This window comes from Kitasatospora aureofaciens (assembly GCF_019192735.1).
Classification (GTDB): domain Bacteria; phylum Actinomycetota; class Actinomycetes; order Streptomycetales; family Streptomycetaceae; genus Kitasatospora; species Kitasatospora aureofaciens_A.
In genome coordinates this window covers 110,514-165,567 of the sequence record NZ_JAHTKP010000012.1, presented here as the reverse complement: position 1 = coordinate 165,567, position 55,054 = coordinate 110,514, and the positions used below count along the sequence as shown (strand labels likewise).

Annotated in this window: 53 protein-coding genes, 4 tRNA genes and 3 pseudogenes (2 of these 60 only partly in view); 34 read left to right on the top strand and 26 right to left on the bottom strand. The window is 71.8% G+C overall.

What is annotated here, in order from left to right; all coding sequences use genetic code 11:
• Positions 1 to 104 carry the 5' portion of a hypothetical protein gene (locus KV557_RS15625; protein WP_256177439.1) on the bottom strand. Its footprint begins 415 nt before the window's first position, so only the first 104 of its 519 coding nucleotides appear in the window; its start codon is at positions 102 to 104; its stop codon lies off the left edge, out of view.
• Between the two features lie 349 nt (positions 105 to 453).
• Here KV557_RS15625 and KV557_RS42615 point away from each other — a divergent pair, with 349 nt between their 5' ends.
• Positions 454 to 2,085: a tetratricopeptide repeat protein gene (locus tag KV557_RS42615; protein WP_256177438.1), complete on the top strand. Its 1,632-nt coding sequence runs from the start codon at positions 454 to 456 to the stop codon at positions 2,083 to 2,085.
• 81 nt (positions 2,086 to 2,166) lie between these two features.
• On the opposite strand, the gene KV557_RS15615 is transcribed toward KV557_RS42615, so the two are convergent.
• The gene (locus tag KV557_RS15615) at positions 2,167 to 2,823 is read right to left on the bottom strand and encodes a histidine phosphatase family protein (RefSeq protein ID WP_218200521.1); all 657 of its coding nucleotides are present in this window, start codon (positions 2,821 to 2,823) and stop codon (positions 2,167 to 2,169) included.
• 227 nt (positions 2,824 to 3,050) lie between these two features.
• On the opposite strand from KV557_RS15615, the gene KV557_RS15610 reads away from it, so the two are divergent.
• From KV557_RS15610 to KV557_RS15600, 3 genes are all read left to right on the top strand, one after another.
• Positions 3,051 to 4,244, top strand: a complete 1,194-nt coding sequence (locus tag KV557_RS15610) for a hypothetical protein (protein ID WP_218200520.1) — start codon at positions 3,051 to 3,053, stop codon at positions 4,242 to 4,244.
• Positions 4,245 to 4,317: 73 nt separating this feature from the next.
• Positions 4,318 to 5,922, top strand: a complete 1,605-nt coding sequence (locus tag KV557_RS15605; protein WP_218200518.1) for a hypothetical protein — start codon at positions 4,318 to 4,320, stop codon at positions 5,920 to 5,922.
• A gap of 8 nt (positions 5,923 to 5,930) precedes the next feature.
• Entirely contained in the window at positions 5,931 to 7,283 is a 1,353-nt protein-coding gene (locus KV557_RS15600; RefSeq protein ID WP_218200516.1) for an AAA domain-containing protein, read from the top strand.
• 34 nt (positions 7,284 to 7,317) lie between these two features.
• Here the strand turns inward: KV557_RS15600 and KV557_RS15595 are convergent, their stop codons facing one another.
• The gene (locus KV557_RS15595) at positions 7,318 to 7,632 is read right to left on the bottom strand and encodes a hypothetical protein (protein ID WP_218200514.1); all 315 of its coding nucleotides are present in this window, start codon (positions 7,630 to 7,632) and stop codon (positions 7,318 to 7,320) included.
• A gap of 268 nt (positions 7,633 to 7,900) precedes the next feature.
• Here KV557_RS15595 and KV557_RS15590 point away from each other — a divergent pair, with 268 nt between their 5' ends.
• From KV557_RS15590 to KV557_RS15580, 3 genes are all read left to right on the top strand, one after another.
• On the top strand, positions 7,901 to 8,275 hold the full coding sequence (locus tag KV557_RS15590) for a hypothetical protein (protein ID WP_256177437.1): 375 nt from the start codon (positions 7,901 to 7,903) through the stop codon (positions 8,273 to 8,275).
• Positions 8,276 to 8,430: 155 nt separating this feature from the next.
• On the top strand, positions 8,431 to 8,988 hold the full coding sequence (locus KV557_RS15585; RefSeq protein ID WP_308129918.1) for a bifunctional DNA primase/polymerase: 558 nt from the start codon (positions 8,431 to 8,433) through the stop codon (positions 8,986 to 8,988).
• A 68-nt stretch (positions 8,989 to 9,056) separates the two neighbouring features.
• Positions 9,057 to 9,130 (top strand) — tRNA-Lys (locus tag KV557_RS15580).
• A 165-nt stretch (positions 9,131 to 9,295) separates the two neighbouring features.
• Here the strand turns inward: KV557_RS15580 and pgi are convergent.
• Positions 9,296 to 10,957: a glucose-6-phosphate isomerase gene (pgi, locus tag KV557_RS15575; RefSeq protein ID WP_218200511.1), complete on the bottom strand. Its 1,662-nt coding sequence runs from the start codon at positions 10,955 to 10,957 to the stop codon at positions 9,296 to 9,298.
• Positions 10,958 to 11,235: 278 nt separating this feature from the next.
• The gene (locus tag KV557_RS15570) at positions 11,236 to 12,819 is read right to left on the bottom strand and encodes a Na+/H+ antiporter (protein ID WP_308129917.1); all 1,584 of its coding nucleotides are present in this window, start codon (positions 12,817 to 12,819) and stop codon (positions 11,236 to 11,238) included.
• 163 nt (positions 12,820 to 12,982) lie between these two features.
• Between KV557_RS15570 and KV557_RS15565 the strand changes: the two genes are divergently transcribed.
• The 5 genes from KV557_RS15565 (at position 12,983) to KV557_RS15545 (ending at position 19,276) form a co-directional block, all read left to right on the top strand.
• The gene (locus tag KV557_RS15565; protein ID WP_218200507.1) at positions 12,983 to 13,891 is read left to right on the top strand and encodes an NADP-dependent oxidoreductase; all 909 of its coding nucleotides are present in this window, start codon (positions 12,983 to 12,985) and stop codon (positions 13,889 to 13,891) included.
• 107 nt (positions 13,892 to 13,998) lie between these two features.
• Positions 13,999 to 14,072, top strand: a tRNA-Lys gene (locus KV557_RS15560).
• Between the two features lie 153 nt (positions 14,073 to 14,225).
• A complete protein-coding gene (locus tag KV557_RS15555) occupies positions 14,226 to 15,212 on the top strand; it encodes a GlxA family transcriptional regulator (protein ID WP_218200505.1) in 987 nt (328 codons plus the stop codon).
• The gene (locus tag KV557_RS15550; protein ID WP_218200503.1) at positions 15,212 to 15,844 is read left to right on the top strand and encodes a DJ-1/PfpI family protein; all 633 of its coding nucleotides are present in this window, start codon (positions 15,212 to 15,214) and stop codon (positions 15,842 to 15,844) included. The genes KV557_RS15555 and KV557_RS15550 overlap by 1 nt, the downstream gene beginning before the upstream one ends.
• Before the next feature lie 213 nt (positions 15,845 to 16,057).
• Complete coding sequence (locus KV557_RS15545) at positions 16,058 to 19,276, top strand: S41 family peptidase (RefSeq protein WP_308129916.1); 3,219 nt, start codon at positions 16,058 to 16,060, stop codon at positions 19,274 to 19,276.
• 47 nt (positions 19,277 to 19,323) lie between these two features.
• Here KV557_RS15545 and KV557_RS15540 read toward each other — a convergent pair whose 3' ends face one another.
• Positions 19,324 to 19,590 (bottom strand): hypothetical protein, encoded by a 267-nt coding sequence (locus KV557_RS15540; protein WP_218200501.1) that lies wholly within the window; start codon positions 19,588 to 19,590, stop codon positions 19,324 to 19,326.
• A gap of 172 nt (positions 19,591 to 19,762) precedes the next feature.
• On the opposite strand from KV557_RS15540, the gene KV557_RS15535 reads away from it, so the two are divergent.
• Together KV557_RS15535 and KV557_RS15530 are read left to right on the top strand one after the other, a co-directional pair.
• Positions 19,763 to 20,116: a hypothetical protein gene (locus tag KV557_RS15535; RefSeq protein WP_218200498.1), complete on the top strand. Its 354-nt coding sequence runs from the start codon at positions 19,763 to 19,765 to the stop codon at positions 20,114 to 20,116.
• A 2-nt stretch (positions 20,117 to 20,118) separates the two neighbouring features.
• A complete protein-coding gene (locus tag KV557_RS15530) occupies positions 20,119 to 20,568 on the top strand; it encodes a phosphoribosyl-dephospho-CoA transferase MdcG domain-containing protein (protein ID WP_218200496.1) in 450 nt (149 codons plus the stop codon).
• Positions 20,569 to 20,951: 383 nt separating this feature from the next.
• Here the strand turns inward: KV557_RS15530 and KV557_RS15525 are convergent, their stop codons facing one another.
• The 3 genes from KV557_RS15525 to KV557_RS15515 are packed head-to-tail and all read right to left on the bottom strand — an operon-like array spanning position 20,952 to position 21,654.
• Entirely contained in the window at positions 20,952 to 21,164 is a 213-nt protein-coding gene (locus tag KV557_RS15525; protein ID WP_218200494.1) for a hypothetical protein, read from the bottom strand.
• The gene (locus KV557_RS15520) at positions 21,161 to 21,397 is read right to left on the bottom strand and encodes a hypothetical protein (protein WP_218200492.1); all 237 of its coding nucleotides are present in this window, start codon (positions 21,395 to 21,397) and stop codon (positions 21,161 to 21,163) included. The genes KV557_RS15525 and KV557_RS15520 overlap by 4 nt, the downstream gene beginning before the upstream one ends.
• Positions 21,394 to 21,654 (bottom strand): hypothetical protein, encoded by a 261-nt coding sequence (locus KV557_RS15515; protein ID WP_218200490.1) that lies wholly within the window; start codon positions 21,652 to 21,654, stop codon positions 21,394 to 21,396. Before KV557_RS15515 ends, KV557_RS15520 begins: the two co-directional genes overlap by 4 nt.
• A 109-nt stretch (positions 21,655 to 21,763) precedes the next feature.
• On the opposite strand from KV557_RS15515, the gene KV557_RS15510 reads away from it, so the two are divergent.
• The gene (locus tag KV557_RS15510; protein ID WP_218200488.1) at positions 21,764 to 22,597 is read left to right on the top strand and encodes a helix-turn-helix domain-containing protein; all 834 of its coding nucleotides are present in this window, start codon (positions 21,764 to 21,766) and stop codon (positions 22,595 to 22,597) included.
• Positions 22,590 to 22,793, top strand: coding sequence for a DUF397 domain-containing protein (locus tag KV557_RS15505; RefSeq protein WP_218200487.1), 204 nt, complete (start codon positions 22,590 to 22,592; stop codon positions 22,791 to 22,793). Before KV557_RS15510 ends, KV557_RS15505 begins: the two co-directional genes overlap by 8 nt.
• A gap of 62 nt (positions 22,794 to 22,855) precedes the next feature.
• Here the strand turns inward: KV557_RS15505 and tgmC are convergent, their stop codons facing one another.
• From tgmC to KV557_RS15465, 8 genes and pseudogenes are all read right to left on the bottom strand, one after another.
• The gene (gene tgmC / locus KV557_RS15500; RefSeq protein ID WP_308129915.1) at positions 22,856 to 23,974 is read right to left on the bottom strand and encodes an ATP-grasp peptide maturase system methyltransferase; all 1,119 of its coding nucleotides are present in this window, start codon (positions 23,972 to 23,974) and stop codon (positions 22,856 to 22,858) included.
• Positions 23,971 to 24,924: an ATP-grasp ribosomal peptide maturase gene (tgmB, locus tag KV557_RS15495; RefSeq protein ID WP_218200485.1), complete on the bottom strand. Its 954-nt coding sequence runs from the start codon at positions 24,922 to 24,924 to the stop codon at positions 23,971 to 23,973. Before tgmB ends, tgmC begins: the two co-directional genes overlap by 4 nt.
• 11 nt (positions 24,925 to 24,935) lie before the next feature.
• Positions 24,936 to 25,199 (bottom strand): putative ATP-grasp-modified RiPP, encoded by a 264-nt coding sequence (tgmA, locus tag KV557_RS15490; RefSeq protein WP_256177436.1) that lies wholly within the window; start codon positions 25,197 to 25,199, stop codon positions 24,936 to 24,938.
• A 191-nt stretch (positions 25,200 to 25,390) separates the two neighbouring features.
• Positions 25,391 to 26,239 carry a helix-turn-helix domain-containing protein gene (locus KV557_RS15485; RefSeq protein WP_218200482.1) on the bottom strand — a complete coding sequence of 283 codons (849 nt, stop codon included), beginning with the start codon at positions 26,237 to 26,239 and terminating at the stop codon, positions 25,391 to 25,393.
• Positions 26,240 to 26,270: 31 nt separating this feature from the next.
• Complete coding sequence (locus KV557_RS15480; RefSeq protein WP_218200480.1) at positions 26,271 to 26,804, bottom strand: DUF6879 family protein; 534 nt, start codon at positions 26,802 to 26,804, stop codon at positions 26,271 to 26,273.
• Positions 26,776 to 27,018 (bottom strand): hypothetical protein, encoded by a 243-nt coding sequence (locus KV557_RS15475; RefSeq protein ID WP_374106631.1) that lies wholly within the window; start codon positions 27,016 to 27,018, stop codon positions 26,776 to 26,778. The genes KV557_RS15480 and KV557_RS15475 overlap by 29 nt, the downstream gene beginning before the upstream one ends.
• A gap of 214 nt (positions 27,019 to 27,232) precedes the next feature.
• Positions 27,233 to 28,555: pseudogene (locus KV557_RS15470) on the bottom strand (alkaline phosphatase family protein); the annotation flags it as partial.
• Between the two features lie 335 nt (positions 28,556 to 28,890).
• A complete protein-coding gene (locus KV557_RS15465) occupies positions 28,891 to 29,619 on the bottom strand; it encodes a GntR family transcriptional regulator (protein ID WP_218200479.1) in 729 nt (242 codons plus the stop codon).
• 795 nt (positions 29,620 to 30,414) lie between these two features.
• Between KV557_RS15465 and KV557_RS15460 the strand changes: the two genes are divergently transcribed.
• Complete coding sequence (locus tag KV557_RS15460; protein WP_218200477.1) at positions 30,415 to 30,918, top strand: NUDIX domain-containing protein; 504 nt, start codon at positions 30,415 to 30,417, stop codon at positions 30,916 to 30,918.
• A 798-nt stretch (positions 30,919 to 31,716) separates the two neighbouring features.
• A complete protein-coding gene (locus KV557_RS15455) occupies positions 31,717 to 31,875 on the top strand; it encodes a hypothetical protein (protein WP_218200475.1) in 159 nt (52 codons plus the stop codon).
• Between the two features lie 249 nt (positions 31,876 to 32,124).
• Here KV557_RS15455 and KV557_RS15450 read toward each other — a convergent pair whose 3' ends face one another.
• Positions 32,125 to 32,412 carry a winged helix-turn-helix domain-containing protein gene (locus KV557_RS15450; protein WP_256177435.1) on the bottom strand — a complete coding sequence of 96 codons (288 nt, stop codon included), beginning with the start codon at positions 32,410 to 32,412 and terminating at the stop codon, positions 32,125 to 32,127.
• A 157-nt stretch (positions 32,413 to 32,569) separates the two neighbouring features.
• Between KV557_RS15450 and KV557_RS15445 the strand changes: the two genes are divergently transcribed.
• From KV557_RS15445 to KV557_RS15435, 3 genes are all read left to right on the top strand, one after another.
• Positions 32,570 to 32,971 carry a hypothetical protein gene (locus KV557_RS15445; protein ID WP_218200472.1) on the top strand — a complete coding sequence of 134 codons (402 nt, stop codon included), beginning with the start codon at positions 32,570 to 32,572 and terminating at the stop codon, positions 32,969 to 32,971.
• Between the two features lie 92 nt (positions 32,972 to 33,063).
• Positions 33,064 to 33,213, top strand: coding sequence for a hypothetical protein (locus KV557_RS15440; protein WP_218200471.1), 150 nt, complete (start codon positions 33,064 to 33,066; stop codon positions 33,211 to 33,213).
• Positions 33,214 to 33,342: 129 nt separating this feature from the next.
• Positions 33,343 to 33,654 (top strand): hypothetical protein, encoded by a 312-nt coding sequence (locus tag KV557_RS15435; RefSeq protein ID WP_218200470.1) that lies wholly within the window; start codon positions 33,343 to 33,345, stop codon positions 33,652 to 33,654.
• Positions 33,655 to 33,817: 163 nt separating this feature from the next.
• Here the strand turns inward: KV557_RS15435 and KV557_RS15430 are convergent, their stop codons facing one another.
• Positions 33,818 to 34,573 (bottom strand): GntR family transcriptional regulator, encoded by a 756-nt coding sequence (locus KV557_RS15430; RefSeq protein WP_218200469.1) that lies wholly within the window; start codon positions 34,571 to 34,573, stop codon positions 33,818 to 33,820.
• 226 nt (positions 34,574 to 34,799) lie between these two features.
• Here KV557_RS15430 and KV557_RS15425 point away from each other — a divergent pair, with 226 nt between their 5' ends.
• The 6 genes from KV557_RS15425 (at position 34,800) to KV557_RS15400 (ending at position 39,078) form a co-directional block, all read left to right on the top strand.
• On the top strand, positions 34,800 to 35,168 hold the full coding sequence (locus KV557_RS15425) for an SCO3933 family regulatory protein (protein WP_308129914.1): 369 nt from the start codon (positions 34,800 to 34,802) through the stop codon (positions 35,166 to 35,168).
• A complete protein-coding gene (locus KV557_RS15420; RefSeq protein ID WP_218200468.1) occupies positions 35,165 to 35,413 on the top strand; it encodes a hypothetical protein in 249 nt (82 codons plus the stop codon). The genes KV557_RS15425 and KV557_RS15420 overlap by 4 nt, the downstream gene beginning before the upstream one ends.
• Positions 35,414 to 35,480: 67 nt before the next feature.
• A complete protein-coding gene (locus KV557_RS15415; RefSeq protein ID WP_218200467.1) occupies positions 35,481 to 35,951 on the top strand; it encodes an RDD family protein in 471 nt (156 codons plus the stop codon).
• 59 nt (positions 35,952 to 36,010) lie between these two features.
• A complete protein-coding gene (locus KV557_RS15410) occupies positions 36,011 to 37,285 on the top strand; it encodes an FtsK/SpoIIIE domain-containing protein (protein ID WP_218200466.1) in 1,275 nt (424 codons plus the stop codon).
• Entirely contained in the window at positions 37,282 to 37,479 is a 198-nt protein-coding gene (locus KV557_RS15405) for a hypothetical protein (RefSeq protein ID WP_218200465.1), read from the top strand. The genes KV557_RS15410 and KV557_RS15405 overlap by 4 nt, the downstream gene beginning before the upstream one ends.
• Before the next feature lie 216 nt (positions 37,480 to 37,695).
• On the top strand, positions 37,696 to 39,078 hold the full coding sequence (locus KV557_RS15400) for a replication initiator (protein ID WP_308129913.1): 1,383 nt from the start codon (positions 37,696 to 37,698) through the stop codon (positions 39,076 to 39,078).
• Positions 39,079 to 39,281: 203 nt separating this feature from the next.
• Here the strand turns inward: KV557_RS15400 and KV557_RS15395 are convergent, their stop codons facing one another.
• From KV557_RS15395 to snpA, 4 genes and pseudogenes are all read right to left on the bottom strand, one after another.
• Positions 39,282 to 40,907, bottom strand: a complete 1,626-nt coding sequence (locus KV557_RS15395) for a recombinase family protein (RefSeq protein ID WP_218200464.1) — start codon at positions 40,905 to 40,907, stop codon at positions 39,282 to 39,284.
• A gap of 23 nt (positions 40,908 to 40,930) precedes the next feature.
• A pseudogene (locus KV557_RS15390) lies at positions 40,931 to 41,704 on the bottom strand (alkaline phosphatase family protein); the annotation flags it as partial.
• Between the two features lie 208 nt (positions 41,705 to 41,912).
• Positions 41,913 to 42,719: a pentapeptide repeat-containing protein gene (locus KV557_RS15385; protein ID WP_308129912.1), complete on the bottom strand. Its 807-nt coding sequence runs from the start codon at positions 42,717 to 42,719 to the stop codon at positions 41,913 to 41,915.
• Between the two features lie 173 nt (positions 42,720 to 42,892).
• Positions 42,893 to 43,537: a snapalysin gene (gene snpA / locus KV557_RS15380; RefSeq protein WP_218200463.1), complete on the bottom strand. Its 645-nt coding sequence runs from the start codon at positions 43,535 to 43,537 to the stop codon at positions 42,893 to 42,895.
• Positions 43,538 to 43,647: 110 nt separating this feature from the next.
• On the opposite strand from snpA, the pseudogene KV557_RS15375 reads away from it, so the two are divergent.
• Positions 43,648 to 44,586: pseudogene (locus tag KV557_RS15375) on the top strand (LysR family transcriptional regulator); the annotation flags it as partial.
• Positions 44,587 to 44,735: 149 nt separating this feature from the next.
• On the opposite strand, the gene KV557_RS15370 reads toward KV557_RS15375, so the two are convergent.
• Both KV557_RS15370 and KV557_RS15365 read right to left on the bottom strand, forming a co-directional pair.
• Positions 44,736 to 45,926: a low temperature requirement protein A gene (locus KV557_RS15370; protein WP_218200462.1), complete on the bottom strand. Its 1,191-nt coding sequence runs from the start codon at positions 45,924 to 45,926 to the stop codon at positions 44,736 to 44,738.
• A gap of 473 nt (positions 45,927 to 46,399) precedes the next feature.
• Complete coding sequence (locus tag KV557_RS15365) at positions 46,400 to 48,103, bottom strand: ABC transporter family substrate-binding protein (protein ID WP_218200461.1); 1,704 nt, start codon at positions 48,101 to 48,103, stop codon at positions 46,400 to 46,402.
• Between the two features lie 384 nt (positions 48,104 to 48,487).
• Between KV557_RS15365 and KV557_RS15360 the strand changes: the two genes are divergently transcribed.
• From KV557_RS15360 to KV557_RS15345, 4 genes are all read left to right on the top strand, one after another.
• A complete protein-coding gene (locus KV557_RS15360) occupies positions 48,488 to 49,468 on the top strand; it encodes an ABC transporter permease (RefSeq protein ID WP_218200460.1) in 981 nt (326 codons plus the stop codon).
• Positions 49,469 to 49,484: 16 nt separating this feature from the next.
• Positions 49,485 to 50,414: an ABC transporter permease gene (locus KV557_RS15355; RefSeq protein WP_218200459.1), complete on the top strand. Its 930-nt coding sequence runs from the start codon at positions 49,485 to 49,487 to the stop codon at positions 50,412 to 50,414.
• Positions 50,411 to 52,456, top strand: a complete 2,046-nt coding sequence (locus KV557_RS15350; protein ID WP_218200458.1) for an ABC transporter ATP-binding protein — start codon at positions 50,411 to 50,413, stop codon at positions 52,454 to 52,456. Before KV557_RS15355 ends, KV557_RS15350 begins: the two co-directional genes overlap by 4 nt.
• A 105-nt stretch (positions 52,457 to 52,561) precedes the next feature.
• Positions 52,562 to 52,635: transfer RNA gene (locus KV557_RS15345), tRNA-Lys, on the top strand.
• Between the two features lie 85 nt (positions 52,636 to 52,720).
• Here the strand turns inward: KV557_RS15345 and KV557_RS15340 are convergent.
• On the bottom strand, positions 52,721 to 53,602 hold the full coding sequence (locus KV557_RS15340; protein WP_218200457.1) for an alpha/beta fold hydrolase: 882 nt from the start codon (positions 53,600 to 53,602) through the stop codon (positions 52,721 to 52,723).
• Between the two features lie 225 nt (positions 53,603 to 53,827).
• Between KV557_RS15340 and KV557_RS15335 the strand changes: the two genes are divergently transcribed.
• Both KV557_RS15335 and KV557_RS15330 read left to right on the top strand, forming a co-directional pair.
• Positions 53,828 to 53,901 (top strand) — tRNA-Lys (locus tag KV557_RS15335).
• A 225-nt stretch (positions 53,902 to 54,126) separates the two neighbouring features.
• A protein-coding gene (locus KV557_RS15330; protein ID WP_218200456.1) for a transglycosylase domain-containing protein crosses the window boundary here: on the top strand, positions 54,127 to 55,054 show its 5' portion. 1,481 nt of this gene lie beyond the right edge of the window; the window shows 928 of its 2,409 coding nt (coding positions 1-928); the start codon lies at positions 54,127 to 54,129; the stop codon falls past the right edge of the window.

The window sequence follows — 55,054 nt, the reverse complement described above, 5'->3', positions numbered from 1 at the left end:
CGGCCGGGGATCCGGTTGTCCGCCGGGTCGGGGAGCAGGGCGGGGACGGCGCCGGCGAGCACACCTCCGACGACCTGTCGGTACTGCGGGAGTCCGGTGGCCATCGCGGGCCCTCCTGTCACCTCGTCGGTTCGGAAGCCGGGCCGCCCTGGCCGCCTGGACCGCCCGGGAGGTGGGGGCCGCCGGGCGGGCGGCGGGGCCGGGGCGGCGACCCGGGCTTCCACGTATCAGGACAACGCGGTACCCGCACCTCAGGCCACGGGGCGCCTTACAGCAAGGCATGGCATTTCATGGCGGATCTCCGCAACAACGCCCGGTTTGTACCGAATTGACCACACATCGGCCGCGAACTCGCTGTGTCCGGCCGGTGACGCCGGGTACTGTCGGTGGCGGGCCGCGGTGATCCATCCGGAGTACCTCGGGCACCACCCCCGCACCACCACGGAGCGCACCATGGCAGCCACCCCACCGGCCGAGCCGACCCGCCCGTCACCCAACACCGTGATGCGCGCACTGCGCGGCGACCGCTCACCCGGCGAGTTCGCCATGGCCGTGCGCCGGGCCGCCCGCGAGATCGGGGAACACGTGTCCTGCGACGCCCGGTACGTCGGGCGGGTCGAGTCCGGTGAGATCCGCTGCCCCAACTACGCCTACGAGCGGGTGTTCCGGCACATGTGGCCGGGCCGTTCGCTCCTCGACCTCGGCTTCTCCCCCAGGACCTCTGTCCGCCGCCGCTCGGCGGACAGCGGCGGGGGCGCCGCGACACCCCCGCTCCACCCACCGTTCCCGACCCTGCCCGCCCCGCGCTCACCCTTCTCCACCCAACTCCCGTACGCTGCCTCGCCGTACGCGGATCCGCCCGCACCCGACGGCCCCTCGTGGCCGAGCGCCGTGGCGGTGCCCCGGGGGCCCGCCGGATCGCAATATCTCGACGAGGAGAACGACGACGTGCGTCGCCGTACGTTCCTGGCCGGCGGCTCCGCCGCCCTGGCCACCGTGATCGGCATCGACCGGCCCGCCGGAGCCGCCACCGGCTCCGGCCCGGGCCGCGGAGCCGCCACCGCCATGCCGATCACCGCCCGACCGGCCCTCGGCGCCGGCGGATTCGCCACCGCCCCGGGCCTGTTCGACCCGGTCGGCGCCTTCGTGCCCGGCCGGCGCGGCCCGGTGCCGCCGCTGCGCAAGGTCGGCACCGCCGAGGTGCTGGGCGTCGAACAGGCCGTCCGGGACATCCGGCTGGCCGACGACGTGCACGGCGGCGACACCCTGTTCGAACTGGCCGGGCGGTCGCTGAGAACCGCGTACGTGCTGCTCAACGAGGGCGACTACAACGCCGAGACGGAGCGCCGGCTCCAGGCCGGGGCCGGTGAACTCGCCATCTCGGTCGGCTGGTTGGCACACGACTCGAACCGGCTCGCGGACGCCCGCTCGCTCTACGCCGAGGCGCTCGCCACCGCCCGGATGGCCGGCGACTCCGCCTTGGAGGCGCACGTCTTCAGCAACAGCGCGTTCCTCGCCCGGGACGCCGGCCGCCCCCGCGAGGCGCTGCGCGCCGCGCAGGCCGGGCAGGTCGCCGCCCGGCAGCTGGACTCCGACCGGCTGCTCGCCCTGCTCGCCATGCGCGAGGCCGGCGGCTGGGCCGTGCTCCAGGATCGCGCCGCCTGCGAACGCGCGCTCGCCCGGGCGTACACGCTGTTCGACCGCGGCCCCTCCGAGGCCGACCCGGAGTGGATGTCCTTCTTCGGCGAGGCCGAGATCGCCGGGCTCCAGTCCCAGTGCTGGTCCGCCCTCGGCGACTGGGACCGGGCCAGCGACCAGGCCCGGCTGGCCATAACGCTCCAGGAGCCGCACTTCGTCCGCAACCGGGTGCTCTACACCGCCGAACTGGCCCACAACCGGCTCGGCCAGGGGGACTTGGCGGGCGCGGCGCACCACGGCTCGGCCGCCGTGGCGCTGTTCGGCGAGGTCCGCTCCGCCCGGATCCGGAGCATGCTGGCGGACACCGCCGAACGGCTGCGGCCGCACACCGCGGTGCCCGAGGTCGGCGGGTTCCTGGCCGCGTACGACCTGGCCTCCGCCGCCTGAGCAGCTCCACATGACGCAGCGTCAGTGGCCGGTGGGCCGCGTCAGTGGCCGGTGGGCCGCGTCAGTGGCCGGTGGGCCGCGTCAGTGGCCGGTGGTCAGGCCCTCCAGGTGGCCGAGGTCGTTCCAGACCTCCACGGCGGGCGCGCCGTACTCCCAGGACAGGACACACAGCGCGGCCGTGCCGAGCTTGAAGCGCTGGGCGTACTCGGGCGGCAGGCCGAGCCAGCGGGCGGTCAGGATGCGCAGCAGGTGTCCGTGCGCGAAGAGGATCACGTCCCGGTCGGCGCAGTGCATGACGGTGGTGTCCGGCTCCGGGACGCCGTGCTCGTCGTTGAGATCGGCGAGGAAGGCGTCCACCCGGGCGGCCACCTCGGAGAGCTTCTCGCCGCCGGGCACGCCGTCGCGCCAGATCAGCCAACCGGGCTGGTCGGTGGCCCGGATGTCCGCGCCGGTCCGGCCCTCGTACTGGCCGTAGTCCCACTCCATGAGCTCGGGGCGCTCCACGGCGCGGTCGCCGAAGCCGGCCAGGGCGCAGGTCTCCTTGGCGCGGCCGAGCGGGCTGGTGTAGACGAGCGCGTCCGGCAGCCCGTTCCAGGGGGCCTTGGCCAGCCGCGCGCCGAGGGCCCGGGCCATCGCGCGGCCCTCCTCGGTGAGCGGGATGTCGGTGCGGCCGGTGTGGCGGCCGGTGGCGGACCACTCGGTCTCGCCGTGGCGGACCAGCACGATTCGGGCGGGCATGGGGGCTCCTTGCAGCGGGGCGGTGGCAGTGGTCGGTCTCACCCTTGAGCACCGGGCTCCATGATCCCTCACCCGGACGGCGGGCACGATCGCGGGCCGGGCAGGAGCAGGAAGGCCGCGGGAGCGGGCCGGGAACGCGCCGGACGGGAGCGGGAAGGCCGGACGGGAGCGGGAAAACGCCGGGCCGCGCCGGATTGTCGGACCCGGATGCGACACTGGGCCGCACCATGAACGTCTCGACGAACGCCCCGTCCCGCGGGCACTCTGAGCCGCTCTCCCAGCGGCTCGCCGAGCTGCGCGGTCCGGCGCCACAGCGCAGTCTGAACGCCCGGTCCCTCGCCGCGCTGGCCGCCAATCCCGGCTGTCACCGCCGCGCCGTGCTCGACGCGGCGGGGGTGGACAAGTCCGCGCTGGCGTCCCGGCTCGGCCGCCCGGCACCGTTCGGGCAGTCCCCGTTCGCGATCGCCCGCGGCGTGATCTTCGAGTCCCGGCTGAAGGCGGACGACTACGCGGCGCTGCTGGAACCGCTCCGCCGCCATCTCGGCCTCCCGGCGGACGGCGGCGCCCCGCTGGTCGTGCCGGACCTGCTGCGCCGCTCCGGCTCCGCCGTCCGGGCCGACCGGACGGCCGAGGCGCTGGCCGCGGCCGCCGCCGACCCGGACGCCTGGACGCTGCTGGACCACCCGCTGCTGCGGCTCGACGTGGCCGGCAGCACCGCCTATCTGGAGCCGGACGCCGTCGTGGTGCACGGCGGGCGGTGCACCGTGGTCGAGATCAAGTCCTTCCCGGTGCTGGACGGCAGCGCGGACCCGGCCAAGGTCGGCGCCGCCGCCCGGCAGGCCGCCGTGTACGTGCTGGCGCTCCAGCACGCGGCCGCCGCCCGCGCCGGCGAGGCGCTCGCGCCGGACCCGTACACCGAGCAGCGGCTGACGGGCAGCCCCCGGCTGAGCGTGCTGCTGGTCTGCCCGAAGGACTTCAGCAACCGGCCGACCGCGGTCGCCGTCGACGTCCGCCGCGAGCTGGCCACCACCCGCCGCCAGCTCAGCCGGATGACCGGCATCGGCCGGCTGCTGGACGCGCTGCCGCCCGGCACCGGCTTCGACCTGGCGGTGGACGAGGACGGCGGTCCGGCCCGCTCCGCCGACGAGCTGGCCACGGCGGTGGAGGCGGTGCCCGCCGCGTACAGCCCGGACTGCCTGTCGACCTGCGAGCTGGGCTTCCACTGCCGGGCGCAGGCGCGCTGCGGCGACCGGGTCGAGCAGCTGGGCCGGGGCGTGCGCGGCGAGCTGGGCAGCATCCGGACGGTGACGGAGGCGCTGGCCGCCGCCACCGCCACGGGCAGCGGCACGGACGAGGCGGCGGAGCGGCTCGCGTACGCGGCTGCGCTGCGCGCCGAAGCACTCGGGGCTGCCGTCCGATGAGCGAGCGGAGCGAGCTCATCATCGAGAGCTGCGTATGGGCGAATGCCCCTGCCGAGCGCAGCGAGGCGGGCGCATGAGCCTCCTTACGACCCTCGCCCGCCTGGAAGCCGTCCGCAGCGGGCGGGCCGAGCCGCTGGCCACCGTCCGGCACCGGCACCTCTCCGACCGCCCGATGGTCGTGGTCCCGCTGACCGCAGCCGGTGAGGCGGGCGCGCCGCTGGCCGTGCTGCTCGGCACCGACCGGGACGCCCCCCGGCTGCACCTGGTGCCGCAGCCGCTCAACCGCACGCTGCGCTTCGACTACCTGGCCGAGCTGGCCGCCGACCTGCTGCCCTACCTGGAGTTCTTCGGCGCCGACGTCGAGCAGATCGAGGGCTCCGAGAAGGACCCGGAGACCGGCGAGAAGACCCAGGTCTTCCGCGAGCTGTGCGCCGACGCGCCGCAGCTGATCGTGCCGAACAGCGCGGGTGTGCACCACCTCGCCCTGATCGGCCGCTCCACCCGGTTCCGCCGTACCGTCGAGGACGACGAGCCGGGGCCGTACCCGGCGCCGGTGCGGGTGCCGCTGCTCGGCCGCTGGCTCACCCACCTCACCGACCGGGCCCAGGTGCCCGGCTCCAGCCTGCTGCTCCCGATGACCGGCCTGCTGGCCCGGCACTGGGCGACCGGCCAGAGCCACCTGGAGGACCAGCACCTGGCCGCCCGGCTGGCCTGGCACTTCCCGCCGGACGGTCTGGCCGGCGCCGAGGCCGCCGAGCGCGCCGAGTCCACCCGGGACGAGCGGGGGCAGCTGCTGCACCCGCCGGCCGGCCCGGCCACCGATCCGCGCTTCGACGAGGTCGTCCTCGGCCCGGCGATCGCCCGCTACGACGCCGCCACCTCGGCGCTGGCTCACAGCACCGAGCAGCGGGACGACTCGGGCGCCGCGCGCGCCCGCGAGGCCGTCCGGGAGGCGATCGAGCAGCTGCGCGGAGTGCTGACCGCCGTCCTACTGCCCACCTGGCACGACGTGTGGCGGGGCATCGACCTGCTGCGCACGCTGCCGCCGGCCGGGCACCTGGAGGAGCGCTGGACCGGCGACCGCTGGTCGTACACCGGCCACCGGGACCGGCTGGCGGCCGGCGAGCCGCCGCAGCCCCGGCAGGACGACGCGGTGACGGCCGCCCGCAAGCTGGCCCAGCGCGAGCGCGAGCAGGCCCGGCTGGACGTCCAGGAGGCGCTGGACGATCCGCTGGCGATGGCCGAACACCGGCTGGCGGGCGAGGCGTTCGCGGGCGTGGTGACCGAGGTGGTGCCGGACTACGACACCACCGGCCGGTCCCCCAAGCCGCGTCCGCTGGTCACCCTCCGCACCGACGACCGCCCGCACGCCGACCTCGGGCGGGAGGCGCACCGCGTCCACGGCCCGTCCACGCAGAAGGCCGAGATCGTCGCGGTCGACCCGGCCGAGGGCAGCATCACGCTGCGGATCCTCTCCGGCATGGGCCGCAAGAAGGAGCCCGAGCCGGGCAGCCTGCCCGAGCCCGGCGAGCTTGTCACGTTCACCCTGTTCGAGCTGACGGTCCGCCAGTCCGCGCCGCTGCCCGAGCCGGACGACACCCCGTGGACGCACGGCGGCCCGCCCGGCGCCGCGCCCGGACCCGTCCCGTCCACCTCAGCCTTCGACGAGTGGGAGTGAGCCGCCGGATGAGCACCGAGGAGGCCCCGGGCGCGGCCGCCGACGCCGCAGTGGCCCGGATCCTGGCGGCCACCGTCCACCCGCAGGCCGGCGCCCCGCGCGGCGTGGTGGTGGACTCGCCGCCCGGCGCCGGGAAGTCGACGCTCGTGGTGCGCGCCGCCCGGGAGCTGGTCACGGCCGGCGAGCGGCTGATGATCGTCGCCCAGACCAACGGCCAGGTGGACGACCTGGTCGGCCGACTCGCCGAGAAGGCGCCGGAGTTGACGATCGGACGGCTGCACGCCGCGGACTCCCGTCCCGGCCCGGAGGTGCTGCGGCACGCCAACGTCACGCCCTCCGACAAGGTCGCAGACCTGGTCGAGCACGACGTGGTGATCTCCACCTCCGCCAAGTGGCAGTGGGTGCGGGCCGAGGCGCCGTGGCGGCACGCGATCGTCGACGAGGCGTACCAGATGCGCTCGGACGCGCTGCTCGCGGCGGCCCGGCTGTTCGAACGGGCGCTGTTCGTCGGCGATCCGGGCCAGCTGGACCCGTTCACCGTGGTCGGCACCGAGCAGTGGGCGGGCCTGTCCTACGACCCGTCGAGCAGCGCCGTGGTCACCATGCTGGCGCACAACCCGCAGATCGAGCCGCACCGGCTGCCGGTCTCCTGGCGGCTGCCGGCCAGCGCGGCGCCGCTGATCTCGGACGCGTTCTACCCGTACACGCCGTTCCGCGCCGGCACCGGCCCGGACGACCGCCGACTCACCGCCGCCGTCCGGCCGGACGGATCCGCGCTGGACGCGGCGATCGACCGGGCCGCCGAGCACGGCTGGGCGCTGCTGGAGCTGCCCGCCCGGCACACCGTGCGGACCGACCCGCAGGCGGTGACGGCCGTCGCGGCCACCGTCCGCCGACTGCTGGAACGCGGGCTGACCGCCCACTCCGAGCAGGGCGAGGCGCCGCTCACCGCGGACCGGATCGCGGTCGGCACCGCCCACCGGGACCAGGCGGCGGCCGTCCGTGCGGCCCTGCTCAAGGCGGGCGTCCCGGTGGACGGCGCGGCCGGCCCGGCGGTCACCGTGGACACCGCCAACCGGCTGCAGGGCCGCGAGTACGACGTCACCGTGGTCCTTCACCCGCTCTCCGGGCGGCCCGACGCCACCGCCTTCCACCTGGAGACGGGCCGACTCTGCGTGCTCGCCTCCCGCCACCGGCACGCGTGCATCGTGGTGGCCCGGGCCGGGATCGCCGAGCTGCTGGACGAGCATCCGTCCACCGAGCCGGTGCAGTTGGGCGTCTCGGTCAAGTTCCCGGACGGCTGGGAGGCGAACCACCAGGTGCTGCACCACCTGACCGGGCACCGGGTGCGGCTGCGGTGACAGGCGCGGATCAGTCCTCGGTCCAGTCCTCGGTTCAGTCCTCGGTCTCGCAGAGGGCGTAGGCCGTGACGACGCCGTGTTCGGCGCGGGCCGACCAGGTGCCGGGGTCGCTCGGGACCGGGGCGTTGACCAGGACGGTGTCGCCCGGGGCGGCCGGGGCGAAGCTGTAGCCGCCGCCGGTCAGGTGGCTGTGGGCGGGGCAGGTCGCCGTCGACCAGCCGGCGGGGGCGCTCTTCGCTCCGGTCACCACGACGGTCGTCTCGGCGGCGACGGCCGCCGTCGCCGCTGCCAGGACAAGAGGCAGGGCGAGGGGCAGGGCGAGGACGGGCAGGGCCTTCCGTGCACGCATGGTTCTCCTTGGGTTGCCGACCGTGGCCGGTAAGTACGCGAACACCCGGAACAACGCCGCAGGCCCGGCCGCGATGACACCACGACGCCGGGACCACCCGAAGGAGTCCGGGGTGCGCCGGGGGCGCACGCGGGGGAATAGCGCCCGCACGCGCACCGTTCCGTCATCGGCCGCCGCCGCGCGACAATGGACGACGGCCCCGACCGGGCGGCGCGTCCCGGAGCAACCCGCCGTCCGCCCCTCATCGAGCACCCGGAGGTGTCGTTCCATGCCCGACTCCCACGCGATGGCGTCCGATCCCGGCGGTCCGTCCGCGCCCGCCCGGCGGCGGCGTCCGGCACAGCTGCTGTTCGAGCCGCAGTCGGCCGAGCCGGAGGCGGAACGCTTCTTCGACCTGGAGTCGATCGACGACCCGGCGGAGCTGCTGCGCCGCTCGACCGAGCTGGCGCTGGCCTTCCGCGCCGCCGCCGAGCGGGCCACGGACTTCCAGGCGGTCGCCGCCGCGCAGCTGGCGGACCCGCGCCGGTTCGACGCGCTGTCGGACGCCGAGATCGCGGAGCGGGCGGACTGGACCCCCGACTACGCCGCCAAGATGATCGAGTACGGCCGCGGCCTGCTCCAGCCGCGCCGCCACGAGGACTGAGCGCAGGGGGACTGAGCACGCGCGGGCCAAGCAGACCGTCGGGAACGCGCCGCTGGCATATGCGCGGCGGGAAGGGTACGCCGTTCCCCGCCGCCCTGTCCGGCAAACGGCGCTTTCCGCCCGGTCGGGCGCGCGCACCGCGCACGCTGCTGTGCGTGGACATCTGGACGCATCAGTCGGTGGAGTACGTCACGGTGGCCGGGGAGGCCTGGCTGGCCTCGGCGAGCGAGTACCCGCGCAGCATGCGCGCGCTGTGGGAGTCCCGTCCGTGGGCGCCCTCGGTGCTGCCCTGCGGGCGGGCGTTCGACGTGATCAGCATGCCGTCCCTGTTCGGCCGCCGGGTGCTGGACGAGCTGTGGGCCTCCGGGCCGGGCTGCGGGCCGGTCGCGGTCTACCGGGGGCGGACCCTGCTGTTCGTCCAGCCGGGCGCGGCGGCCCGGCTGCGCCGGCTGCTGGCCTGGGAGGAGTGGGCCCGGGACGTGCCGCCGCTGCTGTGCCACGGCAAGGGCGACGCGGTGACGGTGCCGCCGGTGCAGCGGATGGTGAACGGCCCGGACTCCCCCGGCCTGGGCGCGGGCCGGTGGATCGTCGCGCCGGAGGACCGGGAGCCGTGGCTGCCGGGCGCGTCGGTGGTGCTGTGGGCGTGCGTCCGGGCGGTGCGGGAGCCGGCCGCGGCGGGTTCCGCCGGGGCGGCGACCGTGACCGGCGGGTGAACTCCGCACGACCGGTATTCGATTTTGGCCCGGGCCGGGGCCGCTGCTAGAGTTTTCTCTGTCAGCAGGCGCCGCTAGCTCAGTTGGTTAGAGCAGCTGACTCTTAATCAGCGGGTCCGGGGTTCGAGTCCCTGGCGGCGCACAGACAGCCGAGAGGCCCCTTGCGAAAGCGAGGGGCCTCTCGGCATTTCCGGACGCACGATCGTCCAAAAACCGGGGCGGATCACACAAAGCGGGCGGATCGCACAAAGAAACCGGGCCGCCCGCCGGAAAGGCGGACGGCCCCGGTTCCGGTGGCTCAGCCGGCTCAGCGCCCGCGCAGCGCGCGGTAGCGGGCGACCAGCTCGGCGGTGGAGCTGTCCAGTTGCTCGGCGCCCTCGCCGGTGAGCAGCACCGGCTCGATCCGCTTGGCGAGCACCTTGCCCAGCTCGACGCCCCACTGGTCGAAGGAGTCGATGTTCCAGATCGCGCCCTGGACGAACACCTTGTGCTCGTACAGCGCGACCAGCTGGCCGAGCACGGAGGGGGTCAGCCGGCCGGCCAGGATGGTGGTGGTCGGGTGGTTGCCCTTGAAGGTCTTGTGCGGGACGAGCTCGGCCGGCACGCCCTCGGCCGCGACCTCCTCCGCCGTCTTGCCGAAGGCCAGCGCCTGGGTCTGGGCGAAGAAGTTGGCCAGCAGCAGGTCGTGCTGGGCGACCAGACCGGGCAGCAGGTCGGCGACGGGCTCGGCGAAGCCGATGAAGTCGGCCGGGATCACCTTGGTGCCCTGGTGCAGCAGCTGGTAGTAGGCGTGCTGGCCGTTGGTGCCGGGGGTGCCCCAGACCACCGGGCCGGTCTGCCAGTTCACCGGGTTGCCGTCGCGGTCCACCGACTTGCCGTTGGACTCCATGTCGAGCTGCTGGAGGTAGGCGGTGAACTTGGACAGGTAGTGCGAGTAGGGCAGCACGGCGTGCGCCTGGGCGTCGAAGAACGCGCCGTACCAGACGCCCAGCAGGCCGAGCAGCAGCGGGACGTTCTGCTCCGGCGGGGCGGTGCGGAAGTGCTCGTCGACCAGGTGGAAGCCGTCGAGCATCTCGCGGAACGCGTCCGGGCCGATGGCGATCATCAGCGAGAGGCCGATCGCCGAGTCGTAGGAGTAGCGGCCGCCGACCCAGTCCCAGAACTCGAACATGTTGGCCGTGTCGATGCCGAAGTCCTGCACGCCGTGGGCGTTGGTGGACAGCGCGACGAAGTGCTTGGCCACCGCCTCGGTGCCGGCGCCCAGACCGGTGAGCAGCCAGTCGCGGGCGGAGACCGCGTTGGTGATGGTCTCGATGGTGGTGAAGGTCTTCGAGGCGACGATGAACAGCGTCTCGGCCGGGTCGAGGTCGCGGACCGCCTCGTGCAGGTCGGCGCCGTCCACGTTGGAGACGAAGCGGACGTCGAGGTCGCGCTTGGCGAAGGAGCGGAGCACCTCGTAGGCCATGGCGGGGCCGAGGTCGGAGCCGCCGATGCCGATGTTGACGACGGTGCGGATCGGCTTGCCGGTGTGGCCGCGCCACTCGCCGCCGCGGACCCGGTCGGCGAAGGCGGCCATCTTGTCGAGGACCGCGTGCACGCCGGGCACCACGTTCTCGCCGTCGACCTCGACGACGGCTCCGCGCGGGGCGCGCAGCGCGGTGTGCAGGACGGCGCGGTGCTCGGTGTTGTTGATCTTCTCGCCGCGGAACATCGCGTCCCGCAGCCCGGCGACGCCGGTGGCGGCGGCGAGCTCGCGCAGCAGCTCCAGCGTCTCGTCGGTGACCAGGTGCTTGGCGTAGTCCACGTGCAGGTCGCCGACCTGGAGGGTGTAGCGGCGGCCTCGCTCCGGGTCGGCGGCGAACAGCTCGCGCAGGTGCGTGTCGCCCAGCTCGGCCCGGTGCTTGCCGAGGGCGGCCCACTGCGGGGTGCGGTCGAGCGGGGTGCGGGCGTCGGCGCGGGTCTCCGCCATCGGTATTCCTCGATTCATCTGGGTGCAGATACCGGCAGGGCCAGGCGGTGAGGGTTTCGCGAGGTCGTCCGGGTACTGGTGGTGCGCCGACTCCGTTGCCGGCCCGCCCGGAGTCAGCCTATGCAACGTCGGAGCACCCCGCGCACATTCCGTTCGGTCACGTCCGGGGTGCGGTGAACGTCAGGTGTACGGACGCCGCGTCACGTCCGGTCGGAGTCACGTCCGGTCGGGTCACGTCCGGTCGGGTCAGTTCCGCTCGGAGTCACTCCCGGTCGGAGTCACGTCCGGTCCGAGCGCAGGTCGAGCCCGCGCAGCACCTGGTCGACGAGTTCCGGGTCGGCGCCGGCCTCGCTGCGGGCCGTCAGCATCTCGCGCCGAGAGGCGGCGATCATCTCCTGCTCGACCTCCCGGGCGGCCCGCCACTGGGAGAGGCGCAACTTGGCCTCGGCGGCCTCCTCCTCGGCGTACTTCTCGGGGCAGAGCCGGGCCAGCCGGTCGTGCTGACGGTCCCGCAGCCGGTCGGCGACCTCGGCGGGCAGCCGGTCCTGCTTCTCCAGTTCGCCGAGCCGGGTGAGCCCGGCCTTGGCGGCGCGCCACCACAGCTGACGGACGGCCTGCTCGTGCTTGTCCTGGTCGAGGTCGAGCTGGAAGCGCTTGGCCAGCCAGGGCAGGGTGAGGCCCTGGACGAGCAGGGTGAACAGCACCACGCTGAAGGCGATGAAGACCAGCCGGCCGCGCTCGGGGAAGTCCTGGCCGGAGTGGACGGTGAGCGGGATGGCCAGGGCGAGGGCGACGGTGGCGACCCCGCGCATGCCGGACCACCAGAGCACCGCGCTCTCCCGCCAGCTGATCGGGGTGTCCTCGTCGTCCCCCGCGCGCAGCCGCTTCGACAGCCAGCCGGCCGGGAGCAGCCAGATCAGCCGGACCACGACGACGACCGCGATCACCATGGCGGCGTCGCCGAGGAAGCCGGTCCAGCCGCGGCCGGCCTCCTTGAGCACGGTGGCGAGTTCGAGGCCGATCAGGCCGAAGGCGACGCCGGTGATGAGGATCTCGACGACCTCCCAGAAGGCGTTGCCGACCAGCCGGTAGGAGACGGCGTCCGCGTCGGCGGCCCGCTCGGCGAGGTAGAGCGCGCAGACCACGACGGCGAGTACGCCGGAGCCGTGGATCTCCTCGGCGATGGCGTAGGCGGCGAACGGCACCAGGAGGTTGAGTGCGACCTGCTGGGTCGGGTCCTCCAGGCGCTCGGCGAGCTTGGCGTTGAGCCAGCCGAGGGCGACGCCGACGACGACGGCGAGCACCGCGGAGAGGACGAAGCGCAGGATGGCATGGCCGGCCGAGAAGTCGCCGCTGACCACCGCGTCGATGGCCAGCGAGTAGATGACGATCGCGGTGACGTCGTTGAACAGGCCTTCGCTCTCCAGGATCGCCACCAGCCGGCGGGGCAGGCCGACACTGCCGGCCACCGCGACGGCCGCGACCGGGTCGGGCGGGGAGACCAGCGCGCCGAGGGCGACGGCGGCGGCGAGCGGCAGGGCGGGCAGCAGCCAGTGCACCGTGCCGGCCACGGCGACGGTGGTGACCACGACCAGGGCGACGGCGAGCAGCAGGATCGAGCGGACGTTGGCCTTGAAGTAGCGCACCGAGGAGCGCCGGGCGACGGCGAAGATCAGCGGCGGCAGGACCAGCGGCAGGATCAGCTCGGGCTCGATGGAGATGTCCGGGATCTGCGGGACGAGCGCCATGACGATGCCGAGCAGGGTCATCAGGACCGGCTGCGGGACGCCGGTTCGCCGGGCGAGCGGCAAGGTGACCACGGAGGCGAGCAGCACCAGGAAGAGCAGGGGCAGCTGGCCCACGGGGAGGTTCCTCTCGACGACGGACGGCTGAGCGCCGCCCAGGATAAATCTGACAATGCGCCCATCTATGGCAACACGTCGGGTGGGGCTTGACCTCAAGCGCGCTTCAGGTCCGATGATCGGGAAGCACCACCCGCACGGTCGATCGAGAGGCAGGAACACCATGAAGGCAGTCACCGTCCCCGAGCCCGGCGGACCCGAGGTCCTGCGGGTCGCCGAGGTGCCCACTCCGGCGGCCGGGCCGGGCGAGGTGCGGGTGCGGGTGTACGCGGCCGGGGTGCAGCCGGTGGACCTGGCCATCCGGGAGGGCTTCCGGCCGCCGGGGGCCGTGATCGGGTCGCCGCTCGTCCTCGGCAACGAGTTCGCCGGCGTGGTCGACCAGCTCGGGCCGGGCAGCTACGGCTGGGAGGTCGGCGACGAGGTGCTCGGCTTCCAGGTGCTGAACAGCCAGGCGGAGTTCGTCACCGTGGACACCTCCCACCTGGTCGCCAAGCCGGCCGGAATGCCCTGGGAGCAGGCGGGGTCGCTCTCCGCCTCCGGCCAGACCGCACACATGGCGCTCGGCCTGCTCAAGGTCGGCAAGGGCGACACCGTGCTGGTGCACGGCGCCTCCGGCGGGGTCGGCACGGTGGCCGTCCAGCTCGCCCGGGCCTGGGGAGCGACGGTGATCGGCACCGCGAGCGAGCGCAACCACGCGTACCTGCGCGAGCTGGGCGCGATCCCGGTCGCGTACGGCGAGGGCCTGGTGGAGCGGGTCCGGGCGGTGGCGCCGCAGGGTGTGGACGCCGCGCTCGACGCCGCCGGGCGGGGCGCGCTGGAGGCCTCGGTCGAGCTGGTCGCGGACAAGGACCGGATCGGGACGATCGTCGACTACGCGACCGCCGAGCGGCTCGGGCTGCGGCAGCTGCGCGCGGAGCGGACGGCGGCCCGGCTGGCCGAGCTGGTCGAGCTGTGGGAGACGGGCGGGCTGCGGCTGGAGGTGGCCGAGACCTTCCCGCTGGAGCGCGCCGCCGACGCCCACCGGATGGTGGCCACCGGGCACGTCCGGGGAAAGGTCGTCCTGACCCCGTGACGCTGCGCGGGGCAGGGCCGTCCCGGCCTCATAACGCTCCGCGCATGGCCGTCCGGGCCGATTGTGTGTTTCGGCTGCTGACCAGGTAATGTTCTCCACGTCAGCAGGCGCCGCTAGCTCAGTTGGTTAGAGCAGCTGACTCTTAATCAGCGGGTCCGGGGTTCGAGTCCCTGGCGGCGCACAGACAGCCGAGAGGCCCCTTGCGAAAGCGAGGGGCCTCTCGGCGTTTCCGGCCGGCACCTCCCGGGTGGCAGGAGCCGAAGCCTCTCCGGATGGCAGGAAAGGTGGGAAACAGGTCATTGCTGCCACCCCGGCCCACTGACAGGCTGGCCGCATGAGAACACGCAGCGTGCTCGTCGTCCTCTATGACGGCGTGCAGAGCCTGGACGTGACCGGCCCCCTGGAGGTGTTCGCGGGAGCGGGCACCGCCGCCGGGGAGCCGGACGCGTACCGGGTGACGACCGCTGCCCAGGGCGGCGAGCCGGTGCGGACGTGCAGCGGGCTGCGGCTGCTCCCGGACGAGGACCTGGCCGACGTCGGGCCGGTGCACACCCTGGTGATCCCCGGCGGGGACGGCACCCGGGACCCGGACCCGGCGCTGGTCGCGCGGATCCGGGAGCTGGCCGGCCGGGCCGAGCGGGTGGTGTCGGTGTGCACCGGCGCCTTCCTGCTCGCCGCGGCCGGGCTGCTGGCCGGGCGCCGGGCGACCACGCACTGGGCGTACTGCGACGCGCTGGCCCGGCGCTTCCCGGACATCGAGGTCGACCCCGACCCGATCCACGTCCGGGACGGGCACATCGCCACCTCCGCCGGGGTCACCGCCGGGATCGACCTGGCGCTGGCCCTGGTCGAGGAGGACCTCGGCCGCGACACCGCGCTGCTGATCGCCCGTCACCTGGTGGTGTTCCTGCGCCGGCCCGGCAACCAGGCCCAGTTCAGCACCCAGCTGGCCGCCCAGGTCGCGGCCCGCCACCCGCTGCGCGAGGTCCAGCAGTGGATCGCCGAGCACCCGGAGGACGACCTCTCGGTCGAGACGCTGGCCCGCCGCTCGGCCCTGTCGCCGCGGCACTTCGCCCGCGCCTTCACCGCCGAGGTCGGGGTGACCCCGGGCCGGTACGTGGACGGCGTCCGGCTGGAGGCCGCCCGGCGCCGGCTGGAGGACACCGACGACGGGATCGAGGAGATCGCCCGCGCCTGCGGCTACGGCACCCCGGAGGCGATGCGGCGCGCCTTCGTCCGGGCCCTGGCCGCGCCGCCCGCCGAGTACCGACGCCGCTTCCGCCCCAACCGAACCCCCTGCCCGACCGGAGAGGACCACTGATGCGCATCGCCTTCCTGCTGTACAAGGACTTCACCGCCCTGGACGTCGTCGGCCCGTACGAGGTGCTGTCGCGCATCCCCGGCGCCGAGGTGGTGTTCACCGCCGCCCGGCGCGGCCCGGTGCGCACCGACATGACGAGCCTGGCGCTCACCGCGGACGCCGCCCTGGACGAGGTCGACTCGGCCGACGTCCTGCTCATCCCCGGCGGGCCCGGGACGGCGGAACTGCTGGCGGACGAGGCGCTGCTCGACTGGGTGCGCGCCGTGGACGCGACCACCACGTGGACGACGTCCGTCTGCTCGGGCTCCCTGCTGCTCGGCGCCGCCGGGCTGCTCACCGGCCGCCGGGCCACCTCGCACTGGATCTGCCTCGACCAGCTGCCCCGGTTCGGCGCCGAGCCGGCCTCCGACCGGGTCGTCGTCGACGGCAAGTACGCGACCGCCGCCGGGGTCTCGGCCGGGATCGACCTGGCGCTGTCGCTGACCGGGCGGCTGGCCGGGGACGCGACCGCGGAGGCGATCCAGCTGGTCATCGAGTACGACCCGCAGCCGCCGTACTCGGCGGGCTCCACCGCGACCGCGCCCGCCGGGCTGGTGGAGTCGCTGCGCGCCGGCGACCTCGTCGTCGGCTGAGCCGGCGACCTGGTCGTGAGCCAGGCGCGGCGGGCGGGGAAGCCGTGCGCGCGGGCGCCGAGGAGCACGGCGAGGACGGCGAGGACGGCGAGCATCAGCACGGCATCGCAGGAGTCGGCCGGCGACCGAACTGGGCGGGACCCGGACCGGTCCGGACCCACCCCGCGGCCCGCCCCGGTTGCCGGGTGTGACACCCCGTCGAAGGATGGAGGGGTGACCCCGCCCGGCTACCTCCGCTACCCCCACCTGTACGGGGACCTGCTCGCCTTCACCGCCGAGGACGACGTCTGGCTCGCCCCGCTGGAGGCCGGCGCCGCCACCGGCCGGGCCTGGCGGCTCACCTGCGACCGCACCCGGGTCAGCCACCCCCGGTTCTCCCCCGACGGCCGCACCCTCGCCTGGACCAGCTGGCTCAGCCTGACCCCCGAGGTGTGGACCGCCCCCACCGCCGGCGGCGAGGCCCGGCGGCTCAGCCACTGGGGCAGCCAGGACACCCGGGTGCGCGGCTGGCTGCCGGACGGCGAGGTGCTCGCCGTCACCTCCTTCCACGAGCCCTTCGGCCACTACACCTGGGCGCACGCGCTGCCCCCGGACGGCTCTCCCGGCCGCCGGATGCCCTGGGGACCGGTCGGCGACGCCCAGATGAGCCGCGAGCGCACCGTCCTGCTCACCGGCGCCGCCCCGCACGAACCCGCCGCCTGGAAGCGCTACCGCGGCGGCGCCACCGGGCGGCTCTGGGCGGACGGCGAGCAGATCCTCGCCGGGCACCGGGGCCACCTGGCCTCACCCATGCCGGTCGGCGATCCCCCCAACGAGAGAATCGCCTTCCTCTCCGACCACGAGGGCGTCGGCAACCTCTACTCCTGCCGCCCCGACGGCACTGACCTGCGCCGGCACACCGACCACGCCTCCTACTACGCCCGCGAGGCCGCCAGCGACGGCACCCGGATCGTCTACCAGCACGCCGGCGACCTCTGGCTGCTGGAGAGCCTGGACGCCCCCGGGCCGCGCCGGCTGCACGTGCCGCTCGGCGGGTCCCGGGCCGGCCGCCGCCCGTACCAGGTCGGTGCCGCGAGCCAGGTCAAGGACCTGGCCTGCGACCAGACCGGCCGGGCCGGGGTGATCACCGTGCGTGGCAGCCAGTACTGGCTCACCCACAAGGACGGCCCGGCCCGCGCGCTCGCCGACACCCCCGGCGTGCGCACCCGGCTGCCGGTGATCCTCGGGCACACCGGTGAGGCCGCCTGGATCACCGACGCCGAGGGCGCCGACGCCGTCGAGGTGATGCCGCTGCCCGGGCACGACGGCAGCGAGAAGCACCGCCACCGGGTGCTCGCCGCCGGGCGGCTCGGCCGCGTCCTGGAGCTCACCGCCTCCCCCGACGGCAGCCACCTCGCCGCCGCCGCGTCGGACGGGCGGCTGCTGCTGGTCGCCACCACCGACGGCGCCGTCCGCGAAGTCGCCGCCTCCGGGTACGGGCCGGTCTCCAGCGCCCGCTTCTCCCCCGACTCGCACTGGATCGCCTGGTCCCAGCCGGCCGCCGGACGCTCGCTGCGCCGCATCCGGCTCACCCGCACCGACGCGCCCGCGCCGATCACCGACGTCACCGACGGGCGGTTCGAGGACGAGCAGCCGGTGTTCACCCGGGACGGCCGCTACCTGGCCTTCCTGTCCTGGCGCGGCTTCGACCCGGTCCACGACGTGCACACCGGTGACCTCTCCTTCCCGCTCGGCTGCCGCCCCTACCTCGTCCCGCTCACCGCCGACGCCCCGTCCCCGTTCGCCGCGCCCGCCGAGGACGGGACCCCGCGCGGCGACGGCGGCGGCGACGGCACCGTCCGGGTCGACCCGCAGGGCATCGGCGAGCGGCTGCTGCAGTTCCCGGTGATCGCCTCCAAGTACTCGGCCACCGACGCGGTGCGCGGCGGCCTGGTCTGGCTGCGCTGGCCGATCTCCGGCACCCTCGGGCAGACCTTCGCCAGCCCGGAGGACACCTCCGGGCGCCCCTCGCTGGAGCACTTCGACCTGGCCCGGGGCACCCGCACCACCCTGGTCGACAAGCTCGACGGCTATGCCGTCTCCGGCGACGGCGGCTCGATCGCGGTCTACTCGGCCGGCACCCTGCGGATCGTCCCGGTCGGTGTCCCCTCCGCCGGCACCCCGGTGGACCTGCGTCGGATCACCCACACCGTGCACCCGGCCGCCGAGTGGCGCCAGGCCTACCACGAGGCCGCCCGGATCGTCCGGGACCAGTTCTGGGACGCCCGGATGTCCGGCCTGGACTGGCCCGCCCTGATCGCCCAGTACGAGCCGCTGCTCGACCGGATCGCCGGGCCGGACGACTTCGCCGACCTGCTGCGCGAACTCCTCGGCGAACTCGGCACCTCGCACGCCTACGTCACCCCGTCCCGGCGCGCCGAGGGCCCCTCGCTCGCCCAGCAGCCGCTCGGCCTGCTCGGCGCCACCGCGCACCGCTCCCCCGACGGCCGCTGGCTGGTCGACCGGGTGCTGCCCGGCGAGTCCTCCGACCCGCGCGCCCGCGCCCCGCTCGCCGCCCAGGGCGTCCGGGACGGCGACGAACTCCTGGAGATCGGCGGGCGCCCGGTGGACCCCCTCCGCGGCCCGCTCCCGCTGCTGGCCGGCACCGGCGGCAGCACCGTCGAACTGAGCCTGCGCAGCGGCCCGGACGCCCCGGTGCGACGGATCACCGTCACCCCGCTGACCGACGAGCAGCCCCTCCGCTACCAGGACTGGGTGGTCAAACGCCGGTCCCTGGTACGGGAGTTCAGTGACGGCCGGTGCGGCTACCTGCACATCCCCGACCTCGGCGGCTCCGGCTGGGCACAGTTCAACCGCGACCTGCGGCGCGAACTGGACAAGCCCGCGCTCGTCCTCGACGTCCGCGGCAACGCCGGGGGCAACGTCTCCGAACTCGTCCTGGAGAAACTCACCCGGCGGGTCCTCGCCTGGGACTTCAGCCGCGGCCGGCAGCCCGTCCGGTGGCCGCGCAACGCGCCGCGCGGCCCGGTGGTCGCGCTCGCCGACGAGGCCACCAGCTCGGACGGGGACGTGATCATCGCGGCGATCAAGCTGCTCGGGCTCGGGCCGGTGGTCGGCACCCGCACCTGGGGCGGGGTGGTCGGGATGACCGGGCGGCACACCCTCGGCGACGGCACCCAGATCTCGGTGCCGAAGAACGCCTCCTGGTTCACCGGCGGGCTCGGCTGGTCGGTGGAGAACCACGGCGTCGAGCCGGACGTGCACGTGCTGCGCGGCCCGCAGGACTGGGCCCGGGGGCGACACCCGGAGCTGACCACCGCCGTCCAGCTGGCGCTGGAGCTGCTGGAGGACGTGCCCGCCGCGGCGCCCCCGCCGGACGACACCCCCCGGCCCGACCTGCGGCGCCCGCCGCTGCCGCCCCGGGCGCGCTGAGCCCGGGGCGGCGGTGGCGTGTCCTACCGGATCGATCCGCTACAGGATCAATCCCAGGGGTCGCCTTCGGCCGTCATGTTCTCGGCGGCACGCCGGTCGGCCTCCTCCTGCGCGCGCTGCGCCGACTCGCGCGACTCACGGGTCCGCTCGATCTCGGGACTGAACGCGTCGGCGGCCTCGTCGTGAGCGAGGGCGGCACGCTGGGCGGCGTCCCCCATCGCGGAGGTGTCCTGTTCCTGATGGCGGCCGACCGAGCCTCGCTCGTCCTCGCTCGACTCGTGCGCCTTGTGGCGGAACCTGTCGAAGATGCCCATGACTCCTCCTCCGGACGGATACCGGGCTGCCCCCACTCTCACATTGTGACCAGAACGGCGCACCTTGAGCCTTTGGTCCCGGGAGAACGCGTCCAGGGGCCGTAGCCGTCCGGCCGGAGGCGGGCGGAGGGTGGAGCCGTCAGCCGGTCTGACGTCGCCCAGGAGGACTGCCGTGACCGTCGCCCACTCCGAAACACCCGCCCGGCGTGCCGCCGAGGAGACGCCCGGCGGACCGCGCCGACTGGTCGGGCCGCTGGCCGCGCTGGACGGGCGGCTGCCCGGCCCGCACGACCTGCTGCTGATGCAGTGCCCCAGCTCGCTGCGCCCGCTCGGCGGCGGGGAACTCCCCGACTGGGCACGGGCCGTGCTGCGGGCGCACCCGTGGGTGACGGTCGGCCGCGCGCCCGCCGTGGCCGGCTCCCGGGTGGACACCCCGCACCCGGTGCGCTGCACCCGGGACGTCACGGCGGCGCCCGAGCAGTGGATCCCGGTGACCGTACGCGGCCCCAGCGCGGGCAACTGCTGAACGTGCTGGCGCCGTGGGCGGCCGTCGCCCGCACGTTCCGGCCCGAGCGGCTGGCCGCCCGGCGGGCGCTGCTCGCGCCCGAGCGGGTGGCGGCGATCCCGGCGCTGGCCCTGCTGCCGGCGGTCGGCGAGCTGCCGGCGGACCACCGGCTGGCCTGGGGCCCGATCGGCGCGGTCGGCTACGAGCTGGGCACCGGCACGCCGGTGGCCGGGCCGCTCAGCCCGCTGCGGCTGGTGCTGCGCGCCCCGCAGCCGGTCAGCCGGCGGGACGCGCTCCAGCTGCGGCGCTCGTTCAGCAAGCTGCCCGTACCCGTGCAGGCCGAGCTGGAGACCCGGCACGGCGCGGTGCTGCTGGCCGACTACGCGGCGGCGCCGCCGGCGCTCACCCTGCTGACGCCGGACGGGCCCCGGGAGGTCCACGATCCGTGGTTCCCCTGGGGCCCGTTCGCGTGAGCTGCCGTATCAGTTGGGCCGGTTGGGCGGCCGGGACGCCCGAGGCCGACGACGGGGCACCGGAGCAAGCTCTCGGGCCAAGGCGTACGGGCCCGCCGCCCGCTGGAGTCTGGCCATTGCCTCGTACAACTCGGCGTGAAGTGCGTCCCGGGTGGCCTCGCGGCACGTCTCGCGGACGTGCCGCTCCTCCGCGAGTATCTGCGCGACCGCCGCGACCGCTTGGCGTCTTTTGGGGCTGAGCCACAGAACCGGTGGCGTGAACTGCAAGTAGGCGCCCCAGACCCATGACCAGGTGATCCGAGGCTCACGCATCAGGCCGAGGATCGTGCGGCCGAGGAAAGCGAGACGAGAGCGCGGGTTCCGGTCCACTTCGAGCATCGGCATCACGGTTCGCCCATCGCCCGACGCTGGAGCCTGCGGCCGAGGACGACCAGGGATTCCTCGAACGGTTGGTCCGCGAGGTAGGCCGACGACCAGGCGACACCCCACCGGGCGCACTGCGGGCAGTTCCACGTCTGCCCGGCCGAGTTGGCATCGTTGAACAGATCGACCGGCGCACCACAGGCCGACGCGGGACAGGTCGGAGGGCTGGTCATCGGTGGCGGTCCCGCCTGAGCCGCCGCTGGGTGGCCCGCCGGATGATGGGTTCGGACGCGACGATGCCGAGCATGAGGACGGCGGCGAATGTCATCAGGCAGACCAACACCGTGGCGACGCTCGGCGGACCGGGAAGGACCCAGGTCACGGCGGCCGCTGCGCCGCCACTCAGTGCACCGATGATGCCGACTGCAACCAACACGTCAGCACCAAACGCGGGTTGGCGCTTCACGCGACGCCCTCGTCGGCGCCGAGCCGGCCACGGGGTTTGGCGGGAACGATGTGGACGACCAGCGTCGGCCCGCCCGGAAGGGGTCGGATACCGGTGGGGTCGACCGTCCGCTCCACCCCACCGCCCACCGGCCGCACGTAGGCGAGCCCGCCCCGCGTGTCCATGTAGACGACGTTCTTGTCGGTCGTCACGTCCTTGACCAGCTCGCCGACCTGCGGGCGATAGGGCGACCCAGCGGGGAACTTCTTGCGCGTCACGGCAGCAACTCCTTTCCGTAGTGCGATGACTACCCAGGGCTGCCAACTGTGCTTTATAGTCGACGGTGCCTTCAACCTTTCATCAGGGAAGGAATAGGAGCTAACAATCATGAACCGCAAGGAACTTGATCCGGACTCCTCACCTGCCGCAAAGTTTGGCGCGCAACTTCGCGAGCTACGAGAGGCACGCGGTTGGACTCAGGACCACCTGGCCACGCTCACCGGGTACTCGTCCGTACACGTGTCCGCCATCGAAACTGGCCGCAAACCTCCAACCGAGCGATTCTCCAGAAGGCTTGACGAAGCATTCGAGACTCCGGGGCAGTTCGAACGGGAGTGGCGCAACGCAGGGCGGCGCGTCCTGCTTGAGGGATTCGCCGAGTACCTGCGCAGCGAGGCTGACGCGGTGGCACTTCGACTGTTCGAGATCAACATCATCCCGAGCCTCTTCCAAACCCCCGCCTACGCGAGGGCATATCAGGAAGCACGAGTTCGCCGAGGACGGGCAACCCAGCAGCAGGCCGACGAACGGCTCGCGTTGCTGCTGCATCGGCAGCAACGTCTCAACCGGCAGCCTGCGCCCCGGGTCCACGCGGTCATAGATGAAGGCTGCCTACACCGAGCCATCGGGGGCCGTGATGTCATGATGGAGCAGCTCCTACACCTGGAGGAACTGGCGGTTCAACCTCAGATCGTTGTCCAGGTCAGCCCGTTCTCACTCGGTGAGGACAGGCCGTTCGGGCTTCCAATCACCTTGCTGACCATGCCGAACAGGACCATCGTGGGGTACGGCGAGACGCAGCGGCGGGGCTTCCTCGAACGCGATCCGGAGACGCTGGCCGAGTGGACCGGTGAGTACGATCAACTGCAAGTCGAGGCGTTGTCCCGGGCAGCGAGTCGAGAGTTCATCCGGCGAGTTCGAAGGGGATTTGAGAATGAATGACCCAACGCGCGCCAAGTGGCGCAAGAGCACATACAGCGTCCAGGAAGGGCAGTGCGTGGAGGTGGCGGACGGGCTTCCCGGCCAGATGCCGGTGCGGGACAGCAAGGACCCTGATGGCCCGGCCTTGATCTTCCCGGCCGAGGCCTGGCAGTCCTTCGTCTCCGCCATCCGAGCCGACGAGTTCGGCACGGTCTGACGCACCTCGCAAGCTGCCCCGAGGCCCCACTACCCACGGCCGGTTGTGGGGCCTTCCGTGGTTCAGCCCGCCCATTCCAGCCGTTGCCCCGTAGGGCCGACGGTGAGCCACAGCCGCTCTGCGGTGGGCTCGCCCGCGAGGCGCCACCGATTGAGCTGGTCAGCGATCTGGTCCCACAGACGGGCAGGGCCACCCTGCCGGACCAGCCATCGGCCGCCTTCCTCATACACGGCAGCCCACGCTCCGGCGGCCACATCGATGACGACATGTTCAGTCCTGCCGTTGCGGGGCATCGCGAAGTGCTGGGCGGTGGGCGCGGCAAACTGCGCGACGAAGCGAGCCGCCCACCGGTCGAGCACATCGGCGCCGACGGCTGCCGGTGCCGCCTCACCCTGGTCGAGATCGGGCAGCATGCCGAGCGGCGGTGGCATGTGCGGACGGGCCAGCATGAACGACACACCGCCCCCGAGCACCGGGCCGGATGCCGTCCCGTCTTCGGCCACGGTGAGCCGCACCAGTTCGGAAGCGTTCATCCACCCGCCGACGGTCACCAGGATCTCGCCGCCGGGGCGGGTCTGAGCGACCCACTCCGCCGGAACGGTCCGCACACCGCAGGTGGCAATGCCCCTGTCGTACGGCGCGCTTTTCGCATACCCGGAGAGCCCGTCACCGACCACCAGGTCGGGCCAGTAGCCGAGTTCTCCGAGTGCCACGGACGCCCGCGCCGACACGTCCGCGTCGACCTCGATCGACGTCACCTGGTCGTCGCCGAGTACATGCGTCAACAGCGCCGTGGAGTAACCGGTCCCGGTGCCGACCTCCAGCACCGACATGCCGGGCGACACCCGCAGCTCTTCGAGCATCCGAACGACCAGGCTCGGCAGCGTCGAAGACGACGTGGGCCCCTGCGACAACCGCCCTTCGACCTGACGCGGGACCACGCAGCCGGCGAGCTGAGTCACTAGCGTGTCGTCCTCGTACACCCGGCTGATCAGCTCGGGCGACTCGGTGAGAGAGACGGGCCGGTACCACCCGCCGCCGTCGTGCTCGAACCAACCGCCCGACAGGAACGCCTCACGCGGGACCGCCAGCACCGCCGCTTCCCACTCGGCGCTACGGATCACCCCCGCCTCCTTGAGCTGTGCGGCCAGTGCGGCCCGAAGCCCTTCCGATTCGCTCACTCGGTTACTCCGTTCTCCAGAAGATCGGCAATCGCACGGGTGATCGGCAGGTTCGCCGCGTGCTCCAGCCACGCCCATTGGCCGTTCGGGTTGCACTCCAGGAACCACCACTCCCCTGCGGGGGTCACTGCGAAGTCGAACGCCCCGAAGTTCAGGCCGAGTTCGGCGAGGAACGCCAGCAGCGCGGTCCGAATCGGCTCTGGGCAGTCGACAGGCTCGTACGTCAGGTGGCGGTACTCGCTGCGCCAGTCGAGCACCCCGGGCGGGGCCGTGATCAGCGCGCAGAAAACCCTGTTCCCGACCACCACGGCGCGTACGTCCCCGGCCTTGGGCACCTGCGTCTGAAAGAGATGGGCACAGCGGCTCACGGCGTCGGTGATCTCGCCGGCTTCGACCGAGGCGGCCCAGATGCCAGCCGGCTCGCCGTCCACGTTGTACGCCCCAGCGTGCAAGGGCTTGTAGATGGCGGGTTGCGCGGCGGCGAACGCCTTCGCCTCGGCAGTGTTGTTGGTGATCAGCGTTGCCGGGACCAGCAGGCCGAGACGAGCCGCAAGGGCAAGCTGAGTGGGCTTGCACTCGGCCCGGGCGATCGCCTGTGGGTGGCTCAGGTAGAGACAGCCCGGCAGGTCCGCCAGCACACCGCCGAGCCCCCGCCGGTTCTCCTGCGCGGCGAACCGGCCGGCCTGGTCGTTGCTCTCGGGGTGATACGCGCTGGGCCGACGGTGGTACAGCGCGCGAACGTGCGCGAGATCGGCGGTCCGATCGCCAACAGCGAGCGCGCCCGTCCAGCCGTCCGCGCCGAGGGCCGCCGTCAAGGCGACGCGCTGCGGAAAGTCCTTGCCAGGGTCGAACCGGAGGACGGGCACCCGGCGCCGGTTCAACTCCGTGATCACGATATCGGCCGTCGGGTCCTCGTACGCGGTGGTGACCAGCACCGGGTGTCCGTCCACGGTCCTACCTCCTAGTCCTGCTCGGCGTCGTGGCCGGTGTCGCCGTCCACCTTTCCGTCCTTGCCGATCTGGGTGGGCGGGTAGGTGCCCACGCTGGTGCCGTGCTTGCCGAGTTCGGCAGAGGTCATCACTCCGTTCTCTCCGGCCCACCGGCCCGTCTGCGTGTCGGGGTCCAGCCCCGCGTAGCGCCAGTTCGACGGCTCGCCGTTGCGCAACGGCGCCATGCGCCCCATGCCCCAGGGGGCGACGGGACGGAGTTCGGTAGCGGTGCTCAACGCTCCTCCTGCTTCTCGTTGTTGCATCGAGTTACGGACAGCCCGGCTTGCCCCGCCTGCGGGCGGGAACGGCCAGAGTGGGGGCGCTCCCCTACTGTCGTTGCCGTGCTCATCCACGGCCCGAGCGGCACCAACGACGGTAGGGAGCAACCACGCCCGGCCTCAATGAACTTGCGAGATATTGCGGCGATTCACCCGAGAGAGTCGAGTGCAGTCGCGATCACAGCGCGGGCCGCGTCTCCGTAGACAGCCGCGTCAGACAGCTGGACGAACGCCTTGCCGTAGTCGGCCAGTTCGCGAGGCTGCTTGACGTTGATCTCGGCCGTCAGGGTCTCCACCACCGTGTGCTGGTCATCGAACATGTAGAACGCTTCCAGCGGCCAGACGGAGCGCTGGGCGGTGAACGGGATGATCCCGAGCGAGACCGAGGGGAGCGGCATCACGGTGAGCAGGTGTCGAAGCTGCCCACGCATCACCTCGGCATCGCCGATGCGATACCGCAGCACTGACTCCTCCACCAGCACTACGAACCGGTGACCGCCCTCGTACAGGAACCGGCTGCGAGCCACGCGGGCGGCGACAGCCTCTGTCACATCGTCGGGAGTTCCCTGGAACTGCGTGATGGAGCGCATCAAGGCCGTGGCGTAGGCCGGCGTCTGGAAGAACCCGGGCACGACGTTGGATACGTACACCCGGCACAGACGGGCCCGCTCGTTCAGCGCGTAGACATTCTCCTGAACCTTGCGCATGCCGTTGCGCTGGAGCCGCCGCCACTCCACGTACATCGACTCCACCGCGCGCGAGGTGGCGATGAGGTCTTGCACTTGATCCTCGGCACCGCAGGCGGTACACCAGGCCCGAATGTCCGCATCGGAAGGGGCCACCTTCGCGGAGAGGATGCGCGAGGTCTTCGCCGGGTGCCATCCGCACCGGGCAGACAGCTCTTGCCCCTTGAGGCCGGCGTCCAGCATCAGCTCGCGCAGACGCGCGGCAACGGCGGCGCGGGCGGCCTGCACGCTGGACGAGGGAGAGGAGGGCATGAACTGGCTGTCCGGTGGCTGATCGCAGGGGTTAGACGCTGTATTCCGTGTGGTCGATGCCTCGCTCCCAGACGGCTTCGAACGCCGAGACGCAGAGCTTCACCACCGCCGGGTCCTCGGACAGTTCGTACCTGGGGTCGGCCCACTCTCCGACGCCGGTGAAGTGGTTGAACTCGACCAACCGGCCGTCGAAGACCCAGAAGTCATTGCCCGGCAGTGCGATGTCCGACGCCTGGCGGCGTGGAAGCCAACGAACCTGTTCACCGGCCGCGATGTTCACGGCGGTCCCGGCATGCTCGAAGCGGATGTAGTCGGTCACCGGTTCCGAGACGATCCGAGCCCTGCGCATGACCACACCGCGACTGACTGCATCTCGGACGAGCGGCACCCACCCGGCCCAACCCTCGGACTCGGGGTCGAGGTCGGGGTGGACGCCGGTCTGCTTGAAGCTTGCGAAGTCCGCCGACTCATCGCCCACGCCGTACCAGTCGCGCATCTCCAGGTGCACGGCGGAGTGCTGACTGGCCTTGAGCAGATTAGAGAAGTCCGGAACGTTCTGCGTCATCGAGTGCCTTCCTAATGATCGCCGCCATGCGGAGCGGGACACGGACTACGGCCTCGCCCTGGGGGATTCCGATCGCGTGGCCCGGAGCCCACTCAGTCGTGCTGATCTCGGCCAGCAGTTCCTCGCTGGGATTCCAACCCTGGAACACCAGCTCCCGCTCCTCGTCGTCCACCCACACCGTCGGCGAGCCGTTCCCCTGGGTCTCGGGGTCCATCCCGTTGAACCGTAGTGCCATCGGGTCCTCCCGTGCCAAGTCGGTTGCGCATCCTTGCGTTACCGTTCCGCAGAGATGACAGACCGTCAAGAGCGCAAGGAGGGGCGGGCCGGCGCACTCGGAGCGGGTTTGACGCATCTTGCAAGCTGCGCGAGGCCCCGCTACCCGACGGGGCGGGTAGCGGGGCCTACGTTCCACGCGGTGAGAGCGACCATCAGCCGCTGACGCTGGGTGTGCCGGTCTCCAGGTGGCCGGTGAACCGCTGCGACCAGCTGCTGTCGGCGTCCACCGTGACGGTGAAGTCGTACCAGCCGTTGGTGTAGGCCGCCGCGTTGAAGTAGTCGCTCACGCTGCCGCCGGCCGGCACCTGGTACGTCCAGGGGCCGTCCGTGCGGTAGTTGTCCGACGCGATGGTGAAGGTCAGCGGGGTGCTGCCGGAGTTGGCCAGCTTGAAGTAGACGGCGAGCTTGCCGGTGCCCGGCTCCACCGCGTACGAGGCGGTGACCGCCGCGTTCTTGCCCGCCTTGGTGGCGTCGCCCTTGAAGCGGCGCAGGAAGCGGTTCGGGCCGACCACCGTGAGGTCGTACGGGCCGCCGCCGAAGCCGGTGCCGCAGTTGAAGAAGTCGCTGGTGTTGCCGCCCGGGTCGACGGTGTACTGCCACGGGCCGCCGCCGCGGTAGGCGTTGGCGTAGGCGGCGAAGTGCGCGGACTTGGTGGCCGCGGTGCCCGCGTTGGCCATCGTGATCCAGACCTTCATCACCCCGGCGGAGCCGAACTCCAGGTGGTCCAGGTTGGCGTTCGGCTGGTAGGGCAGCGCGCGGGCCTGCCGGGTGCCGGACTCCTGCACCGGCAGCTGGTTGTTCACCGGGGCCGGGTTGGACAGCGGGCCGCAGGCGGACAGGCCGATGGTCTGCGAGGTGTCGGGCAGCGCCGGGAGGCCGTAGACCGGGTTGGCGAAGTCGAACGCGCTGGTCAGGTCGCCGCAGACGCGGCGGCGCCAGTCGCTGATGTTCGGGCTGGTGGCGGGCGTGCCGAGGGCGGCCGTCCAGGTCTCCAGGAAGCGCAGCACCGAGGTGTGGTCGAAGGTCTCGGAGTTGACCCAGCCGCCGCGGGTCCACGGCGAGACCGCGATCAGCGGGACGCGGAAACCGAGGCCGATGTTGGTGCCGTTGTAGAACTCGCCCGGGGTGCCAGCCGGGGCGACCGGCGGCGGGACGTGGTCGAAGAAGCCGTCGTTCTCGTCGTAGTTGATGAACAGGACGGTGGAGTTGAAGACGTTCGGGTCGGCGTTGAGCGCGTCGATCACGTTGTGGACGAAGTGCGCGCCGTCCTCCGGGGTGGCGTACGGGTGCTCGGAGGAGGCCTGGTCGGGGACGATCCAGGAGACCTGCGGCAGGGTGCCGGCCAGCACGTCGGCCTTGATCGCGGCGACGATGTCGTCCGGGGTCTTCCCGGTGACGGCGGGCACCGAGCTCATGCCCTTGACCGCCAGCGGGCTGCCGGCCGGGGCGTTGGCGAACTGGGTGAAGTAGGCCAGGCAATACTCTGGCGAATGTAGTTTCTGGCTTTACCGAACCTTGACCTGCGGGCGCGCCGGCTACCCGACCCGTCTGCGGATGGTGGTGATCAGCTGAGCGGCTGCGCCGAGGGGGCGGGAAGCTTTGGGCGGTGTCCTGCCGGTGGTGGGGTCGGGCATGGCCGGGGGGCCGTAAGCTGGCGCGGCTCGGTCAGGGCTGTTGGGCCTGACCGCAATGTGGCCGAGTGGCCCCCCGGGTTTGCCCGACTCGGGTTCCGCCAGTGGGAGGTGCGTAAAGCTTCCCGCCCCCGGCCCCCGCCACCGCGCGGCAGCCATGGGGCCAGCACACAGCTTTTCTACGGTGTGTATTCGTAGCCGATGGTGAATCGGGCAGGGAGGCACGACTCCGTATACTCGACCACCCCCTCGTCATCCGACCAGCGATGGACGAGTGCCAGGATCGCACTGCCGACCGGCACCGCTAGGGCTGCGGCTTCCCGCTGGTCCGCCGTACGCGCGTGCATGTCGTCGCGCGCCGCCGTGATGGTCCGGCCCGTAGCTTCGAGGACCCTAGCCGTGATTCCATCGTTTCGTCCTGGGGCCGTGTTGAGCAGATCCGGCACGAGTGCAGCGAAGTGCGCGGGATACCAAGACACCGCGAACAGGGTTCGCGACTTGCCGCGACCAGCAATGTATTCGCGACGCACCAGTTGATCGCCGTGTTCCAGATCAAACAGATCCGCAACATAGAGCGGCGGGATCACGAGTTCGGCGGCCGTCACACGGCTGGTCTCGCCATCCATCAGGCTGGACTGCACCCTCTGAACCCGGGCCAGGCGGTCCCGGCTGCTGGCACTCACGCGCGGGTCATCCGCGACGAACGTTCCACGCGGTGAAGTGCGCAAATAGCCCTCTACCTGAAGGTGCTGAAGCGACCGGCTGACCGTAGCCACAGCAACGTTCCAACGGCCGGCGATCTCTTTGTTGCTGGGCAGCTTCGCGCCCGGTGCCAGCTCCCCCGAAAGGATGCGCTGGCGGTAGTGATCTGCGATCACAGACCACGTCCTCGGCGTCTTGCTCGGCATGTTCGCTCGCTTCCGCTCAGTGGGCGATCCCCTTGGAGCAGACTAGTCCACTCGGAACCGTAGCGGATGAACTAGGCCACTCTTCATGCTGGACTAGTTCACTGACTGGCCATCGTGTGACTGATGGTCAGACTCGGCCTGAGGGAGGTCCTATGCAGGTCACACTGGAGAAGTGTGAGTGCGGCGCATCGATCCGGCCCGATCCGCCGGGACAGAGTGACATCGCCACCTGGGTGTGCGCCTGCCGACGCTTCGGGTACTTGTTGCCGCCGGAGTACCTCCGTGAGCACCCCGAGGAGTTCGCCGTTCAGGTGTGCGGCCGGAAGCGACGGAGCGAGACCGCGCCGGTCGCCGCGTGAACCCCTACGGTCGTCCGGCGCGCCTCGGACGCTGGCTGCAACTCCTTTGGCGCGATCCGAGGATGGGCGTCCACGTGCTCTGGCACGGCGTCTTTCAGTGGAGCCGACCGGTACTCCTGTTGAGCCCGAATCGCCGTAGGGCTGTGAAATTCGCAGAGTCCGAACTCCGGGTCACTGCTCGTCGGCACGCGCTTGACCGACGTCGCCGGTCGTCGGCGCGGCCCCCCGAGTAGCACCTTCAGGCTCCCGTCCCGCTCGTCGACCCCTCCCGTGACAGTCGCCGGCCGGGACGGGCTCCAACCCCCGCACCTCCGGCCGGGGCTGTTCCGGGCGGACGGCCTGGTGCGGGATGCGGTCCCGCCCGTACATGCATCCCCCGTCGTGGACGGGCGGGACCGCGCACTCCAACCTGCCTACTGTTCAAGGGAAGTCCGTGATGCACAACGAGGTTCAGCAGCAGCCCGCCCGCCGGATCGGCGCTCTGGTCCTGATCAGGGACGGCAAGAAGCGCGTCCTCCTGGAGGAGACCAACTATCGGAAGGGCTTGCAGCTCCCAGGCGGCGCCGCGCACAAGGGTGAGCAGGTGGCGGACGCTGCCGCGCGTGAACTCGCCGAGGAGACCGGCCTGCGCCGGGTCATCGCCTTCCACCTGGGCGTCGACCAGATTCCGGCCAACCCCAACACCGGCTCCCCGGAGGGCTTCAACTTCATCTGCGACGGCGGGTTCGCCTCGCATGCGGAGGTGGCTGGACTGAGCATCCCCATTGGCGCGTCCGAAGAGATCCGGGCGCTCGTGTGGGTGCACCCGGATGAGTTGGACGACCACGTCGAGCCGTACATGGCGGCGCGCATCCGGATCGCCGTCGACCACGCGGACAGCGGGCTGCGGCAGCCACTTCTCTACATCGGTCAGCCCGCCGACCAGCGCCACGGCGCATGAACGCCAGCTCGGGTCCGGGGAGACCTACCGAGGTGTGGCGTGCCGTCTACTACTTCCGGGGGCAACCGGGATTGCCCGGGATGCCGGGCCGGTCTGACGTCCATGGGTCGACGAGTGCCGACTCGTTCGAGCGGTTGGCCGCACATCTCATCGCGGACGCCGGCCGACGGTGGTGGGACATCGAAGTGCCCGTGCAGGTGAGGAACTTCGGAGAGATCCTGCTCCGCCACGGACGGCCGATTGCCGAGGCTCAAGGGCGGTGGACGTACAAGCCGAACGGCCGCCAAGACTGGGCTCACGTCATGGTGACCTATGACCCCGACGGGCGGTAGCCCGGTGCCTCGACAGAAGCCCGATCCGGGATCTTTCTACGGGTCGGATGCCCAAGTCCTAACGGTGGTCGACACCGGCGGCTGCGAGTGCCCCCAACCTGCCATGTGCGTGGAGCGGCTCGAACTGCCGTCGATTCAAGGGAGTTTCCGCGACAGGCACGGCCGCCTTTGGGTCGTCCTCGGCCGCCGAAAGCTCGGCGATCCACTGACCGGACGGGTGCGTTGCACGGAAGTGTGCATCCGCCGCTTCGAGAGAGACCGCCCGGTCTATATGACCATCCGGTGTGCCGGTCCGCCAGCCATGGAAAACCGGTACGAGCGGGACCGCCCGGGACGGCCGCCGAGGGCCGTAAGACTCCCGTTCCAGCCCGCAGCCCTCTCGGGTAGCTAGCCGGTTGGAACGGGCCCTGAAAGTGCACGAGCCCCTGGGACAGGCCCGGGGAGCAACACATCAGGAGGTACGAGAATGCCCGAAATGATTTGTCCGACCTGCGGCGGCGGTGGGCAGGTGCAGCAGCAGAAGGTTGAGTGGATCACGGGACCCGACGGAACCCAGATCCAGCAGACCAGCACCGTCGTCGTGCAGTGTTCGAGCTGCGGCGGCACCGGCAGGAAGCAGTACTGAGCCGCATACTGGCACCATGAGCGAAGACGAGGAAGGCTCCGGCACGCGCCCGTTCATGAAGTTCAGGGTCCGATGCCCCAACTGTTCGGACGGAGTTCGCCACCGGGCCCGCATGGGCGTCCGTGACGGCCAGGTTGGCACCGGGCACGTGGCCGAACGCTGCCCGGACTGTGAAGGCACGGGATATATCCCCCTCAACAACGGGGAATGGAAGGGGCGCCCTAAGCCGACCACTTGAGGAACGGTGCGCTACAGGCCCCGTCCGGGTTCGCCTGGGCGGGGCTCCGTCGTACCCGGAAGCGGATCGGCAACAAAGGTTCCCCGGTGCGGGACCGTGAAGATCCACCCCTCCTCGCGCAGAGATCCGAGCGCGCGGCGGACCGTCTTCCGGGCGACCCCGAAGCGTTCACACAGGGCCTTCTCCGTATCGAACTGTCCTCCCGGCTGCCATCGGCCAGCCTGAATCTCGGTCTTCAACGTGGTCACGATCTGGCGGTATGGCCACTCGGGGGCGTGGTGGTCGATCTCGTCTGGCATGCCGAGAAGGGTAGCCATAGGGCTTCATCGAGACAGATGGGTAGACAAGGGTAGACATGGGTAGACATAGATAAGTACCGTCGAAACACAACCACAGAACCCCGGCGACCGCGCCAACGGTCCCGGGGCATGGCCGACGCTTTAGAGGAGCGACGACATGGCCAAGCTTACCGTTCTGGTGATCCTCTGGGTTCTACGCCGGGTGCTGCCGGCGCGCGGGGAACACCGTTCCGTTCCCATCCGTCCGGAGCGGCGGGAGACGCCCGTCATCTGCGGGTGGCACCGTCCGATTCCGGCTCACCTGCTCGCCCGGACGATGCCGCTCGACTCGCTCCGGCTCATCCCTCGGTACCTCGTCGCGTGGGAGGAGACTCCCGCGGACCAGAAGACAGCCCAACTGGAACGCCACGCGAAGGACCGCGCGGCACAGTGGGAGAAGATCCAGCAGCGGAGCCGGCGCGCGGCGGCCTTCGCCGCGCAACTCGACCTTCCGGATCCGCTTCACTGGCTGGACAACGCGACCGACGGCCACGGGGTTCTCACCGGGCGGGGTGCGTGATGTCGCGGGCGTTCGTCAAGGTGCTGGCAGACGGCACCCGGAAGGGAAACACGCGGGGCCTGCGGAAGTGCCAGCGGGAGGGGTGGACCATCATGGGTGGCGCCTACTGTTCGGTGGAGTACGCGCCCCGGGCGAAGAACGACCCGCGGCCGTGGTCGGACGGTGTCCTGCGGTACCGGGCTCTGGACTGCTGGGCGGTTCCGCCGATCGTGACCGAAACCCTGGCGGTGTTCGGCGACTGAGAGTTAGCTCGACGGGCGTCGACAACAGACCCGCTGGCGCTCCGGCCAGCCGTTACACTCGGCAGCCCCCGGCCTCTCCGGTCGGGGGCTGTCGGTTTGCTCGTGACGGTCGGCACAGGGGAAGAGCACATGCCGGAGTGGGAAGGCGATGGGCAGCCCGAGGAAGACGGTGGGGTCTTTCTCGGCGGCGGCCCGAAGCTGGAAGGTGTCAACTACGAGGCGCCGTGGCTGGAGGCGCGTGCTGCGGCCGAGCATCTGAACGCCATTCTTGCCGCCCTGGGCCTTCAAGGGCCCGATCTTGTGCGGGCGCAGGCCGGTTGGTCCGACGACGGGCACGGCGTGGTGTTCCTGAAGGGGACCGCGTCCGGGGCGCGTCGGCTCGGGGAGGTGCTCGACCGCATGGCGGACAGGAACGAGTGCGGGTCCACGTGCGGCGAGTGATCCTCTGACCCTGCGGGCTTTCGCCTCAGGGACGTTGGGTCTGGGTCGGCCGGCGCCCGGCCGGGACCGGCCGCCAGGCCGCAGCCCGGCCGGGGCGGCGGGCCGACCGGCGGCGCATCGCGCCGCCTCTTGAGTAAGTGAAGAACGTTTTCGACGGGGTCTGCTACCGGAGCACCGGCCGGTGGGTGATGGTGAGTTGGGTTGCGCCTGCGGTCATGGTGAGGGTTTCGAGCATGAGCGGCTTGGGGTCCTGCTGGGTTTGGGTGAGGCGCTGGGAGACGAGAACGGGCACGCCTTCGGGCATGTGCAGGGCTGCGCGTTCGTCGGGGTTGGGCATGCGGGCGCTGACGCCCTCGCGCCACTCGATCGCGCCGTGGGCTGCGGCCAGTGCGGCGTAGGCGTCGGTGTTGAACACCTCGGGCTGCTGGGCCAGTAGCGTTCCGGTGATCTGCTCCATCGGGAGGAGCGCCGTGTAGCGGGCGCGGATTCCGCTGTCCTCGTGGGTGTAGAGGCGCTGGACGAGGTAGGCGGCTTCGCCTTCCTCCGTGTTCAGCAGCTCGGCTGCGCTGGGTTCCAGGCGTACGCGGTAGACGGTGGGCTCCTCCGCGTCGTGCCATCCGGCCGGGCAGTGGTACTGGTCGCCGAAGCACAGGACGGTTCGCTCGATGAGGATGGTTGCTTCGGGTTCGGGCTGGGGTCCCCTGACGAAGGTTCCGCGTCCCTGCTGGACGTCGAGCAGTCCGTCCGCGCGCAGTTCGGCGACGGCCTGACGAACGGTGGGGCGTGACACCTGGTAGAGCGCGGTGAGCTTGTCCTCGGTCGGGATCTGCTCGCCTGGTCGCCAGGTGCCGCGCGCGATGGCCTTGCGCATCTCGCGCGCGACCTGCTTGTAGAGCGCCTGCCCTCTCACTGCCGCCACTTGGGCCCCCTTGGTGACGACTCGTTCGTAGCCGTCAGGTCCGTTATCAAACAGAAATTTAGTTCCCGTCGCCGCTGCTCAAGTGCCGTACGGCGACCATAATTCAGCAGTCGTCAGGATGAATGCCCTTGCGCCCGGCGTCAAGTGCGCTCATCATCAACCTTCCACGAAATTCATCATGACGACTGACCTACCGGTCGGTCGTTCCGGGAGGAGTGAGAGGGACATGACCTTGAAGAACCTGCCGCTGGACGCGGCGCGGCTGGGCAGCGCGCTGTGCGTGTCGGTGGAAGAGAAGACGGATCCGGAAACGGGACAGGCGAAGGCCGACCGGGACGGGCTCCCGGTGTGGACGGTGGGCGTCGCGGTCCGTCCCGAGGGTCGTAAGACGGCGCTGATCGAGGTGGCCGTGTCGGGCGAACCGGCGGGCGTCGAGGTCGGGCAGGCCGTGCGGCTGGTGGGCCTGGAGGCGTTCTGGTGGGAGATGAACGGGCGCATGGGCCTGTCCTTCCGTGCGGCGTCGGTGGTTCCCGCGATTGCCCCGGCGCGGCCGGCGTCGGGCGAGGGGCCGCGTGCCTCCGGCGGCGCGAAGTGAGCGGCAGAGCGCGTGACTGGCGGGACCTGCGCGAGCGGCTGAACGACCTCGCGGACCTCGGGGCGGAGATCGCGCCGGATCTGGACTGGGGAGCGTACCGGTTCCTGTTCGCGATCATCGCGCAAATGGCGCAGGATGCCGCCGCTCTGGCGCGGGACCTGGAGACGGAGCTTCTCAACCTGGCGGCGGAGAACGGCGTTTCGCTGCCGCCGCTGGATCTGGGCGACGGTGGTTCCCGTGAGTGAGGAACGGTGGAAGGCCCTCGTCGGGCCGGGCCGGGTCGCCAAGGAAGTCCGGCCGGCGGTCCCCGGCATGGCCGACTGGAGCACCCGGGCTTGCGCCTCGCTTCTGGAGGTCTCGATCGCCGCCGGGATCATGACCGCGTACACCGCGCTCCTGTTCTACGCGCAGCCGGTGTTCGCGCTGATTCAAGGGGTGGCGCTGCTGGTCGGTGTCCACATGCAGCCGGTGTTCGGGTTCTTCGGCTGGGCGTTGCCGGTGGCGTTCTTCGGGTGGCAGTGGGCGCTTCGGGGCCGCACTGGTCAGTCGTTGGGGCAGCGGGTGATGCGGATTGTGACGGTGGACGAGGACACCGCGCGCCCGCTGGGTCCGGCCCGGTCGATCGTTCGCAGCCTGCTGCATGTGGTGGACATCGCGCCCGCCTTCTTCGGGCTGGTGCGGCCGATCGTGCATCACCGGCGGCAGACGTGGGCCGATCAGATCAGCCGGTCGCTGGTGGTGGAGATGGACGTGATCCTCGCAATCGCGGAGGTGAGGGAGTGAACATGATCAATGTGGCGGCGGCCAACTCCGGTGTGGGGTCGGTGCCGTACGGGGTGTGGATGCTGGGCGCGCTGGCGCTGGTGATGGTCGCGCTGGCGGTGGTGTCGCCGTCGCTGCGGCGCCGCAACCCCCATGTGTGGTGGGCGCTGTGCGGGTTCCCGGCGGCGCTCGTGCGGGTGGTGTGGACCTGGCGCAGGCTCGCCGATCTTCAGGGATTGTCGGTGCCCAAGCGGCCGGCAATGGCATTGCTGGGCAACGTGGTGGTGCAGGGCCGGGCGCTCAAGCCCATCAAGCCCCGGATGGGGCTGCCCCGTTGGCGGCGCGGCGGGCTGGTGGTCCGGGTTCGGCTGCACCCGGGCCAGGTCCCGGAGGCGTACGAAGCGGCAGCGGAGTCGATGGCCCACGCGTGGCGGGTCTTCGCGGTGCGGGCGGCGTCCGACTCGCGGGGGACGGTGCGTCTGGAGGCTAGCGCGTGGGATCCGCTGAGTGTTGCGGCGGAGCCGTTCCGGGGCTCGCTCGGGCTCCTGTCGGCGGTCGCCGGCCTGTGGGAGGACGGAGCGCGGTGGCTGATCGACCTGCGGCAGATCCCGCACTGGCTGATCGTCGGCGCGACGCGTTCGGGCAAGTCCACCCTGGTGGCCTCACTGGTGTCGCAGTGGGCACGGCAACGGGTGGCGATGGTCGGCATCGACCTCAAGGGCGGCATGGAGCTGTCGCTGTTCGGGCCGCGTCTGTCGGCGCTGGCGACCAACCGCAGTGAGGCGGCCGAACTCCTGGGCAGGCTGGTGGAGATCACCCTGGGGCGGATGGCGCTGTGTCGTGCGGCCGGGGTCCGCTCGGTGTGGGAACTGCCGCCTCCTGAGCAGCCGGTACCGGTGATCGTCATCGTCGATGAGGTGGCGGAGCTGTACCTGACGGCGACCAGTGCCGACAAGGCGGAGGTGGCGCAGGTGTCGACGGCGTTCCTGCGGCTGGGACAGCTCGGCGCTGCTCTCGGCGTTCACCTGGTGGTCGCCGGTCAGCGCGTGGGGTCCGACCTCGGCCCCGGTGTGACGGCGCTGCGGGCGCAGTTGGCGGGCCGGGTCTGCTTCCGGGTGTCGGACAAGGGCACGGCGGAGATGGCGCTGGGTGACCTGGACCGTGAAGCGCTGGACGCGGTCCAGGCGATCTCCGTCGACACGCCGGGCGTGGCGGTGGCCTTCGGTGCGCGGGGCGGCGGCTGGATGCGGGCACGCTCCCACCTGGTGACACCCGAGCAGGCGCAGGAGACCGCGCAGCGCTTCGCACACCTGACGCCCGCCATGGGCCAGTTGTACGCGGGAGGTGTGGCGTGATCGTCATCGTGCCCATAACGGCGTTCCTGTTCGTGATCGTCGTCCTTCAGATCCGCTCCGGTGAGCTGAAGATCTGGCAGACGATCTTGGTGGGAGTGCTCGGCTTCTACCTGGCACAAACCCACCTCGCCGACCCGATCGCAGCGGCCGTGACGTGGTTCGTCACGGGCCTGACCCACTCCCCCGCCCCCTAGTCGAACTGGAGTTCGCGTGAGTCGACCACGGGCCGTCCGGTCCCCGTCGTGCGTCGTCCTCGGTCACATCGGGTCGTACCTGGTGTGGCCGGGGCGGCCCGTCCTCCCCTGGAGGCATCCCCCATGAACAACCCGTATGAGAGCAATTCGGCCCGCCGCAGGTTCCTGGCCCGGGAGGAGCGACTCCGGGCTCTGAGTGAGGTGGATCGGGACCTGGTGCGCCTCGGGCAGATACCGGACCTGTCCCGGTGGCTGGAGCAGATCACCGCGACCGGCGGGTGCGCCCGGCCGGTGTACCTGACCGGATCGTCCGCCACGTTCGACGCGGTGTCGGGCGTGATGGTGCGCCGGTACAGCACGGCGGAAGAGCCCGGGGAACGGCTGGCGCTGCGCTGCCGCAACCGCCGTTCGTCACGGTGCGGGCCCTGCTCGTGGCTGCATCAGGGCGACAGCTGGCACCTCGTGCACGCTGGCCTGGCCGGCGGGAAGGGTGTCCCGGACGTGGTGGGAACCCATCCACTGGTGTTCCTGACCCTGACGGCACCGTCCTTCGGGCGGGTGCACCGCGCGGGCCGCTGCCACCGGCAACGCCCGGGAACGTGCGGGCACGGCAACCCTCTGGGCTGCGGCCAGGTCCACCCGGACAGTGGGCTGCTGGTCGGTCAGCCGTTGTGCGCCGAGTGCTACGACTACCCCGGGCACGTGCTGTGGAACGCCCACGCGGGCGCGCTGTGGAAGGCCTTCACCGACAATCTGTACCACCACCTCGCAGCGCAGGGCGGGGTGAGCCGTTCGAGGATCCGGCGTGTGCTGCGGGTCTCGGCGGTGAAGGTCGCGGAGTACCAGCGGCGCGGCGTGATCCACTTCCACGCCGTCGTGCGCCTCGACGGCCCGGACGGATCTGCCGAAGAGCCCCCAGGGTGGGCGACGGTCGCCGTGCTGATGGACGCGGTGCGCACGGCGGTGGCGGCGGTCTCGCTGGCTGCCCCCGCATCGTCGACCTACGGTGAACGGCGCCTGCGGTTCGGCACGCAGATGGACGTTCACGAGATCGGCAGCGGGCAGGACTCGCCGGTCAGTGCCGATCGGGTCGCCGCCTATGTGGCGAAGTACACCACCAAGGGCGCCGATTCGGCCGGTGCCGTGGACCGGCGGGTCACGAGTGCGGCGGAGATCCGCGCGTTACGACTGTCGGCTCACATGCGGGCGCTGGTGGGAACGTGCTGGCGACTGGGCGCTGTACCGGAGTTGGCGCATCTGCGGCTGCGGGCCTGGGCTCACACGCTCGGCTACCGGGGCCACTGCCTGACCAAGACCCGCGCCTACTCGACCACGTATCGCAGGCTGCGGGCAGAGCGCGGTGAACACGTCCGGGGCGGGCCCGTGAGCGGCGACGAGATCACGGTTGGCAACTGGCGGTTCGCCGGGGCAGGACATCGGCCCGGTGAGGCCTTGATCGCTGAGGGTATCGCCGCCGACCTTCAGCGGACCCGCGAGATCGCCCGGGACCACCTGCCCTTCGGGTGGGTGGGTGGGGCGCGGCGAGGACGCCGGCGGGCTGGCGTGGCTTTGCACACGGGGGCTGATCATGGGGGATGAGGTGGCGGGGGGCGCATCGGCCATCGGCCCTGAGGCGACCGAAGATGATCAAGACTGGGCCTGGGCGAGAGAACACGCACGGCGGGCGCCGAAGTGGTCGGATGAGAAGTGGCGGCGCATGAACACGGTTCTCGCGATCAAAGCGGCGAACCATGATCCACGCCGCCGTGTCCCCCCGCCCGCGTGATCTCCGGCGTTCCCGGCTACGACTCGTTGTAGATCGGGATCAACCGCTCCCGTAGCGGGGTGCGGCTGCCCCGGCCGACGGGCTTGACCACGATGGCCGTGAACGCCCGCTCCACGTAGGCACGCTTCTCGGCAAGCGTGACGTCCGGGCGCTCCCACTCCTTCTCCACGTCGATGGGATGTCCCTGGAGCGCGCTCGTCCTGCGCTGCCAGACGTTGCGCTCCTTCACGAGCCGGCGTTCGTCGGCTTCGTACTCGGCAAGATCCTTGTAGTACCGCTCCGCGCTGATCTGCCGGTCCCTGCGGGCCTGCTTGGCGTCGGCGATGTCCTCGCGCACACGAGCCAGCTTCTCCTCATGCGGCCACGCCTCACCGGCCGTCACCGCGCCGCGCTGTGCGTTCTCCTCCTGGTGCTTGGCGATCACCAACTTCCGGATGAGCTCGTCGGTCTCCGGACCACCGACCCGCACGCCGCCGCAGCCCTGCCCCGTGGCCGAGTTCGGGCACTGGTAGAAGTGGTAGCCCTCCGGCTTCTTCTGGCTAGGAGAGGCCTTCATCGCGCGCAGCTTCGCACCGCAGTCGTCCTTGCCGCAGCGAAGCGTCCCGGTACCCAGGTACTTACGCGTGTTGTGGCCGGTGCCGCGCCCGGGGCTCGCGTCGATGAGGTCGCAGATCGCCTGCCACTGCTCAACCGTCAAGATCGGTTCGTGCTGTCCGATCGTCGGCTCCCCGTTGTCGTCGTACACAACGACCATGTGCGCGCTCTCCGTTCCCGCTTCCTCGTCGAACTCGACAGCGGTACGCGAGCGGTAGCCACAGATCCGGGGGTTGCTGAGAACCTTCTTCAGTGCCTGCACAGTCCAGGGCTTCCCACTGGCCGTCACGATGCCGTCGCCCGTCCAGCCCGTGACGATCTGGTACCACACGCCACCGGCGAGCATCCGGTTCGCCGCGTCACGCAGTAGCCGCGCCTCGTCCGGTTCCAGCGTCCGGCGGTCCTCCTGCCAACCGAACGGGCGCGGACCCCCGCCCGGAATCCCCTGCCTCTGCATGGCCGTGTGCTTGCGCTTGACGCGCCTGGCGGTGTCCGCCGACGACTTGTTGTTCATGGCGGTGATGACTCGCGCCATGGCGCGCCCGTTGTCGGTCAGAAGATCCAGGCTGCCGGTGATGTCGATGATCGGCACGCCGTAGCGCTGTACCACGTCGATGGCGTCTTCGAGGTGGCGCGGGTCGCGCGTCAGCCGGTCGATGTCGTAGACGATCAAGCCATCAAGACGCTCACCATTGGGCGCCCGACGCGCCTTCAAATCCCCCAAGGCGCCTTCGAACACCGGCCGCACGACCCGATAGGCCACCTGTCCGTCAGGGAGACGCACCCGACGGCGCTTCCATGCCGAAGTGTCCGGCTCGGTGTAGGTGTAGACGTACCTCCCCCCGCGACTCTCGACGAACTCCCTGTCGTCCTTCTCCTGCTCGTCGGTGCTCTTGATGTCCTTGCCCGTCAGGTACTTCGCCCTCCCTGACGCCATGTCGGACGTCAGCTCCCCCTCTTCCTCCTCCGTCGAAAGGCGGGTCAAGCCTGCCCAGTTCTGACCCTCGAACCTGCCCCACTGCACCTGCCGAATCAGCTCATCGCCCATGAGTTAAAACTACATCTACCCACCCACTGAAGGGCGTTGTCGCCGTAGTTGTCGGCGGCGTTCTGGTAGACCTTCCAGCTCACGCCGGCGGTCTCCAGCGCCTCGGCGTAGGTCTGCCACCGCAGGCCCTTCTCGTCGCCGCCGTCGTAGGCCGGGCCGCCCGCGGTGCCGGCCGGGTCGATCTGGCCGGACCAGTGGTAGGTGCGGTTCGGGCCGGTCGCGCTGAGCACCGAGCAGTGGTAGGCGTCGCAGATGGTCCAGTTCTCGGCCAGTGCGTAGTGGAACGGGATGTCCTGCCGGGTGAGGAAGCCGAGCGTGCGGACGTTGCCCTTGGCGGCGACCCAGGAGTCCATCCTGCCGCTGTTCCACGCCGTGTGCTGGTCGCTCCAGCCGTGCGCGAGGTCGCCGTTGCACTGGGCGAGGCGCTCGGGGTCGGCGCCGCCGGCCGGCTTGGTGAGGCTGAACTGCCACGGGTACTGACGGCTGAACAGGCCGTTCGGCTGGTTGAACACGCTGTAGCCGCCGGCGATCTGGATCGCGCTGCGGTCGGCGAAGCCGCGCACGCCGCGCAGCATGCCGAAGTAGTGGTCGAAGCTGCGGTTCTCCTGCATCAGGATCACCACGTGCTGCGCGTCGGTGATGGTGCCGGTCTGCGACAGCGCCGCAGTGGACGCGGCCGCGGGCGCCGCGCCCGCCGCACCCGGGGCCGCCCCCGCACCGCCAGCGCCGGCCACGGCCAGGCCCGCGGCGGCAGCGCCGGACAACGTGACGAACTTTCTACGACTCAGCTCGGCCATCAGCCCAGCCCGTCCCTTCACTGGCGATGTTGTGTACACAAGTCGGGCTCATCGATCGCGCAGCAGTCTCCACCGGCGCCGAACCGGCCCACCAGATGCGTGCAGCAGGTTTGGCGGACTGTTCGCCCGGCTGTCACCGAACGACGTGGGGCTGAACGCGGGGCTGAAACGCCGGGGAGGGGACGAGGGAACGGATGGGGGGCCGGCCTCAGCGGTCCTGCACGGTGATCCCCAGGGCGTGGGCGAACTGCGGCGCCAGTTCCAGGAGTTGGGTGGAGCTGATGACGGCGCCGCGCAGGCCCAGGTGGCCGTCGGGGAGGCCGAGGCGGGCGGCGCCGCGCAGGTCGCTCTTGCTGAGGGTGGCGCCGCGCAGGCGGACTTCCTCCAGGGTGGAGCCGGGGAAGGACACCTCGGTCAGCTTCGCGTCGCCGAAGTCGACGTCGCGCAGCAGGCAGTCCTCGAAGACGACGTCGCGCAGGACGGCCGCCCGCAGGTTGACCGCCTCCAGCTTGCAGCCCCGGAACACCACCCGGCGCAGCGCCGAGCCGTGGGCGGCGATCCCGGCCAGCACGCCGCCGATGAACGCGCTGTCCTGCCACTCGCTGTCGCTCAGGTCGCAGGCCACCCAGCGGCCGGAGTGCGCCCACACCTCGGTGAACCGGGCCTGGCGCAGCTTGACGCCACTGAACTCGACGCCGGTGAAGGCGCACTCCAGGAAGGTCGCGCCGGCGGCCGACTGGTCGACGTACGCGCCGCCGTCGAAGTGCGCGGTGTCGTACCGTTCGTCGCTGCGCAGCCGACCGGTATGCGGGCGCAGCAGCTCCGCGTAGGGCAGGTCGGCAAGCCGGTCGGGGGCGGAGTACGGCATGGCGGGTGGCACCTCACGGTCGGACGGACGGGTCTCGCCCGCATGCTCGCACGCGGCACCGACAGACCGGGCTCCGGCGGCGAGGGCCGGGCCGAGGGCGGCGGACAGCACAGCGGCGGGCGGGATGATGTCAACCGGCGATAGCACCGTCCAATACCCCAGAAATCCCCGGTTTTTGATTGTCTTTGACTCACCTTGACTCGTGAATGCCCCTGGCATTCCGTTCCGCGGCCGGTTAGGCTCCGCCGCGGGGAAGTAACCGAGCAGCGGGCCGCCCGATTCCGGCCGGACGGCCCGCTGCGCCCCGGTCGGCGGGGGGACTACTCGGCGCCGTTCGCCCACAGCGCGTCGACCTGGCCGCGCTCGTTCGCGTCCGGGTTCGGGTTGGTGCAGGACGGGCCGGGGCCGCCACCGGACATCAGCTCGCTGCACGGGCCGGAGTAGTGGTCGGGCAGGCCGAGCACGTGCCCGGTCTCGTGCGCGGTGACGCGCAGTGAGCTGTACTGCTGGTTCTGCTGGTAGTCGAGGAAGACGTACCCGTGGCCGTGGCCGTCGGTGCTGGCGTACGAGCCGCGCGGGTCGTTGCCCTCGTAGTACGAGAAGTCGCCCTGGCTGCCCTCCTGGAGCTGGACGTTGTGCACCGAGCTGTTCCAGATCTGGGCGGCCTGGGATATCTGGCCGGTGAAGGACGGGGCGTTGCCCGTGTCGTAGGTGACGGTGACGGTCAGCAGCCACGGGTTGGCGGCCTGCCGGGCCTTGGCGGAGGCCATGACGGCCTGGAAGAACGCCTGGTTGTCGGCGGCCTCGGCGGCCGAGCCGGCGTACGACGGGGGCGCGTAACCCTGGACGGCCGGCACGGCGGGCACGGCGGGCGCGGCGGGCGCGGCGGCAGCCGACCCGGGAAGGGCCGCGAGGCCGGCGGCGAGGGCCAGGCCGAGGGCAGCGGACAGCACGGATCGAGACATGTGGGGGCTCCGATTCGCAGAACGTCGGATTGCCGGAACCGGTGGGGGCCGGCGACGGCGGACGATTGAATTTCGCTGCCCCAGAGTCGACCCGGGCGGGCCCGTCGCGGATGATGTCAACCGGCGATAGCGCCGCCCAATACCGGTGGGGATCCGCCGTGTTGACCCGTGTCATGTCCTTGGCGAGGCAGGTCGACGACGTTTATGCTCCCGACGTGGAGCTCGACGTGAGACACCTCCGGGTGCTGTGCGCGATCGCCGACACGGGCAGCCTCCGCAAGGCCGCGCTCCAGCTCGGCATGACCCAGCCCTCCCTCACCACCCAGCTGCACCGGATCGAACGGGCCATCGGCGGCACCCTGTTCACCCGCGAGCAGACCGGCAGCCGGCCCACCGCGCTCGGCCACTCGGTGCTGTCCCGGGCCCGGCCGGTGATCACCGAGATGGCCGCGCTGGTCGCCGCCGCGCGCCAGGAGGCCCGGGAGTCGGCCGGCGCCGGGAGCCGGCGGCGGCTGCGGATCGGCAGCGTCGGCAGCCGGGCGGTGGCGGCCTGGCTGCGCCGCGTCCACGAGCGGATGCCGGACACCGACACCACCATCCACGTCGACGTCTCCGCCGGCGCGCTGCTGCGGATGGTCGCCGCCGACCAGCTGGACGTGGCCTTCGTGTACGAGAGCGAGGGCTTCCCGCTGCGCGTGCCGCCGGACGCCGAGCACCGGGTGCTTATGGCCCGCGAGCCGCAGTTCGTCGCGCTCGCCGCCGGCCATCCGGCCGCCGCCCGGCCGGTCGTGCACCTCGCCGACCTCGCCGAGGACACCTGGATGGTGGACCCGACCGCCGACCACGAGTACGCGGCGATGCGCCGGGTGTTCAGCGAGGCCGGGCTCAACCCCCGGGTGGTGCAGGTGCGGGACAACACCACCGCCGCCGACCTGGTCGCCTCCGGCGAGGCGGTCCGCCCCTGCCAGCCGACCTCCCTCCCCGGCCCCGGCACGGTGGTGCGCCCGGTGCACGGGGACCCGCTGGCCGTCCGGCTGCTGCTGGCCTGGCGCCCGCGCGCGATCGGCCCGCCCGCCGTGGACGCGCTGTACGGCGAACTGCGCGCCGCCTACCTGGATCTGGCCAGGGTCAACCCGGCCTACCTGGCCTGGCTGGCCCGGCACGAGCCGAGGCTGCTCGGGCTGCGCCCGGACCCGCCTCAGGCCTCCCGGGCGTGCAGCGCCACGCCCACCGCCACGATCAACGCGCACACCAGGCCCGCGGCCAGGACCCCGGAGTCGCCGAACGCCGTGCAGGCGAGCACCAGCACGGCGCCGGCCGGGCCCAGGACCTGCGCGATGCCGCTCTTGGTGTGCCGGGAGTGCAGCAGCCAGACGGTGAACAGGTAGACCGCGGTGGGCACGGTGACCGTCGCGGTGGCGGCCGCCGCGGAGATCTCCGCCTTGTGCACGGCCGACTCCACCGCCACCTCCAGCCCGGTGCCGATCGCCGCCGCCGAGGCGAACACCACGTAGTGGCCGTAACCCCAGGCGAACGCCTGCCGGTTGGACCGCAGGTGCTCGTGCACGGGCCGGGCGAAGTAGATCCACCAGGCCGAGAAGCAGATCAGCAGACCGCCGATCGCCACCGGCACCAGCCGGCCCACCCCCTCGTGCTCGTCGACCGCCGACTGCATCGCGACGGTCGCCGCCGCCACCGTCTCGCCGAGCACGATCAGGGTGAACAGCCCGTACCGCTCGGCGATGTGGTGCGGGTGCCAGGTGGTCTGCATCCGCAGTTCGGCCCAGACCGGCACGGCCAGCTCGGCCACGACGCCGATCGGGAAGACGAACGTCAGGGCACCGTGCGGCAGCAACAGCACCACCACCCAGGCGACCTGGCACAGCGCGACGCCGCCCGCGTACCGCAACGCCACCTGGCGCGCCTCGCCCTGCTCGCCGGCCGCCGCGCGCAGCCACTGGGTGACCATCGCGAGGCGCATCACGACGTAGCCGGCCACCCCCAGGACGAGGTCCTGGCTTACGAACAGCCGCGGCACTCCGGCCGCGAGGATCAGCACCCCGGCGATCTGCACCAGCGTGGTGACCCGGTACGGCACGTCGTCGCAGTCGTACGCGGAGGCGAACCACGTGAAGTTCATCCAGGCCCACCAGATGGCAAAGAAGGAGAACCCGTACCCGCGCAGGCCCTCGCCGTAGTGCCCGGCCGCAAGGGCGTGGGCGAGTTCGCGCCCGGCCTGGCCGACGGCGACCACGAAGCAGAGGTCGAAGAAGAGTTCCAGCGGGGTGGCGACCCGGTGCGACTCGTTCCGGTCGCGCGGGACCATCCGGCGCACCGGGCGCGGGTCGGCGGGATGCGGGTGGGGCGCTGCGGCGGAATCGCTGGTCATCGGCGCTGCTCCGGGGTCGGGGGCGGACGGGCGGGGCTGTCCCGCTGGGATGTCCCGCGCATCCTGGCAGCGGGCCGAGCCCGGCGCACGCACCGGCGCGACGGGGCCGCCCTCGGCCGCCGCGCGACCGTTACCGCCGCCTTTGCCCCTTTTCTCCTTGCCGTCAGCCGTAGTTGACGCCCCGGTGCGCGAACCGGGTGACAGCGCGGCGGGTTTCCGGGCGCGCCGCGCCGTACCGCCCGAGCCGCCGGGTCACCCCGCTAGATTCTTCCCCGGTTGGAAGCGAGCGCGGGCCTCTCGGGGCCCCACGACACGGGCGGCCTGCGGGCAACGCGGAAGGTCAAGGCCGGTGGCAGGACAGCGGCGGGGGCGGCAGAGCCGTCCTACCCATGTCCGCGCCACCGGCCTCGTGATCACCGCGCTGCTCGCCAGCGCCTGCCGCGCTGTCGGTTCTGCCGCGTCCGCGGCGGGGGCTACTTCTCCCAGCCGACCTTGGTGTAGTCGGTCGTGGCCAGGCCGAACGCGCCGTAGTTGGCCAGGCCCTTGCGAGCCGCCACCACGGTCGGCCGCTGGTACAGCTCGACGGTGTGGCCGAGCTCCCAGATCTTCGCATCCGCCTGGTTGTAGTACTTCGCGGCCTCCACCGGGTCGATCGTCCCGGCCGCCTTCTTCAGCAGCGCGTCGATCTCGGGGGTGCCGAGCTTCGAGTAGTTGCCGAAGACGTTGTCCCCCACCGGCAGGCGGAAGTTGGTCAGGCTGCTGGAGAGCGGGAACGAGTCCGTGTTGCGCCAGCTGGCGATGTCGAACTTGCCCGGGTTCACGTACTTGGTGAAGAAGTCGTTCTTCGGCACCTTGTCGAGGTCGACCTTCACGCCGGCCGCCAGCCACATCGACGCGGCCGCGGTGGACAGGTCGATCTGCGCCTGCGGGGTGGAGTCGTTGATCACGAAGTGCAGCTCCAGCTGCTGCCCGTCCTTGGTACGCGGCTGACCGCTGCCCGCCTCCTTCCAGCCGGCCTCGTCCAGCAGCTTCTTCGCGGCGGACAGGTCGAACTTCGCCCACTCGCCCGAGTTGTCCTGGTAGCCGGCCTGGTTGGGCATGAAGATGTGGTTGCCGAGCGGCTTGAACTCCACCGGGACGCCGTTGTTGGCGATCTTGATCAGCGCGGAACGGTCGAGCGCCTTGCCGAGCGCCTGGCGCACCTTCTGGTCCGCCAGCGGGCCGCCACCGCCGAAGGAGATGTGCACCTCGTCCCACGGGCTGGCGCTGCGGATCACGGTGTCCTTGGCGTCCTTGAGCTGGCCGTACGCGGTCGCGGTGGCGGCCGTCGCGAGGTCGATCTCGTTGTTGAGGTAGGACTGGGTGGTCGCCGCCTGGGACATCACCCGGAAGGTGATCTTCTCCAACTTGGGCTTGGTGCCCCAGAAGCTCCCGTCGGGGACGAGGGTGAGCGTCTGGGCGGTCTTGTCCGCGACGCCGATCTTCAGCGGGCCGGCGGTGATCGGGATCTTCTCGATCCAGGCCTTGTTGAAGTCGTCGGCGGTGGCGATCCCGGCGGCCGGTATGAGCGGGCGGAACAGGTTCTGCCAGTCCGCGTAGGTCTCGGCGAAGGTGACCTTGACCTCGGTCGGGTCGACGCCCTGCTCCACGGACGAGATCAGCTCGTAGCCGGCCGAGTCGGCGATGTTGTAGCCGTCCTTCTTGCCGTTGCTGGCCTCCCAGTCGGCCTTGAAGTCCAGGTAACTGAGCGGCTTTCCGTCCGACCACTTGGCCTTCGGGTTGAGCTTGTACGTGATCACCTGCGGCGAGGTCGAGGTGACCTTGGCCTCCACCAGGTAGTCCGGGTTCGTCTGGAAGGTGCCGGAGGCGTCCGTGGTGAAGAGGTTCGGTTCGAGGGCACGCATGATGTCGACGGCGTCGCCGTAGCGGCCGTCCACCTGGAACGGGTTCCACTGGGTGATCCACTGGTACAGCGGGAAGCGCACCTCGCCGCCGTCCTTCAGCTGGTCGAGCGGCTTGGGGTTGATGTCGTCCGAGTCCTGTCTCGGCGGCTCGCTCTTGGCCACGTTGTCGGCGGACCCCCCGCCGCCTGAGGTGCACGACGTCACCGCCAGGGCGACGGCGACGGCGAGAACGGTGGCCCGGCCGAGGCGGCGAGCCGTGGTGGCAGCGTCCATGGGAGTCCCCCTGGTGAGTTCTTCGAGTGCGGGAGTTGTTGTGCCGCAGTTCTTGCGTCGCAGTTGCTGTGCCGCAGTTGTTGGCGCAGTTGTCGTGTCGCAGTTGTTGTGCCGCGCGAGGTGTGGCGGGGCTTGAGCATGGGCAGCCAAGTCGGCACCGGACCAGCAGAACGTAACAGCCGTTCAATTGGCCCACCAGGGGGCGGAGTTCACATCTGATCCAAACGTCACACGCCGCAACGCTCCCGCAACACCCCGGCCGTACACCGCTGCAACACTCTGACCAGCTGTTTCCCGAACGGCCCGACCAGGGCCACCGACCGAAGGCCACCACCGGATGCCCACCAGACGCACCGGCCCCGCCCCCACCCCGGGCGGCCGCTGATGCTCCGCTACCTGGCGAAGCGGCTGAGCTACTACGCGGTGCTGCTGATCGCCGCCGTGTTCCTGGCGTACGCGATATCCGCGACCGCCCTCCAGCCGCGCACCTACTTCGAGGCCAAGGTGCCCCGGCCCGCCGCCGAATCGGTCGAACGGCAGCTCACCGACCTCAACCTGAACGACCACACCCCCGTGGCGGTCCGCTTCGGCCACTGGGCCGGCGGCCTGCTGCACGGCGACCTCGGCCGGACCATCCACGACACCCCGGTGACGGACGACTTCGGCCGGCGGGTCTGGGTCTCGCTGCGGCTGCTGCTGATCGGCAGCCTGCTCGGCATGGTGCTCGGCGTCGCGGCCGGCGCCTGGAGCGCGGTCCGGCAGTACCGGATCTCCGACCGGCTGCTCACCCTGCTGTCCTTCGTCCTGCTCTCCACCCCGGTCTTCCTGGTCGCCCTGTTCCTCAAGAACGGCGCCATCGCCGCCAAGGACGCGGCCGGCCACGAGGTCGTCCCGTTCACCGGCTACGAGACCCCCGGGCTCACCGGCGGCCTCGGCGCCCACCTCTCCGACTGGGCGCTCCACCTGCTGCTGCCCACCATGTCGCTGGCGCTGCACGGCCTCGCCACGTACAGCCGCTACCAGCGCGGCATCATGCTCGACGTGCTCGGCTCGGACTACCTGCGCACCGCCGAGGCCAAGGGCCTCACCCGCGGCCGGGCCCTGCTCAAGCACGGGCTGCGGACGGCCGTCATCCCGATGTCGACGATGTTCGCCTACAGCTTCCTGGGCATCTTCACCGGCGCCGTGTTCACCGAGACCATCTTCGGCTGGCACGGCATGGGCGAGTGGCTGATCCAGTCGATCAACGAACAGGACGTCAACTCCGTGGTGGCGGTCAACCTGTTCACCGCCGTCGTCGTCCTCGTCTCCGGCTTCCTCGCCGACACCCTGCACGCCGCCCTCGACCCGCGCGTGCGGTCCTGACCGGAGGTGACCTGACGTGACCACCCTCGTCGCGGACCCGGCCGAGGCCGCCCCCGCTCCCCGGGCCGCCGGCCGCGGCCGCCTCGTCCTCACCCGGCTGCTCGCCGCCCGCGGGGCGGTCGCCGGGGCCGTCCTCGTCCTGCTGCTCTTCGTGCTCGCCTTCGGCGGCCCGTACCTGACGCCCTGGGACTACGCCACCCCGGACTTCACGGCGCTGCACCAACCCCCGTCCGCCCAGCACTGGTTCGGCACCAACGGGATCGGCCAGGACGTCTTCGCCCAGGTCGTCCGCGGGCTGCAGAAGTCGCTGGTCATCGGCCTGCTGGTGGCCCTGTTCTCCACCGTGCTGGCCTCCCTGGTCGGCGCCTGCGCGGGCTACTTCGGCGGCTGGGCCGACCGGGCGCTGATGTTCGTGGTGGACCTGCTGCTGGTCTTCCCCAGCTTCCTGATCATCACGATCGTCTCCCCCCGGCTGAAGAGCACCGGCTGGATCGCCTTCGTCCTGCTGCTCGCCGTGTTCAACTGGATGATCACCGCCCGGGTGGTCCGCTCGATGACGATCTCGCTGCGCGAGCGCGAATTCGTCCGCGCCGCAAGGTTCATGGGCGTCCGGCCGCTGCGGATCATCAGCCGGCACATCCTGCCGAACGTCGCCTCCTTCCTCATCATCGACGCCACCATCGCCGTCGGCGGCGCCGTGATGAGCGAGACCGCGCTCTCCTACTTCGGCTTCGGCGTCAAGCCGCCGGACGTCTCGCTCGGCACCCTGCTCGCCGCCGGCACCAGCGAAGCCCCGGTGTTCCCCTGGCTGTTCTACTTCCCGGCCGGGCTGCTGGTGCTGTTCGTCCTCGCCGTCAACCTGATCGGTGACGGGCTGCGCGACGCCCTCGACCCCACCGCCGGGGGCGGCCGCCCTCGTCGGAACTCCCGTAGGAAGAAGCCGTGACCACGACCGTCGACACCCCGCTGCTCGCCGTCCGCGACCTGCGGGTGGACTTCGCCGGGCCGCTCGGCCCGGTCCCCGCCGTGCGCGGGGTGGACCTCACCCTGCGGCGCGGCGAAACCCTCGGCATCGTCGGCGAGTCCGGCTCCGGCAAGTCCGTCACCGCGCTGTCCGTCCTCGGCCTGCTGCCGAGGACGGCGAGCGTCCGCGGGTCCGTGCAGCTGGACGGGCGGGAGCTGGTCGGGCTGCCCGGCCGGGAACTCGCCGCGATCCGTGGCCGGCGGGTGGCGATGGTCTTCCAGGACCCGCTCTCCGCCTTCACCCCGGTCTACCGGATCGGCGACCAGATCGCCGAGGCCGTCCGCGTCCACCAGCAGGTCGACAAGGCCGCCGCCCGCCGCCGCGCCGCCGAACTCCTCGACCTGGTCGGCATCCCGGCCCCCGAGCGGGCTCTGGACAGCTTCCCGCACGAGTTCTCCGGCGGCATGCGCCAGCGCGCGATGATCGCCATGGCCGTCGCCAACGAGCCCGACATCCTGCTCGCCGACGAACCCACCACCGCCCTGGACGTCACCATCCAGGCCCAGGTGCTCGACGTGCTGCGCACCGCCCAGCGGGAGACCGGTGCGGCGCTCGTCCTGGTCAGCCACGACCTCGGGGTGATCGCCGGGACGGCCGACCGGGTCGCGGTGATGTACGCGGGCCGGGTGGTCGAGACGGCCGGCGTGGACGAGCTGTTCGCGGCGCCCCGCCACCCGTACACGCTCGGCCTGATCGGCGCGGTGCCCCGGCTGGACGGCCGCGGCGGTCCGCTCGTGCCGATCCCGGGCAGCCCCGCGCCGATGGCCGAGCTGCCGCCCGGCTGCCCGTTCGCCGCGCGCTGCCCGCTGGCGGAGCAGCGCTGCTCGACGGTGGAGCCGGAACTGAGCGGGAGCGACGGGCACTTGGCGGCCTGCGTGCGGTCGGCGGAGCTGGCCGAACGGCGGCCCGCGCCGGCCGAGGTGTACCCCGTGCCGGAGGTGCCGCCCGCCGCCGTGACCGGGGACCGCGACTCCCGCGCGCGGGTGCTGGCGGTCAGCGGACTCGGCAAAACGTTTCCGCTGCTGAAAGGCACGGTGTTCAAGCGCCGGATCGGCGAGGTCTACGCGGTGGACGGCGTCGACCTGGACCTCCGGGAGGGCGAAACCCTGGGCCTGGTCGGCGAGTCCGGCTCCGGCAAGTCCACCACGCTGTTCGAGCTGCTCAACCTCGCCGCCCCCGAGACCGGCCGGATCGAACTCCTCGGCCACGACACCGCCACGCTCACCCGCGCCGAGGCCCACCGGCTCCGGGCCCGGCTGCAGATCGTCTTCCAGGACCCGATGGCCAGCCTGGACCCGCGGATGCCGGTCGGCGACATCGTCGCCGAACCCCTGCACGCCCAGCACGCCGACCGCGCCGAGATCGCCCGCCGCGTCCCCGAACTCCTGCGCCAGGTCGGCCTCGACCCGGACCACGCCACCCGGTACCCGCACCAGTTCTCCGGCGGGCAGCGCCAGCGGATCTCCATCGCGCGCGCCCTGGCCGTCCGGCCGAAGCTGCTCGTGCTGGACGAGCCGGTCTCCGCACTGGACGTCTCCATCCAGGCCGGGGTGCTCAACCTGCTGCAGTCGCTCAAGGCCGAGCTGGGCCTCTCCTACCTGTTCGTCTCGCACGACCTCTCGGTGATCCGGCACCTCGCCGACCGGGTCAGCGTCATGTACCTCGGCCGGACCGTCGAGCAGGGCGAGGTATCCGCCGTCTTCGACCGCCCCCGCCACCCGTACACCCGCGCGCTGCTCTCCGCCGTCCCGCTGCCCGACCCCGCCGCCGAGCGCGCCCGCGACCGGATCCTCCTCGCCGGCGACCCGCCCTCCCCCACGCAACGGCACACCGGCTGCCCCTTCCGCGCCCGCTGCCCCGTCTACGCGCGCCTCGCGGAGCCGGGCGCGCGGGCGCGGTGCGAGCAGGAGAAGCCCGCGCTCGCCGGGGACGGCCACCAGGCGGCCTGCCACTTCCCGGGGTGAGGACCCCTTCGTGGAGCGAGGACCTCGCGTCATTGCATAGGGTTGTCACTCGAATACGATTCGGCAGATCCGCTGGGTGCCGTGTAAAGTCTTCCGCGTCAGCAGGCGCCGCTAGCTCAGTTGGTTAGAGCAGCTGACTCTTAATCAGCGGGTCCGGGGTTCGAGTCCCTGGCGGCGCACAGACAGCCGGAAGGCCCTTCGCGAGAGCGGAGGGCCTTCCGGCGTTTCCGGCCGGTTTTCAGCGAGGGCTTTCGGCGAGGGCCGTCAGCGGGTGTCGAGGATCGCCGAGGCCACCGCGTCGGGGCGGTCGAACATCACCAGGTGCCCGGCCGGGGCGGTGATGCGGAAGTCCGCGCCGAGCAGGGCGGCGAGCCCCCGCTGCTCGGCGAGCCAGGCCTCGGTCCGGCGGCTGCGCAGGCCGTCGTCGGCGGCGAGCACGGTGACCGGCAGGCCCTCGGGCAGCGGCCGGCTGCGGCGCAGCCCGTCGAGCTCGGCGGCGACGTCCAGGTAGCGCACGTTCTCCCGGAGCAGGGCGCGCAGGGCCCGGCCGGTGCGGTAACAGTGCCGGACGAGGGGCGCCGGGGCGAGGTCCTCGCCGCGGACGGTGGTGAGGCGGGCGGTCAGCCGCCGGGCGGCCGGGCCGAACAGGTACGGCACGGCGAGGGCGGTCGCGGCGCCCGCCGCCGCCCGCGCCGCGAGGTCGCGCAGCCCGGGTGCGGGGAGCGGCCGGGGCGCGGGCTCGACGCTGCTGTCGACCAGGACCAGCCCGGCCGCCCGCTCGGGGTGCAGCCGGGCGAAGGCCTCGACGTGGAAGCCCGCCACCGAGTGGCCGGCCAGGGTGCACGGCTCGCGCAGGCCGAGGGCGTCCAGCAGGGCCCGGATGCGCTCGGCCTCGCCGGTCGCGGTCGGGGCAGGGCGGCCGGTGGCGGGCTCGGGGGCGCTCAGCCCGTAGCCGGGGCGGTCGAAGCGGACGACGGTGCGGTAGGGGGTGAGGAAGGGGACGACGAGGTCCCAGTCGAACCAGCTGGTGCCGAGACCCCCGGTGAGCAGGCAGACCGGGCCACTGCCCTCGGTGCGGACGTGCAGCGGGACGCCGTCGATGCGCAGGAAGGCGGCCCGGACGGGCGAGGTTCCGTCCGCCTTCATACCGACTCCTGGCAGTGAACGCCGAGCAGGAGCAGGGCGGCGACCGCGGTGCGGGCGCGCGGACGTCCCGTGCTGGGGCGGCCGGCGGTGGGGCGGGGCACGGTTCCACCCTAACCGGCGGCGAACTCCGCCCCAACCGGGCGGAAACGGACACCCTCGGGCCGCGGGGTTCGAAAGTGGTCGGAGGCACCCCTTCGGACCGTGTATTGTTTACCGGGTCAGCAGGCGCCGCTAGCTCAGTTGGTTAGAGCAGCTGACTCTTAATCAGCGGGTCCGGGGTTCGAGTCCCTGGCGGCGCACAGACAGAGTGGGGAGTCTCTCGCAGCAGCGAGAGGCTCCCCCACTTTTTTGCCCTTCGACGTCCGTTTTGCGTGTGATGTCGGTCTCGATTACCGCTCCGAGGGAGCCGATCGGCCCGTCCCGCTCGTCCAGGGCAGTAAATCGGAATCGGGACAAAGGTCCCTGACCGCCGTTGTCCCCGTCCGTGCAGGCTGGCCCGGTCCGCCCGCAGGAAAGGCCGCGCCTTGTCCAGAAACGCCCAGAGCGGCCGCCGCGTGCCGTCGATCCGGCCGATCGAGCGGCTGAAGCGCACCCCCGCCCCAGGCGGGAAGAAGCCACGCCGCCCCAGGCGCACCGGCTGGCGCCGGCTGATCCCGACCTGGCGGATGACGCTGCTCGGCCTGGCCGCCTCGCTGCTGCTCGGCGTCGGCCTGTTCGCGCTCGGCGTCGCGCTCGTGAAGGTCCCGGACGCGCACGCCTCGGCCACCGCGCAGAGCAACACCTGGCTCTACGCGGACGGCTCGGTGGTCACCCGCACCGGCCAGCTCAACCGACAGAACGTCGGCCTGGACAAGGTCTCCCCCGCCGCCCAGCACGCCGCGCTGGCCGCCGAGGACCGGAACTTCTACCACGAGGGCGCGGTCAACGTGCAGGGCCTGGTCCGGGCCGCCCTCAACACCGCCAAGGGCGAGGGCACCCAGGGCGGCTCCACGATCACCCAGCAGTACGTGAAGAACACGTACCTGAGCCAGAAGCAGTCGATCACCCGCAAGGTGAAGGAACTCTTCATAGCCATCAAGGTGGACGCCACCGAGACCAAGGACGACATCCTCTCCGGTTACCTGAACACCTCCTACTACGGCCGCGGCGCCTATGGCATCCAGGCCGCCGCCCAGGCGTACTTCGGCATCGACGCCTCCGCGCTCAGCCCCGCCCAGGGCGCCTACCTGGCCACCCTGCTCAACGCCCCCAGCGCCTACGACGTGGCCACCACGACCCCGGCAGGCAAGCAGAACGCGGTCAACCGCTGGAACTACGTCATGGACGGCATGGTCAAGGAGGGCTGGCTGTCCGCCGACGAGCGGGCCAGGACCCCCTTCCCCGACGTCAAGGACCGGCAGCCCAACCCGGGCCTGTCCGGCCAGTCCGGCTACCTGGTGGACGCGGCCACCG

Coding starts and splice junctions, on each gene's coding strand:
- KV557_RS42615 (WP_256177438.1), top strand. CDS start 454: ATGGCAGCCACCCCACCGGCCGAGCCGACCCGCCCGTCACCCAACACC.
- KV557_RS15615 (WP_218200521.1), bottom strand. CDS start 2,823: ATGCCCGCCCGAATCGTGCTGGTCCGCCACGGCGAGACCGAGTGGTCC.
- KV557_RS15610 (WP_218200520.1), top strand. CDS start 3,051: ATGAACGTCTCGACGAACGCCCCGTCCCGCGGGCACTCTGAGCCGCTC.
- KV557_RS15605 (WP_218200518.1), top strand. CDS start 4,318: ATGAGCCTCCTTACGACCCTCGCCCGCCTGGAAGCCGTCCGCAGCGGG.
- KV557_RS15600 (WP_218200516.1), top strand. CDS start 5,931: ATGAGCACCGAGGAGGCCCCGGGCGCGGCCGCCGACGCCGCAGTGGCC.
- KV557_RS15595 (WP_218200514.1), bottom strand. CDS start 7,632: ATGCGTGCACGGAAGGCCCTGCCCGTCCTCGCCCTGCCCCTCGCCCTG.
- KV557_RS15590 (WP_256177437.1), top strand. CDS start 7,901: ATGCCCGACTCCCACGCGATGGCGTCCGATCCCGGCGGTCCGTCCGCG.
- pgi (WP_218200511.1), bottom strand. CDS start 10,957: ATGGCGGAGACCCGCGCCGACGCCCGCACCCCGCTCGACCGCACCCCG.
- KV557_RS15565 (WP_218200507.1), top strand. CDS start 12,983: ATGAAGGCAGTCACCGTCCCCGAGCCCGGCGGACCCGAGGTCCTGCGG.
- KV557_RS15555 (WP_218200505.1), top strand. CDS start 14,226: ATGAGAACACGCAGCGTGCTCGTCGTCCTCTATGACGGCGTGCAGAGC.
- KV557_RS15550 (WP_218200503.1), top strand. CDS start 15,212: ATGCGCATCGCCTTCCTGCTGTACAAGGACTTCACCGCCCTGGACGTC.
- KV557_RS15540 (WP_218200501.1), bottom strand. CDS start 19,590: ATGGGCATCTTCGACAGGTTCCGCCACAAGGCGCACGAGTCGAGCGAG.
- KV557_RS15525 (WP_218200494.1), bottom strand. CDS start 21,164: ATGACCAGCCCTCCGACCTGTCCCGCGTCGGCCTGTGGTGCGCCGGTC.
- KV557_RS15510 (WP_218200488.1), top strand. CDS start 21,764: ATGAACCGCAAGGAACTTGATCCGGACTCCTCACCTGCCGCAAAGTTT.
- KV557_RS15505 (WP_218200487.1), top strand. CDS start 22,590: ATGAATGACCCAACGCGCGCCAAGTGGCGCAAGAGCACATACAGCGTC.
- KV557_RS15485 (WP_218200482.1), bottom strand. CDS start 26,239: ATGCCCTCCTCTCCCTCGTCCAGCGTGCAGGCCGCCCGCGCCGCCGTT.
- KV557_RS15480 (WP_218200480.1), bottom strand. CDS start 26,804: ATGACGCAGAACGTTCCGGACTTCTCTAATCTGCTCAAGGCCAGTCAG.
- KV557_RS15475 (WP_374106631.1), bottom strand. CDS start 27,018: ATGGACCCCGAGACCCAGGGGAACGGCTCGCCGACGGTGTGGGTGGAC.
- KV557_RS15465 (WP_218200479.1), bottom strand. CDS start 29,619: ATGCCGAGCAAGACGCCGAGGACGTGGTCTGTGATCGCAGATCACTAC.
- KV557_RS15460 (WP_218200477.1), top strand. CDS start 30,415: ATGCACAACGAGGTTCAGCAGCAGCCCGCCCGCCGGATCGGCGCTCTG.
- KV557_RS15455 (WP_218200475.1), top strand. CDS start 31,717: ATGCCCGAAATGATTTGTCCGACCTGCGGCGGCGGTGGGCAGGTGCAG.
- KV557_RS15450 (WP_256177435.1), bottom strand. CDS start 32,412: ATGCCAGACGAGATCGACCACCACGCCCCCGAGTGGCCATACCGCCAG.
- KV557_RS15445 (WP_218200472.1), top strand. CDS start 32,570: ATGGCCAAGCTTACCGTTCTGGTGATCCTCTGGGTTCTACGCCGGGTG.
- KV557_RS15440 (WP_218200471.1), top strand. CDS start 33,064: ATGGGTGGCGCCTACTGTTCGGTGGAGTACGCGCCCCGGGCGAAGAAC.
- KV557_RS15435 (WP_218200470.1), top strand. CDS start 33,343: ATGCCGGAGTGGGAAGGCGATGGGCAGCCCGAGGAAGACGGTGGGGTC.
- KV557_RS15425 (WP_308129914.1), top strand. CDS start 34,800: ATGACCTTGAAGAACCTGCCGCTGGACGCGGCGCGGCTGGGCAGCGCG.
- KV557_RS15415 (WP_218200467.1), top strand. CDS start 35,481: ATGGCCGACTGGAGCACCCGGGCTTGCGCCTCGCTTCTGGAGGTCTCG.
- KV557_RS15410 (WP_218200466.1), top strand. CDS start 36,011: ATGCTGGGCGCGCTGGCGCTGGTGATGGTCGCGCTGGCGGTGGTGTCG.
- KV557_RS15395 (WP_218200464.1), bottom strand. CDS start 40,907: ATGGGCGATGAGCTGATTCGGCAGGTGCAGTGGGGCAGGTTCGAGGGT.
- snpA (WP_218200463.1), bottom strand. CDS start 43,537: ATGTCTCGATCCGTGCTGTCCGCTGCCCTCGGCCTGGCCCTCGCCGCC.
- KV557_RS15370 (WP_218200462.1), bottom strand. CDS start 45,926: ATGACCAGCGATTCCGCCGCAGCGCCCCACCCGCATCCCGCCGACCCG.
- KV557_RS15365 (WP_218200461.1), bottom strand. CDS start 48,103: ATGGACGCTGCCACCACGGCTCGCCGCCTCGGCCGGGCCACCGTTCTC.
- KV557_RS15360 (WP_218200460.1), top strand. CDS start 48,488: ATGCTCCGCTACCTGGCGAAGCGGCTGAGCTACTACGCGGTGCTGCTG.
- KV557_RS15340 (WP_218200457.1), bottom strand. CDS start 53,602: ATGAAGGCGGACGGAACCTCGCCCGTCCGGGCCGCCTTCCTGCGCATC.